The organism is Vallicoccus soli (assembly GCF_003594885.1).
GTDB lineage: Bacteria > Actinomycetota > Actinomycetes > Motilibacterales > Motilibacteraceae > Vallicoccus > Vallicoccus soli.
In genome coordinates this window covers 167,448-222,841 of the sequence record NZ_QZEZ01000006.1, presented here as the reverse complement: position 1 = coordinate 222,841, position 55,394 = coordinate 167,448, and the positions used below count along the sequence as shown (strand labels likewise).

Here is a 55,394-nt window from a genome sequence, read left to right as displayed (position 1 = left end):
CGGGCGCGCACTCGCGCTCCCTGGTCCACAACTCCTCCGACCTCATCACCGTCGTCGGCCGGGACGGCACGGTGCGCTGGACGAGCCCCTCCCTGCAGGGCCTGCTCGGCCTCGCGCCCGAGGACGTCGTGGGGCGCAGGGTCCACGACCTGCTGCACCCCGACGACACGGCCCGGCTGTGCGCCTACCTCGGCGAGGTGTCCGCGGGCGGCCCCACCCCGCCGCCGGTCGCGCTGCGGCTGCGCCACCGCGACGGCACGTGGCGCCACGTCGAGGCGGCGGGCAACGACCTGCAGTCCGACCCGGCGGTGGGCGGCATCGTCCTGGCCGCCCGGGACGTGACCGACCGCCGCGAGCTCGAGGACCGGCTGCGGCACCAGGCGTACCACGACTCGCTCACCGGGCTGCCCAACCGCGCGCTCTTCCTCGAGGAGGTGCAGCGCACGCGCGCGGAGGGACGGGTCTCGGCGGTGCTCTTCGTCGACCTCGACAACCTCAAGGTCGTCAACGACTCGGCGGGGCACGAGGGCGGCGACCTGCTGCTCACCACGGTCGCCGAGCGGCTGCGCGCCGTCGTGCGCCCCTCGGACGTCGTGGCCCGCCTCGGCGGCGACGAGTTCGCCGTGCTCCTCGCCGGGGCCGGGGCGGCCTGCGACGCGCCCGCGGTCGCCCAGCGGGTGCTCGCCGCGGTCGCCGCCCCGCTCGCGCTGGGCGGGCGCTCGATCGTGCCCAGCGCCTCCATCGGCATCGCCACGAGCGACGCCCTCGGCGGGGCCGACGACATCGTCCGCGCGGCCGACGCCGCCATGTACACCGCGAAGAAGGCCGGCAAGGGCCGCGCCGAGCTCTTCCAGCCGCGGCACCACGCCGCCGAGCTGGCGCGGCGCGCGCTGCGCGCGGACCTCGAGGAGGCGCTGGAGCACGAGGAGCTCGTGCTCCACCACCAGCCGATCGTCGACCTGGTGACGGGCAGCATCGTGTCGTTCGAGGCGCTGCTGCGCTGGCGCCACCCGCGCCGCGGGCTCCTCATGCCCGGGGAGTTCGTGCCGCTCGCCGAGGAGAGCGACCTCATCCTGTCCATCGGGCGCTGGGCCCTGCGCGAGGCGTGCCGGCACGCGGCCGCCTGGCAGCGCAGCGGCGCGCACGGCGCCGGGGTGACGGTCAGCGTGAACCTCAGCGCGCGGCAGTTCCAGCACCCGGGGCTCGTCGGCGAGGTCGAGGCGGCGCTCGGGGCGGCCGGGCTCGACCCGCACCACCTCACCCTCGAGCTCACCGAGAGCCTGCTCATGCAGGACGGTGAGGTCACCCGCAGCCGGCTCGCGGCGCTGCAGGCGCTCGGCGTGAGCCTCGCCCTCGACGACTTCGGCACCGGCTACTCGTCGCTGAGCTACCTGCGCCGGTTCGCCATCGACGTGCTGAAGATCGACCGGTCGTTCCTCGACGAGGTGCCGGGCAACCCGCAGGACGAGGCCGTCGTGCGCGCCATCGTCGACCTGGGGAGCACGCTCGACCTGCAGCTCGTCGCGGAGGGCGTCGAGACCGGGGAGCAGGCCGCGGCGCTCGCCGAGCTCGGCTGCCCCTTCGGGCAGGGCTACCACTTCGCCCGTCCGGTCCCCGTCGAGGACGCCATGGCGCTCGTCGCCCTGCCGCCGCTGCGCGGCACGGCGGTCGCCTCGCGGGCGCCGGTCGTCGACCTGCGCAGCGTCCGGCGGTACGGCACCTGACGCCGGGGGGCGGCGGCCGGCGCCGGGCGCGGCCGGGCGCCGGCCCGCGCGCGTACCCTCGCCCGACGTGCCCCCCACCCGCGCCGAGCTCGTCGCCGACTGCGGGAGCTGCCACGCGCTGTGCTGCGTCGGCCTGCCGTTCTCCCGGTCCGCCGACTTCGGGTACGACAAGCCCGCGGGGGAGCCGTGCCGGCACCTGCGGCGCGACGACCGGTGCGGCATCCACGACCGGCTGCCGCAGCGCGGGTTCCCCGGCTGCGTCGCGTACGACTGCTTCGGCGCGGGGCAGCGGGTGTCGCAGGTGACGTACGGCGGCCGGCACTGGCGGGACGGCCCGGCCGCCCGCGGCCAGCTCGCGGCGCTGCCGGTGGTGCACCAGCTGCACGAGGTGCTCTGGTACCTCGACGAGGTCCTCGCCTTCCCGGCCGCCGCGCCCCTGCACGCCGAGGCCCGCGCGCTGCTCGAGGAGACCGACCGGCTCGCCGGGCTCGGCCCCGAGGACCTGCCGCGCGTCGACGTGGCCGGGCACCGCACGCGCGTCGGGCCGCTGCTGCGCGCGGCCAGCCGGATGGTGCGGGCGGAGGGCCGCGGCCGGGCGGGACGTGACCTCGCCGGACGGGACCTCGCGGGGCGGGACCTGCGGCGGCAGGACCTGCGGCGGGCGGACCTGCGGGGGGCGCTGCTCCTGGGGGCCCGGCTCGAGGGCGTGGACCTCGGCCTCGCGGACCTGCTGGGCGCCGACCTGCGCGGCGCGGACCTGCGCGGCGCCGACCTCGCCGACGCGCTGTTCGTCACCCGGCCCCAGGTCGCCGCGGCGCGCACCGACGCGCGGACCCGGCTGCCCGCGGCGCTCGCGGCGCCGACGCGGTGACCGACGACCGGCCGCGCCCCCACCCGTGGGCGTGGGACCACAACGCCTGGTACCACCGGACCCTCCTGCACCGGGTCCCGCCCGGACCGCTGCGGGTCCTCGACGTCGGCTGCGGCGCGGGCGCGCTCGCCGTGCGGCTGGCCCGGCGCGGCGCCCGCGTCGACGCGCTCGACGTCGACCCGGGGATGGTGGCGGCCGCCCGCGCCCGGGTGCCGCCGTCGGTGCGCGTGGTGCGGGCGGACGTCCTGCGGGACCCGCTGCCCGGGACGGGGTACGACGCCGTGGTCTCGGTCAGCGCTCTGCACCACCTGCCGCTCGACCTGGCACTGCCGCGGCTCGCGCGGTCCCTGCGCCCGGGCGGGGTCCTCGTCGCGGTCGCCCTGCCCCGGACCGACCTGCCGCGGGACCTGCCCGTGGAGGCGGCCGCGTACGTCACCCAGCGCGTCCTCGCCGTCGGGCTGCGCGCCGTCCGCGTGCTGCGCCTCGGCCACGGGTACGCGCACGAGCCCACCCACGCCGCGATGCCGGTCGCGGCGCCGGCCCTCACGGTCCGCGAGGTGCGGGACGTCGCCGCTCGGCACCTCCCCGGCGCCCGGGTGCGGAGGCTGCTGCTCTGGCGCTACCTGCTGGTCTGGCGCGCCCCGCTCCAGGACGGTGGCTCGTCGTCGAGCCCCGGCCACGAGCGCTGAGTGCGGGTGGTGCGGGCGTCGGCGTGCTGGTCCTGGGCGCTGGTGGCGCGGCAGCGGTGTGCAGGGGCTGGGGGTGGGGCCGGTGGTGAGGGTGCGGCCGGTGCGGCTGGTCCAGGTGATGGTCGGCCCCGTGTCGGCGTCCTCGCTGGTGGTGCTGGTCCAGCGCTGCTTCGTCGTCAGCCCGTGGTGCCTCGTGCACAGGGGTCGGAGGTTGTCCGCGGACGTGACGCCGTCGTCGTGCCGTGCGTGGACGAGTCGGTCTGGCGGCGGGCGGCGGGGCGGGCGCAGCCGGGGAACACGCAGGTGTGGTCGCTGGCGAGGACGTGGTCGCGCAGCTGCTGGGCCGGTTGGTAGCGGGTGCGTCCGGCGTCGAGCAGGTGGGCAGGTCGACGTGCCCGTGCAGGGTGAGGTGCCGGCCGTGACGGTGGGCAGGGTGGGGTCGTCGAGGGCGTGCAGCGCCCGGGCGAGCAGGGTGTTCACGCGGTGCTGCCCGAGCAGCAGCTCCCGCTCACCCAGCTCATCCTGCTCGCCGTCAGTCCTGCCGTGATCATGCGCGGATGGCGCGGGGGTGCCGGTGTCGTCGTCGGTCTGCTGCCCGTCGGGGGTCAGGTGCGCGCCATCCGAGCATGATCGCGGCGGCTGGTTGGTGGTGCTGCGGGGCGTCTGACCAGCCAGGCGTCACCGCCGGCACGGCACGGGCGACACGTGAGGCGAAGCCGAGTGGGCGCGACGGCCCCTGGACCCGCGCCCACCACGAGTGCATGATCGCGGCCGGGGTCGGAGCACGGCACTGCACCGAGCCACGGGGGCGCCCTGAGCCCGCAGCCGCCACGAGCGCATGATCGCGGCCGGGGGGGTCCCCGGGGCCGACCGGCCCGGCCCGGCTCAGCCCCGCAGCGGGTCACCGGGGCGGCGATGAGCACCGGCGCGGCCGGCGGTCCCACCAGGGACGACGGCGACGGACGAGCGGCAGGAGCGAGCGATGGCAGGCAGCACCCGGGGACCGGCGTCCTACTTCCCGGCGATCGAGGCGAGGTACGGGCACCCGGTCGCGCACTGGCAGGACCTGCTGCGGGCGCACCGCGCGGAGCACCCCGACGCCCGGCACATGGAGCAGGTCGCGTGGCTCAAGGGCGAGCACGGCATGGGCCACGGCCACGCGAACGCGCTCGTGGCCGCGACCCGGGCCGAGGACGACGGCGCCTGAGCCCCTACCCGCCGACGCGCTCGACGCGGAACGACTCGGTGCGGTCGTTCCAGCCGTCGTCGACCAGGCAGCCGTCGCTCGCGGTCTTGGTGAGCGAGGCGCCGGTCTGGCCGGGGCCGTCGAAGAGGGTGACGGCCCAGCCCGGCGGCACGCGCAGCGAGGACACCGCGTCGGGGGCCGGCGGGAGGTGGTCGCCCTCGGCGTACGTGCCGAGCAGCGCGCCGTGGTCGCAGTCGCCGTACATGGCGACGGCGTCGTCCGGCGCCGGCGCCACCACGACGTCGTCGAAGGCGGCCGTGGCGCGGGCGGCGCGCAGGCCGTTCATCCCGCGGCCGTGCCGGCCGTCGGTGACCGCGAGGCGCCGCGTCCCGTCGACGTGCACCTCGATGCGGTCGCCGACCGCCTCGACCCGCAGGACGTGCGCGCGCCCGACGGCGCGGGGCAGGGGCGCGGAGGCGAGCCGGGACCACGTACCGCCCTGGGAGGAGCGCAGGAACACGCTGCCCGCGGCGCTGATCCCGGCGTAGTACCCGTCGAGCACGTCGGCGCCGGGCCGGCTGACGCGGAAGAGCAGCCCGGCGTCGCCGCGGCCTCCCCGCAGCGTCACCCTGGCCTCCTGGGCGACCTCGGAGAAGCGGGTGTCCAGCAGGGAACGCGCTTGCCCGCTGGCCTCGACGGTGTACGCCCCCCGCCGGGCGCGCCAGTCGCCCCCGGACGTGCTCCACCCCAGGCTGTTGCCGTCGGCGAAGTCGTCCTGCACGTGCATCGTCACCGGCTGCATCACGCCGTCGGCGTCGAACCGCACGCGGTCGTACGCGAGCACGCGCGCGTTCGGGTCGGTCTGGCTGAGGGGGCGGCGGTGGTAGAAGAGGTACCAGTCGTCGGTGCCCGGCACGTTGACGATGCCGTTGTGCCCGGAGCCGCGCGCCACGGACGGGTCCTGCGACAGCACGCGCCGCGCCGGCCCGAACGGCCCGACGGGAGAGTCGGCGGTGGCGTACGAGACCGCGTAGTCCGGTCCGGTCCAGCCGCCCTCGGACCACATGTAGTAGTAGGTGTCGCCGCGCTTGACCATCTGCGAGCCCTCGACGTAGTCCTCGGAGGGCGTGATCTCGCGGAACGTCGTGCCGTCCTCGAAGCGCCCGAGGCTGGTCATGCCGTCCTCGAGCAGCGCGACGTTCGCGTGGCCGTGCCCGCCGTAGTAGAGGTACGCCTGGCCGTCGTCGTCGACGAACACGTCCTGGTCGATGGGCTGGGCGCCGTTGACGAACGCGCCGACGAGCGGCTCGCCGATCGCGTCGACGTACGGCCCCTCGGGCCGGTCGGCCACGGCGACCCCGATCCCGCCGAGCTCGTCGTCCCCCTGGATGTCGTTGGCGCCGAAGTAGAGGTAGTACTTGCCGTCGCGCTCCACCGGCGCGGGCGCCCACAGCGCGCGCCGGGCCCACGACACGTCGGCGACGTCGAGGACCCGCTCGTGCTTGGTCCAGTGGACGAGGTCCGTGGAGGAGAAGGCGTCGAGGTACGTCTGGTCGTCGTACGGGGCCGAGGTCGTCGGGAAGACCCAGTACGTGCCGTCGTAGACGGTGACGTCGGGGTCGGCGTACCAGCCGTCGACGAAGGGGTTGCCCGCCGTGGCGGTCACCAGGTCCGCGGGCGCCCCGGCCGGCGCGGCCGCGGCGGGGAGCCCCGCCAGCGCCACCGCCGCCGCGGCGGCCACCCCCAGGGCGGCGACCCCGCCGCGCCCCGCCGACCCCGTCCTCGCACGACCTCGCAGCACAGCGCTCCCCGATCCCCGTCGACCCGGATGACAACGATGGACCGGGACGCTAGCACCGGCGCGTCACCGTGCCTAGACCCTGCGTGAGCAGCGTCAGGCCCGGACCCCGTGCCGCCGGTCCCCCAGCACCCGCTCGGCCAGCTCCCGCTCGGCCGCCGCCCCGAAGGGGCGCGGCGTGCCGCCGGCGAGCGCCGCCCGGCGCGCCTCGACCGCCCGGCGGGTGTCCTCGCCGACGAGGTCGGCGTTGACCAGCGCGCCCACGGTCAGGCCCGCGGCCGCGGCCACCACGACCTGCGCGCGGAGGTCGGTCACGTTCCCGGCCACGTACACGCCCGGCACGGCGGTCTCGCCGCCGGCACCCGCGGGCACCGCGGCACCGACGCGGGCGCCGCCGACCACGAGGTCCTCCGCCTCGAGCCCCAGCCCGGCGAGGACCCCGGCGCGCGACTCCATGCGCGTCGCCACGGCGAGCGCGTCGAGGGGCACCGTGACGCCCGACGCGAGCCGTGCGCCGCGGACCCGCCCGTCCTCGCTCTCCAGGGCGGCCACCTCGCCGTCGACGACCTCGACGCCCCGCGCCGCCAGCTGCTCCCACTCCTCGTCCGACGGCTCGACGCCACCGGCGTGCAGCAGCAGCACCACGTCGTCGGTCCACTGGCGGAACAGCAGCGCCTGGTGCACCGACAGCGGCCCCGTCGCGAGGACGCCCACCCGCCGGTCGCGCACCTCCCACCCGTGGCAGTAGGGGCAGTGCACGACCCCTCGGCCCCACTGCTCGGCCACGCCGGGGACGTCGGGCAGGCCGTCCCTCAGGCCGGTCGCGACGACGACCCGCCGGCACCGCACGGACGACCCCTCCAGCACCACGAGGAAGCCCTCCTCCTGCTGCTGCACAGCAAGCGCTCTCCCGTCGACGACCTCGCCGCCGTAGGAGCGCACCTCCGCCCTCCCGCGCGCCAGCAGCTCCGCCGGGCCCACGCCCTCCTGCCCCAGCAGCCCGTGCACGCCCTCGGCGGGGGCGTTGCGCGGCTCCCCCGCGTCGACCACGAGCACCGAGCGGCGCGCCCGCGCGAGCACCACCCCCGCGCTGAGGCCCGCCGCACCGCCACCGACCACCACCACGTCGTACGCCTCGCGCACCACGACCGCCTCCTCGTCACCCCTGTCGTCCCTGGTGCGAGCACGGTGCGCCCCGACCGCCGCCTTGACAAACATCGTTGCCGAGCCGGCAAACTGGTCGGCATGGACGACGACCCCGACCTCGGCGGCGTGCTGCAGGCGGTGGGCCCGCGCCTGCGCGCGCTGCGCCAGCAGCGCGGCGCGACCCTGGCCCAGCTCTCGAGCGCGACGGGCATCTCGGTGAGCACGCTGTCCCGCCTCGAGTCCGGCGGGCGCCGGCCGACGCTGGAGCTGCTGCTCCCGCTCGCCCGGGCGCACGAGGTGCCGCTCGACGAGCTCGTCGGCGCCCCGCCGACGGGCGACCCGCGGGTGCAGCTGCGGCCGCTGCAGCGCGGCGGGCGGACGTACATCCCGCTGACGCGGCGCCCCGGCGGGCTGCAGGCCTTCAAGCTGATCATCCCGCCGCAGCCGCGGGCCGGGGAGCCGGACCCCCAGGTGCACGAGGGCTACGAGTGGCTCTACGTCCTGCAGGGCCGGCTGCGGCTCGTGCTCGGCGAGCACGACATGGTGCTGCGCGACGGCGAGGTCGTCGAGTTCGACACCCGCACGCCGCACTGGTTCGCCAACCCCACGGAGCGGCCGGCCGAGGTGCTGTGCCTCTTCGGCCCGCAGGGCGAGCGGATGCACGTGCGCGCCCGGCCCCGGGGCGCCGCCTGACGGCGGGGCCTCAGGCGGCCCCGAGCCCCTCCAGCAGCGCCTGCCCCTGACGGTCCACCCCGCGCCCGTCCGCCGCGACGACCGCGGCGCCGCACCCCGCGTCGCGGTCGAGCCCGACCCAGCTGCGGAAGCCGCCCGTGCCGCCGTTGTGCCAGGTCAGCACCCGTCCGGGGAGCCGCACCACGACCCAGGCCGCGCCGATGCGCGCGCCCGGGCCCAGCCGCTCGACCGGGTCGAGCGCCCGCAGCCCCGGCGCGCCGCCGTCGAGGAGCGCCGCGAGGAGGCGCCCGAGGTCCGCGGCCGTCGACCGCACGCCGCCGGCGGGCCCGAGGCCCTCGCCGGTCCAGGGCGCGCGGGGCCGCCCGCGCCGGTCCGCGCCGGTGGCCGCACCGGGCCGCAGCTGCGCGGGCGAGGCGGGGACGTACGTCCCGCCCATGCCGAGCGGGCCGGTGAGCCGGTCGTGCAGCAGGTCGGCGTACGTCGTCCCGGCCGCGGCGGCCAGCGCGTGGCCGAGCAGCTCGTACCCGAGGTTCGAGTAGCGCGGCCGGGGCCGGCCCACCCGGGTGCGCCGCGCCTGGGCGAGCAGCGCGGGGAGGTCCTCGCCGTACGGGTTCGCACCGGTGCGCCACAGCGCCACCGTGCGGCGCAGCGCCCGGGAGCCCGCGGGCAGCCGGGGCAGCCCGGAGCGGTGCGTCGCGAGCGCCGCCAGCACGGCGTCCCCCGCCGGGGACCCGTCCAGGTCGGTGAGCAGGTCGCCCAGCCGCGTGCCCGGCGCGACCTCGCCCCGGTCCACCGCGTCGGCGTAGAGCAGGCCGGTGAGGCCCTTGGACACCGACCCGAGCTCCACGTCGGCCTCGAGCGGCACTCCCCGGGACGCCGTGGCCGTGCGCCCCGCCGCGACCGTCGCGGCGACCGCCGGACGGCCCGCGACGAGCTCGTCCAGCCGCGCCGCCAGCGCGGCGTCCCCGGGCACCGCCGTCAGCCCAGCAGGTGGGCGCGGGCGACGACCCCGCGACCCGACGGGCCGCCCTCGACGCGCCAGCCCGCGCTCGCGCGCCCGAGCGGCGCCGCTCCCGTGACCGTCCCCGGGTCGTCGCCCGGCACCCGCAGCAGGTCGACCACGACCCGGCCGGCACCCCCGGCGGCGTCCCCGAGGTCCACGGAGGTGACGAGGTCGCCGTCGGCCGGCACCGGGGCGGCCGACGGCACCTCGACGGGCCCCGCCGGGCCGGGCTCCACCCCCACGCCGGGGTCGGCCCGGTGCGACTCGTCCTGGTGCTGGGCCTGCGCCCGGCCCTGCAGCAGCGCGAGCAGCTGCGCCATGACGACCGGGTCGTGCGCGGCGTCGTACACCCACCGCGTCCCGAGCACCCCGTGCTCGGACGTGCCGACGAGACCCTCCTCGGCGCCCGCGAGCGGCGCGCCGCGGTAGGCCAGCGGCACGAAGTGCACGGTGCCGCCCGCCGCGACGAGCATGAGCTCGGCGCCGACCTCGCCGGCCGGGTCGTCGAGCCGGAAGCCTCCGGCCCGCTCCGGCGGGGCGCCGCCCCCGCGGTACCAGGGCCGTCCCGGGAGCCAGCCGGCCAGCAGCTGCAGCTTCGTCGGGTCCATCGTCGTGCGGTGGATGACGGCCAACGCGCCCCTCCTCGTCGTCGCGCCCCGCGCGGTCGCGCGGTCCGCGCGGTCCGACCCTGCCACACCGCCGGCGATGTGGACGAGCGTCCGCAGCATGCGTACGCTCGTCCACATGCCTCAGGACGACCGCCGCTCGATGCGCGACCGGATGCTCGCCGGCGAGCCGTACGTCGCCGACGACCCCCTGCTGGCCGAGGAGACGGCCGCGGCGCAGGACCTGGCGGCGGCGTACAACGCGACGACCGCGCGCCAGGGGCCGCTGCGCCGCGCCCTGCTCGAGCAGCTCCTCGGCGGCGTCGGCGAGGGGACCGAGCTGCGCCCGCCGCTGCACGTCGACTACGGCCGGCACCTGCGCGTGGGCGCCCGCTGCTTCGCGAACTACGGGCTCGTCGCGCTCGACGTCGCCCCGATCACCATCGGCGACGACGTGCAGATCGGGCCCGGGGTGCAGCTCCTCACCCCCACCCACCCGCTCGACCCCGAGCTGCGCCGGCAGAAGTGGGAGGGGGCCGAGCCCATCACCATCGGGGACAACGCCTGGCTCGGCGGCGGGGTGGTGGTGTGCCCCGGCGTCACCATCGGCGAGGGGACGGTGGTCGGCGCCGGCGCCGTCGTCACGCGGGACCTGCCGCCGTACGTCCTCGCGGTCGGGAACCCGGCCCGCGTCGTCCGCTCCCTGCGGCCCGCGTGAGCACCGCACCGGTCCGCCGGGCCCGCCGGCACGACCCGCAGCGGCGCGAGCGCATCGTCGCCGCCGCGCTCGACGTCATCGCCGAGCACGGGGTCGAGGGGGCGTCGCACCGCGCGATCGCCCGCGCGGCCGACGTGCCGCTGGGCTCGACGACGTACCACTTCTCCACGAGCGAGGAGCTGCTCGTCGCCGCCTTCACCGCGCTCGCCGACCGCGTCGCCTCGCAGTACGAGGCCCGGCTCGCCGGCGCCCGCGACACGGAGGAGGCCCTCGAGGGCCTCGCCCAGCACCTGTGCGCCGACCTGCTCGGCTCCGAGCGCGACCTCGTCCTCAGCCTCGAGCTCTACGCCGCCGCGGCCCGGCGCCCGGAGATGCGCAGCATCACCGAGGCGTGGATGCGCCGCAGCCGGGCGGCGCTCGAGCGCTTCCTCGACCCCGTCACCGCGCGCGAGCTGGACGCCCTCGTCGAGGGGCTCGTCCTGCACAGCGCGCTCTCCACCGACCCCATGACGCCGGACCAGGTCCGGCACGCCCTGCGCCGCCTAGCCCGCTGAGCGCCCGACCGCCGAGGACAGCCCGTGCCCGCCACCCCCGCCCCGCCGCGCCCCGCCGCGCCCGCCCCCGCCCTGCGCCGCGCCCGCGCCGCCGTCTCGGCGGTGTTCCTCGTCAACGCCGTGCTCTACGCGAACCTCGTGCCGCGCCTGCCGGACGTCAAGGAGCGCCTCGACCTCAGCAACGCCGGCCTCGGCACCGCGATCGCCGCGATGCCCGTCGGCGCGCTGCTCGCCGGCCTGCTCGCCCCGGTGCTCATCGGCCGGCTCGGGTCGGCCCGGGTCGCCGCCTACGGCCTCGTGCTGCTCGCCGCCGCGGTGCTCGGCGTGCCGCTCGCCGGCTCCTGGGTGCTGCTGGCCGCGGCCATGCTGCTCGTCGGCGCCCTCGACGCCGTGGTGGACGTCGCGCAGAACGCGCACGGCTTCCGGGTGCAGCGGGGCTACGGCCGCAGCATCGTCAACGCCTTCCACGGGCTCTGGAGCGTGGGGGCGGTGCTCGGCGGGCTCATGGGCTCGGCCGCCGCCGGCCTGGGGGTGCCCCTCACGGCGCACCTCGCCGTGGTCGCCGTCGTCTTCTCCGGCGTCGCGGTCCTCGCCCGGCGGGGCCTGCTCCCGGGGCCGGAGGACGCCGAGCGCGACGAGCCGCCGGCCGGCGCCCCGACGGTCCGCCTCGGGGGCCGTACGGCGCTCGCCCTCGCCGGCCTCGGCGTGCTCGCGGCGTGCGCCGCCTTCGTCGAGGACGCGGGCGCGTCGTGGGGCGCGGTCTACCTGCGCGACGGGCTCGGCGCGAGCGCCGCGGCGGGCGGGCTCGCCTTCGTCGCGCTCCAGGTCGCCATGACCGTCGGGCGGCTCACCGGCGACCGGGTCGTGGACCGCGTCGGGCAGCGGTCGGTCGCCCTGGCCGGCGGGGTGCTCATCGCCGGCGGCATGGGCGGCGCCCTCGCGCTCGCCACCGTCCCCGCCACGCTCGCGGGCTTCGCGCTGGCCGGGCTCGGCGTCGCCACCCTCGTCCCCGCGGTGATGCACGCCGCGGACGAGCTCCCCGGCCTGCCGCACGGCGTCGGCCTCACGGTCGTCAGCTGGCTGCTGCGCGTCGGCTTCCTGCTCTCCCCGCCGCTCGTCGGCCTCGTCGCGGACGCGACCAGCCTGCGGGTCGCGCTGCTCGGCGTCGTGCTCGCCGGCGCGGGGGTCCTGCTGCTGCACCGGCTGCTCGTCGGCAAGCGCGTGCGCGCGACGGCCGCCACGGCCTAGCGTGCGGCGCGTGGAGCGCAGACGTCCCCCGGCCGTGGCCGACGAGCGGACCCAGCTGACGGGCTGGCTCGACCTGCAGCGCGGCATCGCCGCTCTGAAGTGCGAGGGCCTCTCCGACGAGGACGCGCACCGCAGCCTCGTCCCGACGTCGCCGCTCATGACGGTCGCCGGCGTCGTCGCGCACCTGCGCTGGACCGAGCACTGCTGGTTCCAGGTCGTCCACTCCCACCGCGAGGAGGACCTCAACCCGCAGTTCGGCGACGGCGGCGAGGGGGCCGACTTCCGCACGGCGCACGGGGTCCCGCTGCTTCGCCTGCTCGAGGAGTACGAGCGCGAGTGCGCCGCCTCCCGGGCGGTCGTCGCCGCGGCGTCCCTCGACGACCTGGGCCGCCACCCGCGCTGGGGCGGCGCCAGCCTGCGCTGGGTCCTGCAGCACATGCTCGAGGAGACCGCCCGGCACGTCGGGCACCTCGACCTGCTCCGCGAGCAGCTCGACGGCAGGACCGGCTACATGTGACGCCTACGCGTGGGGCAGCGCCGCCGCGCACCACGCGCCGAGCGCCCGGGAGCAGGCCTCGACCGTCTCGGGCCAGGTGCGCGGGGCGCGCTCGTCGGCCGCGTCGCTGACGTGCTTCACCAGGCGCACCGGCACGCCGAGCGCGGCGGCCGCGCGGGCGACGGCGTACCCCTCCATGTCGACGAGCTGGGCGCCGGAGGCGGCGAGGCGCTCGCGCAGCGGCCCGCCGGCGACGAAGGCGCCCCCCGTCGTGAGCACCGGCCCGTCGCCGAGGTGCAGCGCCGGGGCGGAGGACCTGCCGGTGAGGGCGAGCAGCGCCGCGTCGTCGAGGTCGTGCTGGCGGACCTCGCCGACCTCGTACGTCCCCGCCAGCCCCTCGACGAGCGCTCCCGCGGTGCCGAGGCCGACGACCTCGCCGGGGTGCAGCGCCAGCACCGCCGCGGTCGTGGCGATCGCGGCGTTCACCGGGCCGGCGCCGGTGACCACGACGCTCAGCCAGGGCGGGAGGTGCACGGCCTCCTCGTCGACGGCCACGACGGCGAGCACGCCCCCGGGGGCGGGGTCGGCGCCGCGCAGGTCGAGGGCCGGCTCGGGGACGCGCACCCGGGCAGCGTACGGCCGGCGCCGCGCCCGGCGGGACCCCCGGACGCGCGAGGGCCCCGCACCCCCGGGGGTGCGGGGCCCTGCCGTGCGGGCCGGGACCTCAGGCGCCGCAGGCGACCGGCGTGCCGGCCGCGACCTCGTACTCGGCGCGCTCGTCGAGCAGCAGCGGGATGACCGGCTGCGCCTCCTGCGCCATGCTCACCGTGACCGTGCCGCCGGAGCGGGTGGTCTCGATGCCGTGCAGGGTCAGGGTCCGGCGGACCGACGAGAACTGCTCGGCGGTCAGCTCGTACGCGCACGGCGGCTCGAAGAGCACCTCCGAGCGCTCGGGGAGGCGGTTGTCCGCACCGCCCAGGTAGTACGGGGAGTCCCCGCTCGCGCCCTCCTGCGCCGCCCGCTCGCGCGCGGCCGCGGTCTGGCGGGCCAGCTGGGTGCGCTTCTCGAGCACCATGCTCAGCGTGCCGCGCACCGCGGCCAGCTGGCTGTTCACCCGGCGGACGTTGCCCTCCGGGTCGTCCTCGAGGCCGTCGTCGATGCGGGTCTCGACGAGCAGCCCGGCGACGTGCCGCAGGCCGGCCAGGTTGCGCAGGATGCGCTCGTCCTCGTCACCGGCGACCTGGGCGACGGGCTCGCCGTCGGGGCCGTTGTAGATGCCGTAGATGCCGGTGGAGAAGCCGGCGTCCTCGACCGTGCCGTTGACGTACGTCAGGCTCAGCTGGCGGGCCAGCGCGTGGACCCGGTCGTCGACGTTGCGGTTGCGCGGCCACAGGCTGATGAGGTCGCGGTCGTAGAGCTCGGGCGTCCCGCCGTACTCGTGGGCGTCGTGCAGGACGTCCGGGCGCAGGTCCCGCAGGACCCGCGCGAGCCCCTGCGTCTCCGGCTGGGTCAGCACGAGGTGGTCGCGGTTGAGGTCCACGCCCGCGGAGTTCTGCCGGGTGTCCGCCGCGCGGCCGTCGGGGTTGAACGTCGGCACCACGAGGACCGTGGTGCGGTCGAGCAGCCGCTGCGTGCGGGCGTCCGTCGCGTACGCGAGGTCGCGCACGGTCGACAGGCACGCCTCGCGGCCGGCCGGCTCGTTGCCGTGCTGCAGGCAGAGCAGGAGCAGCGTGCTGCCCTCGGCGACCTCCTGCTGCGAGCGCGGACCGGACCCGATCTGCACCATCCGCACCGGGCGGTCCTGGGCGGTGCGGGCGATCGTCCGGATGCTCACCCGGTCGCTGTCGCGGTCGACCTGGCGCAGGAAGCGCGCCTCGTCCTCGAGGGAGGTCCACTCGGTGCCGTCGGACCGCTCGAAGCCGGTCCGCGGCGGCTCCGCGCCGGCGGCGGGGGCGGCCGCGGCGAGCGGCGCCGCGACGAGGGAGGCGCCGGCGGCGAGCGCGGCGAGGCTGGCGAGGAGGGGGCGTCTCATGCGGTCTCCGGGCGGTTCGCAGTGGATCGGCACGTGCAGTGAGCACACGACCACCTACGCTCCGGTGCGTCAAGGTACGTCCCGTCGCGCCCGACCCTTCCCGCTCCGCCCGGTCCGCCCCGTGCCGGGCGGCGCCGGGGCCCGCTCAGGCCCCCTGCGCGACCACGTCCCGGTCCATCGCCGCGAGGAAGTCGGCCTTGACCCGCCGCCACGCCTCGTCCGTCATCGTGCGGCGCCAGTACGGCGAGCACGACATCCCCGCCCTCGGCAGCCCGCGGTCGACCAGCAGGTGGCGCCGCACGCCCCGGACCTCCTCCGCCTCGCCGTGCACGAAGGCGTGCACCGGCCCGGGCGGCAGCACGAGGTCCCGCGTCGCGCGCAGCAGCAGGTCGACGTCCTCGGGCGACCCGGTGCGGTGCAGCCACGCGAGGTCGAGGTCGGCGCGCGTGCCCAGCGCGAGCTCGTGCCCGGGGCCGTCGACGACCAGCCGGACGACCGCGCGCGCCCCGGCGGGGAGCACCTCGAGGGCCGCGGCGACGCCCGGGAGCGCCGACTCGTCGCCGAGCATCAGGTGCACGGCGGCACCCGGGTCGGGCCGGTAGCCGCCTGCGGGGCCCTCGAGCACCAGGACGTCGCCCGGGACGGCGCGCGCCGCCCACCGCCCGGCGACGCCGACGTCGCCGTGCACCACGAAGTCGACGGTCAGCTCGCCGGCGCCCGCGTCCCAGCGCCGCACCGTGAAGCGCCGCCGCGCCGGCTGCTCGTGCCGGGGCCGGGTGGCCGCCACGACCGCCGGGTCGAACGCCCCGCCGTAGTCGGCGCCCTCGGGCGCGAACGCCAGGTTCACGTAGGCGTCGGTGGCCTCGACCGGCGCGAACCGGTGCAGGTCACCCCCGCCGAGGACGACCCGGACCATCGTCGGGGTCAGCCACCGCGTGCTCTGGACGTAGCCGTGCATCGAGCTCCTCCGTCGACCGTGGACACCGCTTAGGTTAGGCTCACCTCGTCCTTGGCGCCGCGCCGGGGTCCCCTCGCCGTGCCCCCGCCCGTCCCGCGTGCCCCCGCACGCCCGCGCCTGTCCCCGTCGTCCCTGGAAGGGCTCCCCCGTGCGCTCACAGCGTCTCCTCGCCGGCCTGTCGGTCGCCGCCGCCTCCGTGCTGCTCGCCGCCTGCGGCGGCTCCGCCGACGAGGAGGGCGCCGCCGCGTCGACCCCGGCGCCGTCCGCGGAGGCGGACCAGTTCCCGCTGACGATCGAGCACGCGCTCGGGACGACGACGATCGAGGAGCGCCCCGAGCGGATCGCGACGGTCAACTGGGCCAACCACGAGGTGCCGCTGGCCCTCGGGGTCGTCCCCGTCGGCATGGCGGCGGCCAACTTCGGCGACGACGACGGCGACGGGCTGCTCCCGTGGGTCGACGAGAAGCTGCAGGAGCTCGGGGGCGAGGAGCCGGTCCTCTTCGACGAGACCGACGGCATCGACTTCGAGGCGGTCGCCGACACCGACCCCGACGTCATCCTCGCCGCGTACTCCGGGCTGACGCAGGAGGACTACGACACGCTCAGCGACATCGCCCCGGTCGTGGCGTACCCGGAGGCCCCGTGGGCCACGGAGTGGCGCGACATGATCCTCACGAGCAGCGAGGCCATGGGCCTGGCCCAGGAGGGTGAGCAGCTGGTCGCCGACCTCGAGCAGGAGATCACCGAGGCGGCCGCGGCCCACCCCGAGCTCGCGGGCACCCGCACGATGTTCCTCACCCACGTCGACTCGACCGACCTGAGCGAGGTCAGCTTCTACACGACGCACGACACGCGGGTGAAGTTCTTCTCCGACCTCGGCATGACCATGCCGCCGAGCATCGAGCAGGCCTCCGCCGGCACCGACCAGTTCTCGCTCACCCGGAGCGCGGAGCAGGTCGACGCCTTCGACGACGTCGACGTCATCGTCACCTACGGCGGCGAGGAGCTGCGGACCGCGCTGCAGGCCGACCCGCTGCTGTCGACGATGCCGGCCGTCGCGCAGGACGCGATCGTCTTCCTGCCGCAGACCCCGCTCGGCACGGCCGCGAACCCGACCCCGCTGTCGATCTCGTGGGTGCTCGAGGACTACGTGGAGATGCTCGCGCAGGCCGCCGCCCGCACCTCGTGACGCAGGTCGCCGAGGCCGCCGGACCCGCAGCGACCCCCGCCCCCGGGCGGCGGTCGCTGCGGGTCCGCAGCGCGTGGTTCGTCGTCGCGCTCGTCGTGCTGGCCGTGCTCATGGTGGTCTCGGTGAGGGTCGGGTCCCGCGGCGTGACGTGGGCCGACGTCGTCGCCGCCGTGGGGGGTGACGCGGGCACCATCGGCGAGGCCGCGGTGAGCAAGCGCATGCCGCGCACCCTGCTCGCCGTCGTGGTCGGCGCGGCGCTCGGGCTCGCCGGCGCGGTCCTGCAGGGCGTGAGCCGCAACCCGCTCGCCGACCCCGGCATCCTCGGCGTGAACATGGGCGCCTCGCTCGCCGTCGTCGTCGGCATCGCCTGGTTCGGCCTCACCGTGGCGACGAGCTACGTCTGGGTGGCCGTCGGCGGTGCCGCCGCCGCGGCGGTCTTCGTCTACGCCGTGGCCTCCTTGGGGCGCGGGGGCGCGACGCCGCTCAAGCTCGCGCTGGCCGGCACCGCGACGTCGGCAGCGCTCGCCTCCTTCATCACCGCCGTCGTGCTGCCGCGCGGCGACATCTCCGACGGCGTCCGGTCGTGGCAGGTCGGCGGCGTCGGCGGCGCCTCGTACGAGAGCCTCCGGCTCGTCGCGCCCTTCCTCCTCGCCGGGCTCGTCGTCTGCCTGCTCACCGCGCGCGGGCTCGACTCCCTCGCGCTGGGCGACGACCTCGCCGCCGGGCTCGGCGAGCGGGTGGCGCTCGCCCGCGGGGCGGGAGCGCTGGGCGCGGTCCTGCTGTGCGGCGCCGCCACGGCGGTCGCCGGCCCCATCGCCTTCGTCGGCCTCGTCGTGCCGCACCTGTGCCGCCTGCTCGTCGGCGTGGACCACCGCTGGCTGCTGCCCTCCTCGGCGGTGACCGGGGCCGCGCTGCTCACGGCGTCCGACGTCCTGGGCCGGGTCGTCGCCCGACCGGCCGAGATCGACGTCGGCATCATCACCGCGCTCGTCGGGGCGCCGTTCTTCATCCACGTGGTCCGCCGGCGGAAGGTGCGCGAGCTGTGAGCACCCTGGCGCCCCCGGAGCCGCTGAGCGAGGCGGTGGGGCGGGGCCGTACGAGCCGCGCGCTCCGGCTCCGCGGCGTCGTCGCGGTCCTCGCGCTGCTCGTCGTCGCCGCGGCGGCGGCCTCGGTCATGCTCGGGCGGACGTACTACCCGCCCGGCGAGGTGCTCCGCGTGGTGCTCGGCGAGGACGTGCCGGGCGCCTCCTTCACGGTGGGCACGCTGCGCCTGCCGCGCACGGTGCTCGCCGTCGTCACGGGCCTGTGCTTCGGCTTGGCCGGCGTCACCTTCCAGACCATGCTGCGCAACCCGCTCGCGAGCCCCGACGTCATCGGCATCAGCGCCGGCGCGAGCGCGGCCGCCACGTTCGCCATCGTGGTGCTCGGCCTCGGGGCGGCCGGGGTCTCGACGTTCGCCATCGTCGTGGGGCTCGCCGTGGCCCTGCTCATCTACGTGCTGTCGTTCAAGGACGGCGTCGCGGGCACGCGGCTCATCCTCATCGGCATCGGGATCGACGCGATGCTCACCAGCGCGATCGTCTACCTGCTGGACCGCGCGTCGCAGTGGGACCTGCAGGAGGCGCTGCGCTGGCTCAGCGGGAGCCTCAACGGCGTCGGCTGGGGCGACGTCGTCCCCGCCCTGCTCGCGCTCGCGCTGCTCGGCCCGCTGCTGCTGAGCCAGGCGCGCCCGCTCTCCCTGCTGCAGCTCGGCGACGACACGGCCTCCGCGCTGGGGGTACGGGTCGAGCGCACCCGGCTGCTCGTCATCGCCTCCGCGGTGGGCCTGCTCGCCTTCGCGACCGCCGCGACCGGGCCCATCGCCTTCGTCGCGTTCCTCGCCGGGCCGATCGCCGCGCGCCTCGTCGGACCGGGGCCGTCGCTGCTCGTGCCGTCGGCCCTCGTCGGCGCCGTGCTCGTGCTGCTCGCCGACCTGTGCGGCCAGTACGCCTTCGACACCCGCTACCCCGTCGGCGTCGTCACCGGCGTGCTCGGGGCGCCGTACCTCGTCTACCTCATCGTCCGCACCCACCGCGCCGGGGGCTCGCTGTGACCACGGAGCACAGGCTCACCGTCGAGGACCTCACCCTCGGCTACCGCGACCGCACGGTCATCTCCTCGCTCGACCTCGCCGTGCCGCCGGGGCGGATCACCGCCGTCGTCGGGGCGAACGCGTGCGGCAAGTCCACGCTGCTGCGGGCGATGTCGCGGCTGCTGGCCCCGCGCGCCGGGCACGTGCTGCTCGACGGCAAGGACGTGCACCGGCTGCCGGCCAAGGCGCTCGCCCGGACGCTCGGCCTGCTGCCGCAGTCGCCCACCGCGCCGGAGGGCATCGTCGTCGCCGACCTCGTGGGCCGCGGCCGCCACCCGCACCAGGGCGTGTTCTCCCGCTGGAGCAAGGACGACGACCGCGCGGTGGCGGCGGCGCTCGAGGCGACCCGGACGACCGAGCTGGCCGAGCGGCCCGTCGACGAGCTGTCGGGCGGGCAGCGCCAGCGGGTGTGGATCGCCATGGCCCTCGCGCAGCAGACCGAGCTGCTGCTGCTCGACGAGCCGACGACGTTCCTCGACGTGACCCACCAGGTCGAGGTCCTCGACCTGCTCACCGACCTCAACCTGGCCCGCGGCACGACGATCGTCATGGTGCTGCACGACCTCAACCTCGCCGCGCGCTACGCGGACCACCTCATCGCGCTGGCCGACGGCCGGGTGCACGCCGCCGGCACGCCCGAGGAGGTCCTCACCGAGGGCACGGTCCGCGCGGTCTTCGGCCTCGACAGCAGCGTGGTCACCGACCCGGTGTCCGGCCGGCCGCTCATGCTGCCGATCGGGCGGCACCGCAGCGGGGCGCTCAGCGAGCCCTGACCGGCTCCCGCGGGACGGCCGCACCGGCCCGCAGGAGGCCCGCGAGGACGACCGCGGCGGCGAGCGCCGACGTCTCGGCGGGCGCGGCGACGGGCAGCCCGGCGACGGGCGGCACGGCCAGGGCGAGGAGGGCGAGCGCCGGCGCCGCACCGGACCCGGCGAGCGCGGCCGGCCGCGGCACGGCACCACCTGACCGCGTCCACGAGCACCCCCGTCCCCCGGCCGAGCCCGCGGCTCCGCGAGCCGGATCGTTGCACAGCCGTGCTGGTCGCAGGTGCCGAACGGCCGGGACGCTGCGGAGGTGCTTGCACACCCCCTGCGCCGGGCCGTCCTGCCGGTGCTGGGCCTCGTGCTCGCCGCCGCGGCCCTCACCGCCTACCTGCTGTGGTGGGGCCACGGCAGCTGGCACCCCGAGCCCTGGGAGCGGGCGGTCCCCGTGGCCGAGGACCGCCTGCGGGTCGAGTGGATCGGCGGACCGTGCGACCTGGAGTGGGACGCGGCGGTCGACGAGGGCCCGCAGCAGGTGGTCGTCACCGTCCGGAGCCGGGTGCAGCGGGGAGCGTGCGACGACCTGGGGCTGCCCCGCTCGCTGGAGGTACCGCTCGCGTCACCGCTGGGCGGGCGTGAGGTCGTCGACGGGGCCGCCCACGGTTGAGCGTCCGCGTGCGGGCCTTCCCGCCCCGCCGACACCGGGCTAGCGTCCGGGCATGGCCGACGGGGACCTGGTCAGCTGGCTGCTCGCGTCCGACCCGAGCCTGCGGTGGCAGGTCGAGCGCGACCTCGCGGGCGCGCCGGAGGAGGTGTGGCGGGCGACGCGGGCGCGGGTGGCCGAGGAGGGCTTCGGCGCGCGGCTGCTCGCCCTGCAGGACGAGGACGGCCGGTGGGCCGGCGGCGCGTACTTCCCGGCGGACGCGCGGGAGGACGAGCCCGGGCAGCCGTGGACGGCGACGACGTGGTCGCTCAACGACCTGCGCGCATGGGGCGTGGAGCCCGGCGCGCTGCGGCCCGGCACCGCGGCCCTGCTGGCGCAGGTGCGCTGGGAGTACGACGACCTGCCGTACTGGGGCGGGGAGGTCGACGCCTGCATCAACGCGTGGACGCTGGCCAACGGCGCGTGGCTGGGGGCGGACGTGTCCGGGCTGGAGCGCTGGTTCGTCGACCACCGGATGGAGGACGGCGGCTGGAACTGCGCCTGGGTGGACGGCTCGGTGCGCTCGTCGTTCCACTCCACGCTCAACGTCCTGCACGGGCTCCTCGACCACGAGGTCCGCACCGGGGGGTCCGCGGTGCTGCGGGCCGCGCGCCACCGGGGCGAGGACTACCTGCTCGACCGGGACCTCCTGCGCCGGCTGAGCACCGGCGAGGTGCACGCGCCGTGGGCGACCCACGTCGCGTACCCGTACCGCTGGTACTACAGCGCGCTGCGCGCGCTGGACCACGTCCGTGCCGCGGCCCTGCACGACGGGCGCGACCCCGACCCGCGCGCGGCGGAGGCCGTCGAGCTGGTGCGGGCCGCGCGCGACCCCGACGGCACCTGGCACCAGCAGCTGCGGCACGAGGGCCGGGTGTGGTTCGACGTCGACGCCGGACCGGGGGAGCCGTCGCGGTGGCTGACGTTCCACGCCCTGCGGGTGCTGGCGTGGTGGGACGGGCAGGCGCCGGGGTGACACGAGGTGCCGGCCCCCGGGTCAGGCAGCCCGCGCCACGACGGCCGCGTGCGGGCGGTGCCCCTCCTCGGCGGGCCGCCGCGCCCGCTCGACCTCGACGAGGCCGGCGGCGGCGAGGCGGCGCGACACCTCGTCGACCGGCCAGCGGTGGGCCCGGACCACCCGGTGCTCGAAGGGCTCGACGCGCTCGCCGTCGAAGAACCCCAGGACGAGCGTGCCGCCCGGGCGCAGCAGGCGCCGCAGGGCGGCGAGGGCCGGCTCCAGCCCGGCGGGCTCCACGTGGATCAGCGAGTACCAGGCCAGCACCCCGGCCTGCGAGCCGTCGCGCGGCCCGGGGTCGGGCAGGGCGCCGACGTCGTAGCGGCCCAGGGGGTGCGTGGCGCGGGCGTGCTCGACGAACGGGGGGACGGGGTCGACGCCGCTCGCGTCGACCCCGAGGGAGCGCAGGTGCTCCGTCCAGTGGCCGGGCCCGCAGCCGACGTCGAGCACCGGCCCCCGCAGGTGCCCCAGGTGGCGCTCGACGAGGGCGAGGTCGTCGCGGTGCACCTGCTCCACCGAGCCGAGCAGCGACGCGTACAGCTCCGCGACCCGCGCGTAGGCCCCGACCACCGTCTCCAGCTCCACGTCGCGGAAGGTAGGGGCGGGGTCTGACGCCTTTGCCGGCCCGGCAACGGCGCTTGGCGCCGGAGCCCGCCGGGGGCGAGGCTGGGCGCCATGGACCTGACCGGGAGCCGCACCCCTGACGCCGCCGAGTGGGACGAGCGCTACGCCGGCGCCGAGCGGGTGTGGAGCGGGGACCCCAACGGGGCGCTCGTCGCCGAGGCCGGGGGCCTGCCCCCGGGCCGGGCGCTCGACGTCGGCTGCGGCGAAGGCGCCGACGCCGTCTGGCTGGCCCGCCGCGGCTGGCGGGTCACGGCGCTCGACGTGTCGCAGGTCGCCCTCGACCGCGCCCGGCAGCACGGCCGGGACGCGGGCGTCGACGTCGCGTGGCTGCACGCCGGGCTCGTCGAGGCGGGGCTGCCGGCGGGCGGCTTCGACCTCGTGTCGGCCTGCTACGCGGTGCTGCGCAAGACCCCCGGCGCGGTGGCCGAGCGCACGCTCCTCGACCTCGTCGCCCCCGGCGGGACGCTCCTCGTCGTGCACCACGACGTGGAGCAGATGGGCGAGCGCGACAGCGGCTTCGACCCCTCGGAGTACGCGCTGCCGCACGACGTCGCGCCGCTGCTCGGCAAGGGCTGGGAGGTGCTCGTCGACGAGCGCCGCCCGCACCGCGTGAGCGGCGGGGCGGGCGCGCACCACGTGCTCGACGTCGTCCTGCGGGCGCGCCGGCTCCCCTGACCGGCCGCGCCGGGGCCGGACCCGGGGGCGGGTACGGTCGCCGGGCCGGTCCGGAGCGGTCCGCGCCGCCCGCCCGGACCGCGGCGGGTGCAGCACGCGAGAAGGGGCCGCGCCCGCATGACGTCCTGGCACGAGCACGTGATGTGGTGGCACGCCTACCCCCTCGGGTTCACCGGGGCGCCGGTCCGCCCGGACGCGGACGAGGCCACGACCGTCGTGCACCGGCTGGGGCGCATGGAGCCGTGGCTGGACCACCTCGTCGGGCTGGGCCTCAACGGCCTCGCGCTCGGCCCCGTGTTCGCGTCGCAGACGCACGGCTACGACACCGTCGACCACTTCCGCGTCGACCCGCGCCTCGGCGACGAGGGCGACCTCGACCGGCTCCTGGGCGCCGCGCACGCGCGGGGCGTACGGGTGCTCCTCGACGGCGTCTTCCACCACGTCGGCCGCGCCCACCCCGCCTTCGCCCGTGTCGAGGCCGAGGGCCCGGACGCGCCGACCGCGGGCTGGTTCGACGTCGACTGGGACGGCTGGCGCCCGGGGGACCCCGTGCGGGCGCGGGTCTTCGAGGGCCACGAGCAGCTCGTCGCGCTCGACCACGGCGCGCCGGAGGTCGCCGACCTCGTCGTCCGGGTCATGCGGCACTGGCTCGACCGGGGGGCCGACGGCTGGCGCCTCGACGCCGCGTACGCGGTGCCGCCCGCCTTCTGGGCGCGGGTGCTGCCCGAGGTGCGGCGCACCCACCCCGACGCCTGGTTCACCGGCGAGGTGATCCACGGCGACGCCGCGGGCATCGTGCGCGCCTCGACCATGGACTCCCTCACCCAGTACGAGCTCTGGCAGGGGATCTGGCACGGGATCGCCGAGCGCAACTTCTACGAGCTGGCGCACGCGCTGGAGCGGCACGACGCGCTGCTCGCCACCTTCGTGCCGTCCACCTTCGTCGGCAACCACGACGTCACCCGCATCGCCTCCGCCGTGGGCCCGGACCTCGTACCGCACGCCCTGGCAGTGCTGCTCACCGTGGCGGGGGTCCCGAGCGTCTACGCCGGTGACGAGTACGCGTGGACGGGGGTCAAGGAGCAGCGGATCGGCGGCGACGACGCGGTCCGCCCCGAGTTCCCCGCGAGCCCGCCCGACCCGGGGTCGCTGGACCCCGTCGCCCGGCGCACCCTGCGCGTGCACCAGGAGCTGGTCGCGCTGCGCCGCCGCAACCCCTGGCTCGTGCGCGCCCGCACCGATGTGGTGCACCTGGACAACCGCAGCCTCGTCCTGCGCACCGCCACCGGCAGCGGAGCGGTGGTCACGGCGCTCAGCCTCGAGGACGGCCCGGTCGCCCTGCCCGCGGCCGGTGCCCGCTCCCTCGCCGCGGGCGACGGGCGGCTCGCCGACGGGCGGGTGCACCTGGCGCCGCGGGGCTGGGCGGTGCTGCAAGGCTGACGCCCCGCCCCGTCAGCGCACCGGGCGGCGGCGCCAGGCCTGCACGAGGAGGGCCCCGAGGCCCACGGCCGCCGCGGCACCGCCGCCCGCGAGGCCCAGGACCGCCAGGGGCGACAGCGGCGGCGGGGCTGCGCCGCGGCTCCCCGGGACCGGCGCGCGGGCCGCGGCCGGAGCCGCGGCGCGCGCCTCGTCCAGCGTGACCGCCAGGGCGGTGCAGGCGCTCGTGCGCAACGCGTCCCCGTGCACTGCCAGGACGTAGAGCCGCCCCACCACCAGCTCCACGTCGAGCGAGGAGGAGACCCCCCGCTCCGTCTCACCGGTCACGACCCAGACCTCCGGCGGGCGGTCGGGGCCCGACCACACCTGCTGCACCGTGACCCGGGCCCGGGGCCCGCGCTGCTCCTCCACGCGGACCAGCAGCGCCTCGGGGGCGCCGGCGAGCCCGACGAGCGTCACCTCGCCGGCGCACGACGCGACGGCCGGCGGGGCCAGGGCGGCACCCGCGACGAGCACCGCCCCGAGGACGAGCAGGGACCGTCGGCTGCTGGTCATGCGCGCTGGGACGCGCCGCCCCTCCCCGCGGTTCCCGCGCGCACCCGTGTCACGGGTCGGGGAACGACCCGTCCCCGAAGAGGACCCGCCGCGCGGCGGCGCGGCCGGGCGGGGTGCGCAGGACGGAGAAGGCCGCGGAGGCAAGGGCGGGCGTACGGACCTGGGCGAGGCCGTGGCGCAGGGCGAGCCGGCCGCGGAAGCGCGCCCGCAGCGTGGCGCCGTCGTAGCGGGCGAGCGCGGCGGGCCCGTGGTGGAGGGCGTCGTCGAGGACGTCGGCGGCGTGCCCGGACAGGCGCAGGCAGGGGTCGAGCCCGCCGGCGGTGAGCGGGGAGACCGCACCGGCCGCGTCCCCCACGAGCAGGCCGTCCGGCGAGGCGATGCGACGCAGCAGGCCGCCGACCGGGATGGGGCCGCCGCGACGCTCGACGTCCGCCGGCCGCACCACCCGCTCCAGCCCCGGCGGAGCGGCCGCGAAGCGGTCGAGGCTGCGGCGCAGCCCTCCCGGGAAGCGCTTGCCGTACCCGGCGACGCCGACGTGCGCGTGCCGCCCGTCGTCGACGACCCAGGCGAGGTAGCCCGGCGCCAGCGAGGGGTCGACGACGCAGTGGAACGTCGGAGGACCCGCCCCCGGCGGCACCCGGAACACCTCCTCGGCCCCGACGAGCAGGTGGCGGTTGCGGTCCAGCCCGAGGTCGCGGGCGACGCCGGAGCGCGCCCCGTCCGCACCGACGACGTACCGGGCCCGCACGGCGGACGGGCCGTCGCGCCCGTCGAGGACGGAGGCGCCGTCGTCGCGGCGGCCGGCGTACCTCCTGCCGAGCAGCAGCCGCACGCCGGCGCGCTGGGCGGCGCGGGCGGTGGCGGCGTACAGCGGCGCCATGTCGCCCACGCGGAACTCGTCCCGGTCGCTGTCCAGCACGACCGGGCGGCGCAACCCGGGCGGGTAGAGCACGACCCGGCGGATCGGTGGCCCCAGGCACTCCTCCGGCAGCGGGAAGTCCTCGAGCGTGCGGCGCACGAAGATGCCCGTGGTCCGCACGGCACCGCTCAGCGCGGGCCGCCGCTCGGCCAGCAGCACGTGGTGGCCGCGCTCCGCGAGCAGCGTGGCGGTGCGCAGCCCCGCCAGCCCGGCGCCGACGACCAGCACGTCGACCTCCTCGGCCCGCCCACCGGTCCCGCCCCTCACGCGCCCGGCACCTCGACGTCGATGCGGCAGCCGCGCTCGGTGTCGGCGACGGCGATGCGCCCGCCGTGCAGGTCGACGGCCCAGCGCGCGATGGCCAGCCCGAGCCCGGTGCCGCCGTCGTGCGCGACGGAGGTTCCGCCGCGCGTGAAGCGCTCGAACACCAGCTCCCGCTCCTGGCGCGGGATGCCCGGTCCCTCGTCCAGCACGGACAGCCGGGCGCACCCGTCCCGCACCGACGCCCGCACGGCCACCGTGCCGCCGGCCGGACTGTGCCGGGAAGCGTTGTCCAGCAGGTTGGCCACCACCTGGTGCAGCCGCGCCGGGTCGGCCCGCACGGTGGCGTGCGGGGGGTCGACCCGCACGTCGTACGCGACGTCGCGCCCGGCCAGGCGGGCCTCCGCCACCGCCGCCCCGACCAGGTCCGCGAGCGGCACCTCGGTCCGGCGCAGGGGGACCTGCCCGGCGTCGACGCGGGACAGGTCGAGCAGCTCGTCGACGAGCAGCCCCAGCCGCTGCACCTGCGCGAGCGCCGCGCCCAGCGCCGCGGGGTCGGCGGGGGTCACCCCGTCGACGACGTTCTCGAGCACCGCCTGCAGCGCCGCGACGGGCGTACGGAGCTCGTGGCTCACGTTGGCCACGAGCTCGCGGCGACGGCGGTCCACGTCCTCGAGGTCCTCGGCCATGCGGTTGAAGGCGCGCGCCGCCTCCCCCACCTCGTCGCGGCTCGTCGCGGCGACCCGCCGGCCGTGGTCGCCGCGGGCCATGGCCCGCGCCGCCGCGGTCAGCTCGCGCAGCGGCGAGGTCATCCCGTGCGCGAGCAGCTGCGTCACCGCGAGCGCGAGCAGCACCGCGACGGGGAGCGTGTAGCGCGGCCACCAGCCCAGCACGACGAGGCCGTAGTAGGTCGCGAACGCGGTCGCGGCGCACGAGGCCGCCACGAGCAGGCCCAGCTTGACCTTGATCGAGCCCAGCCGGTCGAGCGGGCGCAGGTCACTCACCGGGCACCTCCAGGGCGTACCCCACGCCGTGCACCGTGCGGATGACGCCCGCGCCGAGCTTGCGGCGCAGCGTCTTGACGTGGCTGTCCACCGCCCGCGTGCCGGAGGCGTCGGGCCAGTCCCACACGCGGGCCAGCAGGTGCTCCCGGGTCAGCACCCGGCCGGGCCGCTCGCCGAGGCAGACGAGCAGGTCGAACTCGGTCGGCGTGAGGTGCACGTCCCGCCCCTGGAGGGACACCCGCCGGGCGGCCCGGTCCACGCGCAGGGGACCCAGCGCCAGCGGCTCCGGGGCCGCGTCGGCCGGGCCGGCGGAGGCCAGCTCGCGCGCCCGCTCGACCCGGCGCAGCAGCGCGCGGACCCGGGCGACGAGCTCGCGCATCCCGAAGGGCTTGGTGAGGTAGTCGTCGGCGCCGACCCCGAGGCCGATGACCCGGTCGGCCTCCTCGCCGCGCGCCGTGAGCATGAGCACCGGGACCGGGCGCCGGGCCTGCAGCCGCCGGCACACCTCGAGCCCGTCGAGCCCGGGCAGCATGAGGTCGAGCACGACGAGGTCCGGCGGCGCGGCCGCGGCGGCCTCGAGCGCCGCGGGGCCGTCGTGCACGACCCGCACCGCGAGGCCCTCGGCGGAGAGCCGGGCGGCCACGGCGGAGGCGAGGGTCGGCTCGTCCTCGACGAGCAGGACCAGGGGTGGCTGGGGCACGCGGCGAGCGTAGGTCGGCGGGTGCGGGGCCGGTGGGGACGGGATGTGGAGGTCGTGTGCGGGTGCGCCGCGCTCAGCGGGGGGCGGCGACGAGCGCGAGGACCCCCTCCACCGCGGCCGTGAACCGCGCCGGGTCCTGGTGCGCGCGCGCCAGGACGTAGGCGCCCTGCAGCACCGAGAGCAGCGCCGCCGCGACCTGCCCGGCGTCGACGTCGGCGCGCACCTCGCCGGCCGCCTGGCCCTCGCGCAGCACCGCGGCGAGCCGCTGCAGCGTCCCCGAGAACACCTCGTCGATGGGCTCGCGCAGGGACGCGTCGGCGACGACCTCGGCGTCCTGCACGAGCCGGCCGACGCGGCAGCCGCGGAGCGCGTCGCGCTCGGCCCGCAGGTACGCCCGCAGCCGCTCCAGCGGCGTCCCCGGGCCCTCGAGGTGCGCCCGCGAGCGCGGCACCATCTCCTGCGCCGTGCTGCGGATGGCGGCCCGCGCGAGGTCGGCCTTGCCGGCGAAGTGGTGGTACATGCTGCCCTGGCCCACCCCCGCCCGCTCCTGGATCGCCCTGGGGCTGGTGCCGGTGTAGCCGCGCTCCCACAGGAGCTCCCGGGTGCTCTCGATGAGCCGCGTCCTCGCGTCGTCCACGTGCCGAGGGTACGTGCGCGACAGGCGTACGTACTAGTAGGTACAGTGCCGCCACCACCGAGAGCAGAGGAGACCGACGTGCGCGTCGCCATCAACGGGTTCGGCCGGATCGGGCGCAGCTTCCTGCGCGCGAGCCTGCGCCGGGACGCCCCCTTCGAGGTCGTGGCCGTCAACGACCTGGCCCCGCCCGCGACCCTGGCCCACCTCCTGACGTACGACACCGCCGCCGGCGTGCTCGACGTCCCCGTCGCCGTCGCGGACGGCGCGCTGGCGGTCGGCGGGCGGGAGCTCCGGGTGCTCTCGACCCGCGACCCGGGGGCACTGCCCTGGCGCGAGCTCGCGGTCGACGTCGTGGTGGAGTCGACCGGCGCGTTCACCGACGCCTCCCGCGCGCGGGCCCACCTCGACGCGGGTGCGCGCAAGGTGCTCGTCTCGGCCCCGGCCCGGGGCGAGGACCTCACGGTCGCGTACGGCATCAACTCCGCGCAGTACGACCCGGCGCGGCACCACGTCGTCTCCGCGGCGTCGTGCACGACGGGCTCCCTCGCCCCGCTGGCGAAGGTGCTGCACGACCTCGCGGGCATCGACAGCGGCCTCATGACGACCGTCCACGCCTACACGCAGGACCAGAACCTGCAGGACGGCCCGCACGGCGACCTGCGGCGCGCACGTGCCGCGGCGCACAACATCGTCCCCACCACCAGCGGCGCCGCCACGGCGATCGGGCGGGTCCTGCCGGCGCTCGACGGCAGGCTGAGCGGCTTCGCGCTGCGCGTCCCGGTGCTCGTCGGCTCCATCACCGACCTCACGGTGACGACGTCCCGCCAGACCACGGCGGAGGAGGTCACCGCGGCCTTCCGGACCGCCTCCGAGGGCGAGCTGCGGGGGGTCCTGGCCTACAGCGAGGCGCCGATCGTCTCCAGCGACATCGTGGGCAGCCCGGCCTCGGCCGTCTTCGACGCGCCCCTGACCGCCGTCAGCGGGCGGACCGTCAAGGTCCTGGGCTGGTACGACAACGAGTGGGGCTTCTCGAACCGGCTCGTCGACGTCGTCGAGCTCATGGGGCAGCACCTCTGACGCGCTCCCCGCGGAGGTCGTGCGGAGATCCTGCGGAGGCTCCCGCCGCACCGGCCCGCCGCGCCCGCGGCGAGGGCAGACTCGCCGCGGGCCCGGCGGCCGGGACGGTCGCCGTCACATCCGGCGCCGCGGCGGTGCTGGACGGTCGTGGAGCTGCACGAGGAGCCGAGCGCCGTACGGGTGGCGGTCCTGCCGCCCCCGGCGGCGGGCCGCCGGCCGGCGGGTGGGACGCGGGAGGGGGAGCGCGTGGCGGTGGCACCGCAGCACGCCGGCGTGCGCCCCGACCTCGAGGAGGTCTTCCGGCGCGACTACCGCCGGGTCGTCGCGGTCGCCGCCCGCGTGCTCGGCCGGCGCGACGAGGCCGAGGACGTGGCGCAGGAGGTCTTCCTCTCCTTCGCCCGCTCCACGGTCCCGGCGGCGGGGGCCGGCGGCTGGCTCTGCGTGGCCGCCGCCCACACCGCGCTGAACCTGCTCCGCTCGGGCCGCCGCCGCGCGAGCCGCGAGGAGCGCGCGGCCGGGCCGGCGGCGCCGCCCGTGCCGGACGTCGCCGACACGGTGCTGGAGCGCGAGGAGCGCCGCCGCGTCCGCGCGGCGCTGGCCCGGCTGCCCCGCCCGCAGGCCGTCGCCCTGGTGCTCCGGCACAGCGGCCTCAGCTACGCCGAGGTGGCGGCGGCCCTGGACCTGTCCCCCGGCAGCGTCGGCACCACGGTGCGGCGCGCCGAGTCACGACTGCGCGAGGAGATGGACGACGATGCACCACACCCCTGACGGCCTGCTGCGACGGCTCCTCGACGAGCCCGCCGGGGTCCCCGACCCCGAGCGCGCGCACGTCGCGGGCTGCGAGCGCTGCCTGGACCGGCTCGCCGCCGTCCGTGCGGACGCCGACCGCGCCGGGGCGGCGCTGCGCGTCCCCACCGACCACGGGCAGGACGACGGCGCCGCGTGGGACCGCCTCGCGGCGGCCGCCGCCGCGCAGGCGGGCGCGGGGGCCGCGCCGGAGCCCGGGCGCGCGCCGCGACGGGCCCCGCTGCGCGGGGCGCCGCGACGGGCCCCGCTGCGCGGGGCGCTGCGCCGCCCGGCGGTGGCGGCGGCGGCGTTCGCCCTGGCCCTCGCGGGCGCCGGCACGGCGGCGGCGAACGACTGGCTGCAGGTCTTCCGCACCGAGCAGGTCGTCCCGGTCGCGCTCGGCACCGAGGACCTCGTCGAGCTGCCGGACCTCACGGCGTACGGGGAGGTGCGCTCCACCTCCCAGCCGCAGGTGCACCGGGTGGCGAGCGCGGCCGCGGCCGCGGAGGAGACCGGGCTCGACGTGCCCGAGGCGACGGTGCTGCCGCCGGGCGTCGGCGGCCAGCCGGAGTGGCAGGCCGGCGGCGAGGCCAGCGCCACGTTCACCTTCTCCGCGGACCGCGCCGCGCGGGCCGCCGCAGCGACGGGGGCCGACCTGCCGCCCGTACCGCCCGGGCTCGACGGCACCAGCGTGCGCCTCGACGCGGGGCCCGGCGTCGCCGCCGTGTGGAGCCAGCCGTCCGGCGTGCCCAGCCTGCTCGTGGGGCGCGCCGTCGCGCCCACCGCGTACTCCGACGGCGTGCCGTTCGAGCAGGTGCGCGACTACCTGCTCGGGCTGCCCGGGCTGCCCGCCGACCTGGCCGCGCAGCTGCGCGGCTTCACCGCCGACGGCACGACCCTGCCGCTGCCCGTGCCCGCCGACGCCGTCACCACGACGACGGCGGAGGTCGCCGGGGCGCCCGCGACGGTCCTGGAGACCCGCGACCGCGCCCTGGCCGCGGTCGTCTGGGTGCAGGACGGCGTGCTCACCGCGGTGGCCGGCGCGCTGGACGCCGACGAGGTGCTCGCCGTGGCGCGGGGGCTGCGCTGACCGTGGCCACCGACCCCGCCCTGCGCGAGGGCGCCGCGCGCCTCGTCGCCGACCTGCCCCCCGCCCCGGCCGTCTGGTGCTCGGGCCTGCGCAAGCGGTACGGGCGCCGCACCGCCGTCGCCGACGTCTCGTTCACCGTCGGCCGCGGCGAGGTGGTCGGGCTGCTCGGGCCGAACGGCGCCGGCAAGACGTCCGTCATCAAGATGCTGCTCGGCCTCGTGCACCCCGACGGCGGCGAGGCGCTGCTGCTGGGCCGGCCCACCGCCGAGCCGGCGGCGAGGGCCCGCGTGGGCTACCTGCCCGAGCTCTTCCGCTACCAGCCCTGGCTCACCCCGGCCGAGGTCCTCGCGCTGCACGTGCGCCTCGCCGGGCTGGCGGTGCCCGAGGCCGAGCAGCGCGAGCGGCTGGCGACCGTCGGCCTGGCCGGGCGCGCGCACGACCGCCTGGGCGGCTTCTCGAAGGGGATGCAGCAGCGCCTCGGCCTGGCGGTCGCGCTCGTCGCGCGGCCCGAGCTCGTCGTGCTCGACGAGCCGACGAGCGCCCTGGACCCGCTCGGGCGCGCCGACGTGCGCGACGTCGTGCTGGCGCTGCGCGCGCAGGGGGTGGCCGTGCTGCTCAACTCGCACCTCATCGGCGAGGTGGAGCGGGTCTGCGACCGGGTCGTCATCCTCGACCGCGGCCGGGTCGCCGCGGCGGGCACGCTCGCCGAGCTCCTCGGCCAGCGCGAGCTGCGCCTGCACCTCACCGACGTCCCGGCGGCGGCCGCGGCCCGGCTGGCCGCCGCCGGCCCCGTGGAGCGGGAGGGCGACTGGTACGTCCTCGCCCTCCCCGCCGACCACGACGAGGGGGCCGTGCCCGACCTCGTACGGGACCTCGCCGCCCTCGGCGCGCGGGTCCACGCCGTCGAGCCGGCGCGGATCACCCTCGAGGAGCGCCTGCTGGGCATCCTCCGGGCCGGGCAGTCCGCCGACCACGGGAGCCCCTCGTGAGCACGACGCGCACCGTCCTCACCGTCGCCGCCCTCACCCTGCGCGAGGCCACCCGGCGCCGCGTCCTGCTGGCGCTCGCCGTGCTCACCGTGGCGCTGCTGGCGCTGAGCGGGTGGGGCTTCTCCCGGCTCGGCGCGGAGGTCGACGCCGGCGGCCTGACCAGCGGCCAGACCCGCCTCGTGGCCTCGCAGCTGCTCAACCTCGTCATGTTCGGCCTCAGCCTCGTCGCCGCGCTGGGCACCGCTTTCCTGGCCGGTCCCACGGTCTCCGGGGAGACGGAGTCGGGCGTCGCGCTGGCGGTGCTGGCCCGGCCGGTGCGGCGGGGCGCCGTGCTCCTCGGCAAGCAGCTCGGCCTGGTCGCCTTCGGCACCGGCTTCGTCGTGCTGGCCGGGCTCGCCCAGTGCCTGGTCGTGCGGGCCACGGTGGACTACTGGCCGCCCGAGCCCGCGGAGGCCCTGCTGCTGCTGGCGGGGCAGACGACGGTGCTGCTGACGCTGGGCGTGCTGCTGTCGACCGTCGTGTCCCCCATGGCCTCGGGCGTCGTGGCCGTCGGCCTCTTCGGCGCGGCCTGGGTCGCCGGCGTGGTCGGTGGCATCGGGCAGGCGCTCGGCAACGAGGGGGTCGAGCGGGTCGGCACGGTCTCGCGGATGCTCCTGCCGACCGACGGGCTGTGGCGCGGCGCCATGCACGCCCTGCAGGACCCCACCGCCCTGGCGCAGTTCGGGCCCGCCCTCGACGGGTTCCCGTTCCTGAGCCAGGCGCCGCTGACGACCGCGTACCTGCTGTGGGCCGCTGCCTGGGTGGCGATGGTGTGGGGGCTCGCGGCGCTGTCGTTCCAGCGCAGGGACCTGTGAGCCGCGCGACCGTCAGCGCCCGGGTGCGCCCGGGGGCTGCGCCTGGTGGACCGTGACGGCGTACCCGTCGGGGTCGGTGAGGGTGAACGCCCGCCCGAAGGGACCGTCGGCCGGCGGGACCGGGACGGGCACGCCGGCCGCGACGAGGGCTTCGTGCAGGCCCTGCGCGTCGTCGCTCGCCAGCCACAGCGCGACGCCGAGCCCCGGGCGCGGGGTCGCGGCGTCGAGGTCCACGCCCGGCAGGGGCTCGCGCACGGCCATCGGCACGGGGGTCGTGGCGAAGACGACGGCGCCGGGCGGGCTCGCGGGGGCGCGGCGCAGGCCGAGGCGGGTCTCGTAGAACGCCGCCGCGCGCTCCACGTCGCGCACCTGCAGGGCGATGAAGTCGGGTCCGGTGACGGTCACGGTGCTGCTCCTTGATGTCAGGACGTTGACATCCGGAGTATGTGTCAGGATCTTGACATGGGTCAAGCGGAGACGGTCGGGCCGGTCGACGCGTCGGTGGGGTACGCCCTCAAGCAGGCCGCCGTCGCGCTGCGCTCGGGGATGGACGCGGTGCTGCGCCCGCTCGAGCTCAGCGTGCCCCAGTACTCGTGCCTCGAGGTGCTCGCGCAGCGGCCCGGGCTGTCCAACGCCGAGCTCGCGCGCGCCACCTTCGTCACCCGGCAGGCAATGAACGGCGTGCTGCGGGGGCTGCAGGAGCGCGGCCTCGTCACGCGCCCCGCGGCGGCGCCGCACGGGCGCGCCCTGCCCACCCGGCTCACGCCGCGCGGCGAGGAGCTGCTCCTCGCGGCGAGCACCGCGGTGCGCTCGGTCGAGCGGCGCATGCTCGCCCCGCTCGACGGGGACCGGCAGCGCCGCCTCCGCGACGACCTCGCGGCCTGCGCCGCCGCGCTGGCGGGAGCACCCGGACCGATGAGCGCGGGCACCGACCGCGGTCTGCCGGGGGTACCGACCCCTGGCGACGAGGAGCAGCGATGAGCGAGCAGACCGGCAGCACGACGGCCACGGCCCCGGAGACCGGCTACGCGCCGGTCGGCGACCTGCGGGTCTACTACGAGCTCCACGGCTCCGGCGGCACGCCGCTGCTCCTCCTGCACGGCGGGCTGTTCGACATCGACCTGCAGTTCGGCGCGCTGCTGCCCGGGCTCTCCGGGGGCCGCCGCGTGGTGGCCGTCGACCTGCAGGGGCACGGGCGCACCGGCGACGTCGACCGGCCCCTCACCAGCGCCGGCCTGGCGTCCGACGTCGTCGGGGTGCTCGAGCACCTCGGCATCGGGCAGGTCGACCTCTTCGGGTTCAGCGTCGGGGGCGCGGTCGCGCTGCGCCTGGCGATCGAGCAGCCGCAGCTCGTCCGCCGGCTCGTCGTGTCGTCGGTCTCGTACCACCCGGACGGGGACCGCCCCGAGAACGCCGAGGCGGTCGGCGCCATGACCGTCGACATGATCGCCGGCACGCCGATGGAGCAGGAGTACCGGCGCAAGGCGCCGGACCCCGGGCGCCTGCAGGACCTGCTGGACAAGCTCGGGGCGTTCGACGAGGGCTTCCCCGGGTGGTCCGACGAGGACGTTCGGGGCATCGCGGCCCCCACGCTCATCACCGTGGGCGACTGCGACATGGTCACCCTGGAGCACGCGGTCCGCTTCCTGCGCCTGCGCGGCGGGGACGTCAACGGCGACTTCGTGGGGGTCCCCGCCTCGCAGCTGGCCGTCTTCCCGGGGACGACCCACTTCACGGGCCTCGGCCGCACCGCGATGGTGCTCGACGCCGTGACGGCCTTCCTCGACGCGCCCGACGCCGCGACCGGCGCCTAGGTGGTGCGTCCCTCCCGCACCCGCGCCAGCCACGCCTGCGCGTCGCGGAACCCGGCGTCGTCCGGCGCGGTGCCCGGGCGCGCGGCGTCGGCCCGCGGGTACGACCCGAGGAAGCGCACGTCCGCGCAGACGCGGCGCAGGCCCATGAGCGCCTCGCCGACCCGGGCGTCGTCCACGTGGCCCTCCGCGTCGATGGAGAAGCAGTAGCGGCCGAGCCGCTCCCCCGTCGGGCGCGACTCGATCCGGGTGAGGTTCACCCCGCGCACGGCGAACTCCGTGAGGACCTCGAGGAGCGCGCCGGGGTGGTCGTCGGCGATGTACGCGACGACGGTGGTGCGGTCGTGCCCCGTGGGGAGGGGCGCGCCGCCCGGGCGGCCGACGAGCACGAAGCGGGTCACCGCGTCGCGCACGTCGCCGATGCCGTCGGCCAGCACCTCGAGGGCGTACCGGTCGGCCGCCAGCGGCGAGGAGATCGCGGCGTCGAAGGCCGCGTCCTGCGCGACGGCCTGCGCCGCTGCCGCCGTCGAGGCCGCCGGCACGACGTCGGCCTGCGGCAGCGTCGCCGACATCCACCCCCGGCACTGGGCCAGCGCGTGCGGGTGGCTCGCCACCGTACGGACGTCGGCAAGCGCTGTCCCGCTCCGGGCGCACAGCACGAACCGCACCGGCAGGAGCACCTCGCGCAGGACCATGAGCGGGTCGCCCGTGGCGAGCGCGTCGAGGGTCGTCGACACCGCCCCCTCGACGCTGTTCTCGATGGGCACCATCGCCGCGTCGGCGTCGCCCGCGCGCACCGCGTCGAGCGCTGCGGTGATGGTCGGCAGCGGCTCGAGGACCGCGCGGCCCGCCGCGGGCAGCGTGCGGAGCGCCTGCTCGGTGAACGTGCCCTCCGGGCCGAAGTAGGCGTAGCGGGCGGTCGGGGTCCCAGGCACGCGCACAGCGTAGGCAGCGCGGTGCCCGGCGTTCACGCACCGGCACCCGGGGGGCCACGCGGCCCTCACGCGGGACCGCGAGCGTACGCACGACCGCAGGCAGCGACGACGAGGAGCCGGACGTGCAGGGACAGGGCGTGGACCGCAGGAGCGCGCTGAAGGCGGGGGCCGGTGCCCTCGCGCTGGCGGGGGTCGGGCAGGCGGCGGCGCCGGGCGCCGCCGCCCCGGCAGCGGCCGCCGCGCCGGACCCGCGGCTGCGCTTCGGCCGCGACGGGCGCTTCCGGATCGTCCAGTTCAACGACACCCAGGACGACCAGCGCACGGACCGGCGCACCCTCGAGCTCATGGGCCGGGTGCTCGACCAGGAGCAGCCCGACCTCGTCGTCCTCGTGGGCGACAACATCACCGGCGGGCCGACGGACCGCCGCGAGGTGCAGCAGGCGCTCAACAACGTCGTGCAGCAGATGGAGCAGCGCCGCATCCCGTGGGCCGCGACCTTCGGCAACCACGACGAGGACTCGCTGGAGCAGGCGGGCGTCGACGAGGCCGAGATGCTGCGCTTCTTCCGCCGCTACCGCTGGAACGTCAACCCGAAGGGCGCGAGCGGCGTCACGGGCACCGGCAACGGCGTCGTCCTCGTGCAGGGCTCGCGCGGCGGGCGCCCCGCCGCCGCCGTGTGGCTCGTGGACAGCGGGCGCTACGCCCCGGAGCAGATCGCCGGCCAGGACTTCGAGGGCTACCCGACGTGGGACTGGATCCGGGCGGACCAGGTGCGCTGGTACCTCGAGCAGTCGCAGGCCCTGGAGCGCCGCCACGGCGGCCCCGTGCCCGGCGTCCTCTACTGCCACATCCCGCTGTGGGAGCACCGGCACATGTGGTTCGCCAGCCCGGACAGCCGCACCGGGGCGGACCACGCGCGCGCGGTCGCCAAGCACGGCATCGTCGGCGAGCGCAACGAGGACGAGTGCCCCGGGCCCTTCAACTCCGGCATGTACGCCGCCCTGCAGCACCGCGGCGACGTCAGGGCGGTCCTCTGCGGCCACGACCACGTCAACACGTACGTCGGCGACTACTACGGCATCCTCCTCGGCTACGGCCCCGGCACCGGGTTCGGGACGTACGGCCTCGGCGGCGAGGAGCGCAACCGGCTGCGCGGGGCGCGGGTGCTCGACCTCGACGAGCGCCTCGACGGGCTCGTCGCGGGTACGCGGAACGTGTTCGCCGCCGACCTCGGCATCGACCTCGCCGCCGACGACCAGAGCGCCGACCCGCTGCCGCTGCCCCGGGGCTGGTGAGCACCGGGGCCCTGCGCGCACGACCACCGCGGGAGGAGGGGGTGCGGCGCGGGCCGGGTCGCCCGGCACCCCCTCGTCCCGGGGCGCCCGGACGGCGGCCCGCGCACTAGCGTGCCAGCCATGGACCGGGAGCACGTGCGGGCCCTGCTCGCGGAGGTCGCCGCCGGGGGCGTCGACGTCGACGCCGCGCTCCGGCGGCTGGCCGCGCCGCTGGCCGGCGTCGACGACCTCGGCTACGCCCGCCTCGACACGCACCGGGCGCTGCGCACCGGCGACCCCGAGGTCGTGTACGGCGAGGGCAAGTCCCCCGCGCAGGTGGTCGAGATCCTGGGCCGGCTCCGCGCGGCCCACCCGGACCGGCCGGCCCTCGCCACCCGCCTCGACGCCGAAGCCCTGGCTGCCGTCGCCGCCGCGCACCCGGGGGCGCTGCTCGACGCCCAGGCCCGCTGCGCGGCGCTCGGCGACCTGCCCGCGCCGCGGGGCTCGGTCGTCGTGGTGGCCGCGGGCACGACCGACGCGCCGGTCGCCGCGGAGGCCGCCCTCGTCGCGCGGGTGTCCGGCGCCGGGGTGCGCCGGGTCGACGACGTCGGCGTGGCCGGGCTGCACCGGCTGCTCGCCGTCCGCGACGAGCTCGACGCCGCCGACTGCCTCGTCGTCGTGGCCGGCATGGAGGGCGCGCTGCCCAGCGTCGTCGGCGGGCTGACCGGGGTGCCGGTGGTGGCGGTGCCCACCAGCGTCGGGTACGGCGCCGCCTTCGGCGGCCTCGCCGCGCTGCTCGGGATGCTCAGCTCGTGCGCGCCGGGCGTGGTCGTGTGCAACATCGACAACGGCTTCGGCGCCGGCCTCTTCGCCGCGCGCGTCGCCCGGCGGGCGGCCGGGTGAGCCGGCTGCTCTGGCTCGACGCCGGCAGCGGCGCGAGCGGCGACATGCTGCTCGGCGCGCTGCACGACCTCGGCGCGCTCGACCTCGCGGCGCTGGTCGCGGCCCTCGGCGTCGACGTCGAGGTGGCCGCCGAGCCGGTGGACCGGGCGGGTCTGCGGGCGACCCGCGTCCACGTCCGCCCCGGCCCCGACCAGCCGCACCGCCGGCTCGCCGACGTGATCGCCCTGCTCGACGCAGCGGACCTGCCGGGGCCGGTGCGCGACCGCGCCGCCGCGGTCTTCGGCCGCCTCGCCCGGGCCGAGGCCGCCGTGCACGGCACCGCCCCGGAGGAGGTGCACTTCCACGAGGTCGGCGCCGTCGACGCGCTCGTCGACGTCGTCGGCGCCTGCTGGGGGCTGCACGCCCTGGGCGCCGAGGTCCGCAGCACGCCCGTGGCCCTGGGCGGCGGCACCGTGCGGGCGGCGCACGGCGTCCTGCCCGTGCCCGGACCCGCGGTGCTGCGCCTCCTCGCCGACGGCGCGGTGCCCGCCCACGGCGGGCCGGTCGACGTGGAGCTGTGCACCCCCACCGGGGCCGCGCTGCTCGCCGAGCACGTCACCGGCTGGGGCCCCATGCCCCCGCTCGTGGTCGCCGCCGTCGGCACCGGGGCGGGCGGCCGCGACCTGCCGGGGCGTCCCAACGCGCTGCGCGCGGTGCTGGGGACGCCCCTCGAGGAGGGGGACGGGACCCCGTACGCGGTGCTGCTCGAGACGAACGTCGACGACCTCGACCCCCGGCTGTGGCCCGGGGTGCTCGCCGCGCTGCTCGCCGCGGGCGCGTCGGACGCGTGGCTCACCCCGGTGCTCATGAAGAAGGGCCGGCCGGCGCACACGCTCTCGGTCCTGTGCGCCCCCGAGCGCGCCGCCGCTTGCCGGCGCGCGGTGTTCACCGGCACCACCACCCTCGGGCTGCGCGAGCAGCGGGTCGCCAAGCACGCGCTCGAGCGGGCCTTCCGCGAGGTGCGGGTGGGCGGGGAGCGCGTCCGGGTCAAGCTCGGCCTCCTCCACGGCGCGGTCGTCACCGCGCAGCCGGAGTGGGAGGACGTCGCCGCCGCCGCGCGGGCGCTCGGCCGGGCCGAGCGCGCGGTGCTCGAGGAGGCCGCGGCCGCCGCCCGCGCATGATCGCGGCGGGGGCGTCGGGGAGGATGGGCCGCGATGGACCTCCTCGTCGCGGCGACCGCGTTCGCCCTCCTGCTCCCCGTCGAGCTCCCCGACAAGACGATGGTCGCGACCCTCGTGCTGTCCACGCGCTACCCGGCCCTGCCGGTGTGGATCGGGGTCTCGGCGGCCTTCCTCGTGCAGACGGTCATCGCCGTGACCGCCGGCGGCCTGCTCTCGCTGCTGCCGCAGCGGCCCGTCATCGCCGCGGCCGCGCTGCTGTTCCTCGCCGGCGCGGTGCTGCTGTGGCGCACCGCCGGCAGCGCCGACGAGGACGAGGCCGAGGCGGAGGAGGAGTTCGCCGGGCGCGGGCCCGCGCGCGCCGGCGGGCTGCGCGCGGCCGGGGCGAGCTTCCTCGTCCTCTTCCTCGCCGAGTGGGGGGACCTGTCCCAGTTGCTCACCGCGGGGCTCGCGGCCCGCTACGGCGACCCGGTCAGCGTCTTCGCCGGGGCCTGGCTCGCGCTCGTCACCATCGCCGGCATCGCCGTGCTGCTCGGGCGCGCGCTGCTCGCGCGGGTCCGGCTCTCCACCATCCGCCGGGTCGCCGCCGGCGTCTGCCTCGTCCTCGCCGCCGTCACGGGGCTGGAAGCGGCCGGCGCGCTCTGAGCCGCCGCCGGTCGCGGCCCCGCTGCCCGAGCACCACGAGCAGCGCGAGCGCGCCCAGGCAGTACGCCTGCTGCAGCAGCCGCCCCCACCACTGCGGCCCGTCGCCGACCAGCACCGCGACGCCGGTCCAGGGCAGGGGCAGCGCGAAGAGCGCCGCGGCGGCCGCCGCGGCCGCGACCCGGCGCCACGAGCGCCCGTCCCCCGCCAGCGCGCCGAGCGCGACGACGACCCAGGCCAGGTGGTGGATCCAGGCCACCGGGCTGAGCAGCACCGAGAGCAGCCCGACGAGCGCGACCGCCCGCACCTCGTCACCGGCACGGGCGGCGCGGGCCGCGGCGCGGAAGCCGTACCAGGCCACCGCCGCCACGGCGGCCAGCCAGAGGGCGGTGCCGGCGGCGCCGCCCGGGCCGAGGCGCAGGAGCACCCCCCGCAGCGCCTGGTTGGAGGTCCCCGCGTTGGCGCCGAGCCGGTCGCTGTCGAGCAGCGCCCGGGTCCAGTAGTCCCAGGACGCCTCGGGCAGCGCGAGGGCGGCGAGCACGGTCAGCGCCGCCGCGGTGGCGAGCGCCGTCAGCGCGGCGCGGCGTCGGCCGGCGACCCACAGGTGCACGAGGAAGACGCCCGGGGTGAGCTTGAGGGCGGTCGCCGCGCCGACGAGCGCCCCGGGGCGCCGGCGCCGGTGGTCGGCGAGGCACAGGGCGACGAGCAGCACCCCGACCTGCCCGAAGGCCAGCCCGTCCTCGACCGGCTGCAGCCGGCAGGCGGCCCCCGCGAGCGCGCCGAGCGCCGCGGGCCGCCACCGCCCCGCCCGCGCGAGCAGCGGGGCCCAGGCCAGGTGCACCACGAGCACGAGCAGGGCGACCTGCCCGAGCGTCCAGGCGACGTCGACGACCCCCGCGGGGAGCAGGGCCAGCGGCAGCGCGCCGAGGGCCGCCACCGGCGGGTACGTGAACGGCAGCAGGTCGGGCACCGGCGTCAGGTGCTCGTAGAGCGGCTCCCCCGCGAGCAGCGACTGCCCCGCCTCGCGGTAGACCCGCAGGTCCACCAGGCGCTCCCACCACGGCGCCAGCAGCGCCGCGCGCACCGGCGCCCAGGCCAGGGCGGCGAGCAGCAGCGCCCCGACGAGGTGCGGCAGGGCCCGGCGCACCGCGAGCCTCAGGCCGGCACCGGCGTGCGCGGCGGGGCCTCCACGACGCGGGTCCGCGGTCGGGCTCCCGCCACCGACAGGCCCACCACGACCGCGGCGGCGAGCGCCACGCCCAGCACCTGCGTGCCGCTCAGCGGGTCGGCGCCGAGGAAGAGGACGGGGACCAGCGCCGCCGTCAGCGGGAACGCCAGCTCGCACAGCGTCGCCACCATCGCCGGCGTCGTGCGCAGCCCCCGGTAGTAGAGGAGCAGGGCGAGCAGGCCCGGCACGAGCGCCAGCGCCGCGATGGTCGGGGCCTGGTCGGCGCGCACCGCGAGGTCCGCGCCGAGCAGCGCCGCCATGGCCGCCGCCCCGACGAGGCCGCCCGCGAAGCGCAGCGCCGTGAGCTGGCGGGGCGCGAAGGACGGCGCGAGGTAGCGCCCGAGGACCGTGCCGAGCGCCCACAGCACCGCCGCGCCGAGGCCGAGCAGCGCGGGGCGGGCCTCGGCCACGCTCACGTCGAGCGGGTCGCGGAAGGCGATGAGCCAGGCCCCGGCCAGGCCGGCGAGCAGGAAGGGCCCGTACGCCCGCCCTGGCCGCTCGCCGAGCAGCAGCCACGCGGCGAGCACGGCCACGAGGGGCTGCGCCTTCTGCAGCAGGACGGGCGTGACGAGGTCGTCGCGGAACGCCTGGGTGAAGAGCAGCGTCGCCACCGCGGAGGCGCCGACGCCGATGACGGCGACCGCGAGCACGGCGCGCCAGCCCGCGCGGCGCAGCACCGCGACCGCCCCCGGCAGCGCGGCGCCCGTCACGGCGACGAGCACCACGTGCTCCCAGAGCACGACCGTCGCCGCGTCGAGCTCGCGCGCCGGGTCGCTGCGGAAGAGCGCGTCGGTGCCCCAGAGCACCGCGCCGGCCGTGACGAGCAGGGCGCCCCCGGCCCCGGCGGTCCTCGTGCGCACGCGCCCACCCCTCCCGGGCCGGGGGCGACGGCCCGGCCCGCGCCCGATCCTCCCCGACGGGCGCCGCGGGGCGCAGCGCGGGGCGCCCGCGGCGCCCGACCCCGCGCGCCGCCTAGCCTGGGGCGGGTGGAAGCGCTGCGCCGGACCCTCGCCGCGGTGCCCGCCGTGCTCGCCCCCGTGCTCGCCGCGGTGCTCCCTCCCCTGCTCGCCGCGGTGCTCGCCGGGCTCGTCGCGCTGCTCGCCCTGCCGCTCCTGGCCGGCGGCGCCGCCGCGTCCACGCCCCCCGCCGGCCCCGCCCCCGCGACGCCCGCCCCCGCGACGCCCGGGCCGGCGAGCCCGGCCCCCGGCGCGACCGGCCCGCGCCCCGTCGTGCTCGTGGGCGTGCCCGGGCTGCGCTGGGAGGACGTCGACGCGGCGACCACCCCCGCCCTGTGGCGGCTGGCGGGCGAGGGCGCCGTCGCCGCGCTGTCGGTGAAGTCGGTGCGCGGCCCGGTGACCTGCCCCGCGGACGGCTGGCTCGTGGTCGGGGCGGGGCAGCGCGTCGCCGTGCCCGCCCCCGAGGCGCCGGAGGACCCCGCGCCCGACGCCCCCGACCCGGGCCCGCCCCCCGCCTGCGCGCCGGTGCCCGAGCCCGCGCCGGAGCCTGGCGGCGGAGCGGTCGTCCCCGGCGTGCCGGCGCTCGTCGAGCGGGCGCGGGCGGACGACTACGGCGCCGTGGTCGGCCTGCTCGCGCAGCGCCTGGCCGCGACCGGCACGTGCGCCACCGCCGTCGGGGACGGCGCCGCCCTCGCCCTCGCCGACCAGCGGGGCCGGGTCGGCCGGTGGCTCCCCGGCGACGCCGCGCTCGCCACCGGCGACCTCACGGCGTGCCCGCTCACCGTCGTCGACGCGGGCGCGGTCGTCGAGCCCGGGCTCCTCGGGCCCGGGCCGGTGCCGCCGCGCGCGGAGCAGGCGGCCGCCGCCGACGCCCGGCTCGCGGAGGTCCTCGACGCGGCCCCCGAGGACGCCGTGGTCCTCGTCGCCGGTCCCGGCGACGCCGCCCCGGCCGACCCGCACCTGTCGGTCCTGGTCGCGTCCGGGGGGCCGTACGAGGACGCCTGGCTCACCACCACCTCGACCCGCCGGCTCGGCCTGGCGCAGCTCACCGACGTGCTGCCCACGCTGCTCCAGCAGCTCGGGGTGCCGCAGCCGACCGCGGCGGTGGGGCAGGAGGTGCGCCCCGCCGGGGACCGCCCGCCGCCCGCGGAGGCCGTCGACGAGCTGCGCGACCTCGACACCGCGGCGCAGGTCGCCGACGCGGCGCGGGGGCCGTACTTCACCGTCCTCGTCGGCAGCCAGATCGTCCTGTACGGCGGCGCGGCGGTCGCCCTGCGCCGGCGGTGGGCCGCGGACCGCGGGACGGTGCTGCGCGGCACCCGCGCCGCCGCGCTGGCCTTCGGCGCCATGCCGGTGGCGACCTTCCTCGCCCAGACCGTGCCGTGGTGGCGCCAGGACCACCCCGTCGTCGTCCTCGTGGCCGCCGTGCTCGGCTGGATGGCGGTGCTCACCGCCGCGGCGCTGCTCGGGCCGTGGCGGCGCTCGGTCGTGGGGCCGATGGGCTTCGTCGCCGTCGTCACCGCGGTCGTGCTCGGCGCCGACATCGTCACCGGGTCGCAGCTGCAGCTGAGCTCGCTCATGGGCTACTCGCCGCTCGTGGCCGGGCGGTTCTACGGCTTCGGCAACGTCCCGTTCGCGCTCTTCGCCGCGGCGAGCACCATCGCCACCGCCGTCGTCGCGCAGCCGCTGGTGCGCCGCGGCCGGCGGAGCGAGGCGGGGCTCGTCGCGGTCGCGGCCGGGCTCGTCGCCGTGCCGGTGATCGGCGTGCGGGGGGCCGACTTCGGCGGCGTCATCGCGATCGTCCCGGGCTTCGCGCTGCTCGCCATGACGCTGGCGGGGATCCGGGTCACGCTGCGCCGGCTCGTCGCCGTCCTGCTGCTCGGCGCCGTGACCGTGGCCGTCCTCGCCGTCGTCGACTGGACCCGGCCCACCCCGACGCACCTCGGCCGGTTCGTCCAGCAGGTCCTCGACGGCGAGGCCTGGCAGGTGGTGGTGCGCAAGGTCGACGCGAACATCTCCATCCTGCGCGTCAACCCGTGGCTCTCGAGCCTCGTCCCGCTGGGCGCGGCGTTCCTCGTGCTCGTCCTCATGCGGCCGGTGAAGTGGCGGGCCGCGGCCCTGGAGCTGGCGTACGAGCGCGCCCCCGGGCTGCGGCCCGCGGTCGTCGGCGCGACGACCGCGCTCGTGGTCGGCGCGCTGGTCAACGACTCCGGCGTCGCGGTGCCCGCGGCCGGGCTCGTCGTGGCCCTGCCGCTCGTGCTCGCCGCGTGCGTCAGCGCGCTCGTGCAGGCGGACGCGGGCGCTCGCCCGACTGGCGGCCCGGGAGGGCCGGGCGGCCCGGGCGGCCCGGGCGGCCCGGGCGGCGCAGCGCCAGGTGGAGCACCAGCAGCAGCAGGGCCAGCCCCAGCCAGGGGGTGACGACGGAGCGCCAGGCGAGCACCGCGTCGTGGACGGCGTCGCCCGGGACGCTGCGCCCGGGCACGTACGCGAGGGCCGCCCCGGTGGTGCGCAGCAGCGCGACCAGGTCGAGCGCGCTGGCCGGCAGCAGGGCGAGCGGCGCCCAGAGGGCGGCGTCGTACCAGGGCAGGCTGTAGGGGGCGCACAGCACCCAGGCCCCGCAGAGCAGCGCGCCGGCGCGCGCGGCGGACTGCACCCGGTCCGCCGCCGGCGGGGCGGGGACCAGCCGGGCCAGCGCGAGGGCGACGAGCGCGGTCAGCGCCCAGGCGCCGAGGCCGATGAGGGGGCGGGACAGCTCGCTGCCCAGGGCGCCGTCGAGGGTGCCCTCGAGCAGGTGCCAGGGGCTGCCGAGGGAGACGTACCGCGACGCCGCGCGCAGCTGGTCGAGCGCGTGCGGGCCGGCGAGGGCGTACGCGGGCAGCAGGACGAGCGCGCCGCCGGCCGCGAGCCGGGCGAGGTCGCGCGGGGCCGCCCGCACCGCCCAGGCCGCGGCGAGCGCGAGCAGGAGGGTCGAGGCCTTGGTGCCGGCCGCCGCCCCGAGCAGCGCCCCGGCGAGCAGCGGCGAGCGGCGCAGGGCCGCGAGGCCGGCCACCCCGAGCGCCACCGCCAGCCCGTCCACGTGCGCGCCGGCGACGACGAGCAGCAGCACGAGCGGGTTCAGCGCCCACAGCAGCACGGCGCGGGCGCGGCGGACCGGGTCGCGGCGCGCCGTGCGGAGCAGGACCACGCCGGCACCGACCACCGCCGCGGCGTTGAGCAGCGCCAGCCACGTCACCGTGGCGCCGAGGCCCGCGCCGCCGAGCGCGGAGGCCAGCGCCTGCTCGGCGGTGGCCACGGGGCCGTACACCGAGGTCGTCGCGCGCCACGGCTCCTCCACCGCCGACGCCACCGGGTCGGTGCCCCCGCGCCAGGCGTCGGGCGGGTCGGCGTACGGGTCGCCGCCCTGCGCCGCGATCCGCCCGTAGGCGGCGTAGCTCAGGTGGTCGGCGGAGCCGAGCGGCGGGAGCAGGGCCAGCGCCGCCGCGGCGAGGGCGCCGGCGGCGAGCAGGCGCCGCGGGTCGGGCCGCCAGCCGCGGCGCAGCGCGCGCAGGGCGAGCGCGAGCCCGGCGGCACCGGTGCCGACGGCACCGGCGTGCAGGGCGGTGACGAGCCAGGGGTGCGGGTCCGCCGCCAGGTGCAGCGGGAACGCGCCCGGCCCCGGGTCGGGCACCGCGACGGACGGGCCGAGGAGGCCGACGGCCGCGGTGAGCAGGACGGACAGGCCGACGAGCGCGAGCGCCGCGCCGCCGCCCGTGCGGCGCCTCCCGCCCCCGTGCGGGTCCCCGGGGGGCGGGGCCACCGGCGGCGGGTCCCCGGGCGGCGGGGCCCCGGGCGGCGGGGCCGCGGGCGGCTCAGCCGCGGGCACGGCGCGGGACCACGCGGCGCGCGGCGAGGGCCCGCGCGACGTCGCGCCACTGCCGGGCGCGGTGCAGCTGGGCGCGCAGGTCGGTGCCCGTGACGCGGTGGTGCAGGTCGACCTCCACCTCGCGCACCCGCAGGCCGCGGCGCAGCAGGTCGACGGTGAGCCCGGTCTCGACGCCGAACCCCGGGGCGAGGGGCAGCGCCGCCTCGAACGCCTCGCGGGTCAGGCAGCGCTGGCCGGACAGCGGCTGGGTCGCCTCCCACCCGGTCGCGGCGCGGATGCCGTCGCGGGCGAGCCGGACCACGAGGCCGTGCCCGCCGCCGGCGCGGCGCTGGGGCGGGAGCACGGCGATGGTCATGTCGGCGGCGCCGGCGAGCACCGGCGGCACGAGCGGGCCGGCGGCCGCGGCCGACGCCTCGAGGTCGGCGTCGAGGAAGAGCAGGGCGCGGGGCGCGGTCGCGCCGTCGCGGGCCTCGAGGACCCGGACGAGCTCGCCCCCGGTCTCCATGGCCCCGGCCTTGCCGTGCGGGACGGGGTGGCGCACCACGGTGGCGCCGGCGGCGGCGGCGAGCTCGCCGGTGCGGTCGCTCGAGCCGTCGTCGACGACGACGACGAGGTCCACCCCGGGGAGCTCCCCGGCGGCACGGACGGTCGCGGCGATGCGCTGCGCCTCGTCCTTGGCGGGGATGACGACGGCGACGCTCTGCACGCGGCCCAGGGTAGGTGCTGGCCCCGGGGGCCCGGCCCGCGCGGCGCGCCGGGACGGTGCGGGTGCGGGGCGTTGGAGGGCCCGGCCGCTACCGACGGGGGATGCAGCAGCGACCGGGCCGTGAGCAGGAACCTACGGCAGCGGAGGTGCGTTCGGTGGCGCCCCACCGGCTCCTTGACCGGAACTTGACCGTGCAACGGCCTGCCCGCAGCGGGCCTCAGCGCAGCGTAAGCTGGCGGTTCAGCAGCCCCGCGCGGGCCCCGCGCTCGGCCTCGGTCAGCGGCGCGCTGCTCGCCAGGGCCTCGTCGAGCCGGCGGCCCCAGGCCTCGGCCGGCTCCTCGAGCGCCTCGGCCGAGGAGTCCAGCGGCAGGTCCCAGACCGGCACCAGCAGGCCGTGGGCGCGGAAGGAGCCGACGAAGCGGGTGCCCCCGCCGAGCCCGGAGGCACCGGCGGCGTGCAGCCGGGCGAGCGCGTCGAGCAGGGCCTCCTCCGGGTGGGGCAGCACCCAGCGCAGGTGGGCGCGGTCGCGCAGCCGGCACCAGTACGCCGCCTCGACGCTCGTCAGCCGCTCGGTCGGGACGACCGCGGCGTTGGCCCGCTCCAGGCTGGCCGCGACCTCGGGCCCGCCGTCGGCGCCCTCGACCCAGAAGTCGAAGCCCTCGTGCACGGTGACCCGCAGCGGCGCCGACGGGTCGAGGACGTCCTGCAGGCGCGGCCCCGGCCCGGGCAGGCCGGCCGGCGGGACGGGCGTGCCCGGCTCGGCGGCGAGGGCGCGGAGCAGCGCGTGGGCGACGTCGCGGCTGACGTCGCCGGAGCCCGCCTGGGTCTGCAGCCCGACGAGCACCTCGCCGCTCTCGCGGCGCAGCGCCGGCCACGCCATCGGCAGGACGGTGGCCAGGCGGACCTCGACGCCCTCCACCGCGTGCTCCGGGGCCAGCGCCAGCGGCGAGGTCGCCGCCGGGACCACCTCGCGCAGGGCCACCCAGTCGCACTCGGAGGGGACGCCCTCGAAGGGGCGGCGCACCAGGGCGTCCGCCGCACGGCCCGCCCCGCGGCCGTGGCACGCCTTGTAGCGGCGCCCGGAGCCGCAGGGGCACGGCTCGCGCCCGCCGACGACGGGGACCTCCTCGTCCGGGGCGAGGACGGGGGCGGTCACGGCGGCGCGGCGTGCGGCCTTCTTGCCCATGCGGGGGGGCTCCTCGGGAGGGGTGGCGGGTGCGGGCACGGCCCGCCCCGGCGCCGCGGGGGTCGCGCACGCCCACCGGGCGGACCGGCTGGCGATCCTAGCGCCGCGCGGCGCCGCCGCCCTGCTGCTGCTGGTCGTCCACGACCGCCCAGACGGTGATGGTCCCGGCCTCGTCGAGCACGCCCCAGTCGCTCGCCAGGTCGTCCACGATGCCCAGCCCGCGCCCGCCGGTCGCCGACATCGTGCTCGTGCCGGCGTGCGGGCGGGTCGGGGCGCCGCCGTCGGTCACGGCGACCTGGACCGAGCGCGGCGTCGTCGTCCAGCGCACCCGCAGCCGGCCGGAGGGCAGCGGCCGCGCGTGCTTGAGCGCGTTGCTGAGGATCTCGCTCAGGACGAGGACGGCGTCGTCGACCACGTGCTCGGGCACGTGGCGCGCCCGCAGCTCGCTGGACAGCTCGCGCCGGGCCGCGCCGACGCTCGACGCGGTGAACGGGACGAGGACCGTGGACGTCAGGACGACCCCCTCGGACGCTGTGCGCACGTACGCCTCTTCCCCTCGACCGCCACCGGACAGGGAGTGCCCCGCGGTCACCCTCCGGAAACGACCCGGGGCTGGACGGGACGGCGGGTGTGCGCTAGTGCACGTCCCGGGCGTAGTCGTCGGCCAGCCGCTCGATGTCGTCCTCGTCGAAGGTGCCGTACGCGATCTCGAGGAACCGGCCGCGGACCTCGCCGGGGTTGGAGACCCGGTGGGTGCTGCCCCGCGGGATCCACACCTTGTCCCCGGGCTCGCAGCGGGTCAGGGCTCCGTCGACCTCCACGAGGAGCGGGACGTCGAGCACGGTCCAGTACTCGTCGCGCAGCCGGTGGCGCTGCAGGCTCAGCCGGTGCCCGGGGTCGACCGCGATGATCTTCACGGTGACCTCCTCGCCGTGGCAGAGCCGCTCGAAGCTGCCCCAGGGCCGGTGGTCGACGACGGCCTCGCCGCTCGGGTCCTCCCGGCACGGCCCGCTCACCGCGCGCGCCACCACCTCGCTGCTCACGCCCGCCTCCTCCACCCGCGTCGCCCGCTCCATGCCCCGCACCCTAGGTCGCCGGTCCCCCCTCGGCGCCGATACCGCTCTCTAGCGCGTCCGCTAGAGAGCGCCAGACGGCCCGATCGGCTCACCCGTGCGCCCGCAGGTAGCGGCCGAAGTGGGGCACGGTGAAGGCGATGGACCCGCGCTCGCCGCTGTAGACCAGGCCTTTCTTCAGCAGCGCGTCGCGCGCCGGGCTCAGGCTCGACGGCTTGCGCCCGAGCGCCTCGGCCACGGCGGACGTCGGCACCGGGCCGTCCGCCCCGGCGTGCCGCTCGACCGCGAGGTCGGCCATGGCCCGCATGTACTCCCGCTCGGCCGGGGTGGCGCGCTCGTACCGGCTGCCGAAGAACCCCACCGCCAGCTCCTCCTCGGCCTCGGGCGCGGCCACCCGCACGTCCTGCGCGGTGACCGGCGAGACCGGAGCGAGGTCCCAGGCGGCCTTGCCGTACGCCTGCACGAAGTAGGGGTAGCCGTCGGTCGCGGCGTAGAGCTCGTCGAGGGCGCCCTGGTCGAACTCGACCCCCTCCTCCTTCGCCGGCAGCACGAGCGCGAGGTCGGCGGCCTGCCGGTCGAGCCGGTCGATGCGGAGGTAGCGGAACAGCCGCTCGCTGTACGACTTGCTCGCCGAGAGCACCGCGGGCAGGTGCGGCAGGCCCGCGCCGACCACGATGAGCGGCGCCCCGGTCTGGGACAGCTCGTGGCACGCCGCGCACAGGGCCGACACGTCGTCCGGGGGCACGTCCTGCATCTCGTCGACGAAGAGCGCGATGCCGACCCCGACGTCGCGGGCGACCGCGGCGGCGTCGGACAGCAGCTCGACGAGGTCGATCTCGATGTCCCCCGAGTCGGCGCGCCCGCGGGCCGCGGGGACGTCGATGCCCGGCTGCCAGCTCCTCGCCGCGCCCTTGGGCGGGGCGGGGTCGCGCAGCGCGAAGGCCTTGAGCACCCCGAGGAACGCGTCGACCCGCTCCGGGTCGCGGTGGCGCGGGGCCACCTCGCGCACGGCCATGTGCAGGGCGCTGGCCACGGGCCGGCGCAGCGACTGGTCGGGGCGGGCCTCGACCTTGCCGGTGCCCCACAGCCGCTGGATCGCCTGCGAGCGCAGGGCGTTGAGCAGGACGGTCTTGCCGACGCCGCGCAGGCCGGTCAGGACGAGGCTGCGCTCGGGGCGGCCGCGGGCGACCCGCTCGAGCACGACGTCGAACTGCGCGAGCTCGCGGTCGCGGCCGGCCAGCTCGGGCGGGCGCTGACCGGCGCCGGGGGCGTACGGGTTCCGGACGGGGTCCACGATCGGAGCCTATGGGCCCGTCTAGCCCTGGCCCGAGAGGCGCGTAGAGCCCGCTCGACGTGTCGCGCGGGCGGCTCGGGCGGCGGGTCAGCCGACGTACGGCTCGTGGTCCCCCTCGGCGACCATCGGCCGGCCCGCCGCCTCCCAGGCGTGCATGCCGCCGGACAGGTTCACCGTCGAGAGCCCCTGCGCGTTGAGCCACGCGACCGCCTGCGCGGAGCGCCCGCCGCTGCGGCACACGACGAGGACGTCGCGGTCGCCGGGGACCTCCGCCAGCCGGGCCGGCAGCTCGGCGAGCGGCACGTGCAGCGCGCCCTCCACGTGGCCGGCGGCCCACTCGTCGTCCTCGCGGACGTCGAGGACGGGGACGCCGTCGGGCACCTGCTCGGGCCGCACGGCCGGGACACGGGTCATCGCCACGCGCCCGATCCTCGCACCGGCTAGCCTCCGCGGCGTGAGCAGCACCGAGCAGGGGGCAGCGGGGCCCGCCGGGACCGACGTCCCCAGCCCGCGGATCGCCGACGTCGAGCAGCAGCTCGTGAGCTTCGTGCGGCTGCTGCGCCGGGTCAACGCGGAGACGGCCCGCGAGATGCACCCCGACCTCGAGCCGTCGGTCTACGGCCTGCTCGTGCGGATCAGCGACACCGGGGGCTCCCGGGTGACCGACCTCGCCACGTACTACGGGGTGGGCAAGCCCACGGTCAGCCGGCAGGTCGCCATGCTCGAGCGGGTCGGCCTCGTCGCCCGCACGACGGACCCCGAGGACGCGCGGGCGTCGGTCATCGCGCTCACGCCGGACGGGGCGCGGCGCCTCGCCGCCGTGCGCGCCGCGCGGCACGAGCGGCTCACCACGCTGCTGGCCCCCTGGTCCGAGGAGGACCTCGAGGCCTTCGCCCGGCTGCTCGGGCGGTTCAACGACCTCATGCGCTGACGACTGGCCCGCCCGGGGGCGGGGCAGCATCGGGCCCATGCGAGCGACCCTCCTCGACGCGCCCCGCCAGGTGTCCCTGGCCGACGTCCCCGACCCCGCCGTGCAGGCCCCGACCGACGCCGTGGTGCGGGTCGTGGCCTCCTGCATCTGCGGCTCCGACCTGTGGCCCTACCGCGGCGTCGCCGAGCGGCCCCCCGGCATCCGCATCGGCCACGAGTTCGTGGGCGTCGTGGAGGAGGTCGGCGCCGACGTGGGCTCGGTGGCCCCCGGCGACTTCGTCGTGGCGCCGTTCGTCTGGAGCGACGGCACGTGCGTGCACTGCCGCGCCGGCTTCCAGACCTCCTGCCTGCACGGCGGCGGCTGGGGCTCGCCCGACCGGGAGGGCCTCCTCGTGGACGGCGGGCAGGGCGAGCGGGTGCGCGTGCCGCAGGCCGACGGCACCCTCGTCCCCACGCCCGAGCCGCCCGACCCGGCGCTCGTCCCCGCCCTGCTGGCCCTGTCCGACGTCATGGGTACCGGGCACCACGCCGCCCTGGCCGCGGGGGTCCGCGAGGGCTCCACCGTCGTGGTCGTGGGCGACGGCGCCGTCGGGCTCTGCGGCGTGCTCGCCTCCTCCCGGCTCGGCGCGGAGCGGGTCGTCCTCATGAGCCGGCACGCCCCCCGCCAGGACCTCGGGCGCCGCTTCGGCGCCACCGACGTCGTCGCGGAGCGCGGCGACGAGGGCGTGGAGCGCGTCCTCGAGCTCACCGGCGGCGTCGGCGCCGACGCGGTGCTGGAGTGCGTCGGCACGTCGCAGTCGATGGAGCAGGCCGTGCGCAGCGCCCGCCCCGGCGCGACCGTCGGCTACGTCGGCGTCCCCTACGGCGAGGCGCCGCTGCGGGCTATGTTCGGCGCCAACGTCGGCCTGCGCGGCGGCGTCGCCCCCGTCCGCCGCTACCTCCCCGAGCTCCTCGAGGACGTCCTCGCCGGCCAGCTCGACCCCGGCCCCGTCTTCGACCTCGAGCTGCCCCTGGACCGCGTGGCCGACGGCTACGCCGCGATGGACGAGCGCCGGGCGGTGAAGGTGCTGCTGCGCCCGTGACGCGAGGGTCCTGTCGATGACCACGTGGGGCACCCGTACGGGTGCCCCACGAGGCGTGCAGGCCTGGTCAGGCACCCGTACGCCTCGCACGGCGACCGACGGAGGGTGACGGTGGAGTCGTACGACGTGGTGGTGCTCGGCGCGGGCACCGGCGGCCTCGGCGCGGCGCGGGCGGTGGCGGCCGCGGGCCGCACGGTCGCCCTGGTCGAGCCGGAGCGCCCCGGCGGGGACTGCACCTGGACCGGCTGCGTGCCGAGCAAGACGCTGCTGGAGACCGCGCGGGCCGCGCGGCGGGCCCGCCGGGCCGGGCCGCGCGGGGTGGAGGCGGACGTGCGGGCCGACCTGCCCGCGGCGCTCGCCCACGCCCGGCGCGTGCGCGAGGAGGTCTACGAGGACGAGTCGCCGGAGGTCCTCGCGCGCCAGGGCGTCGACCTGGTGACCGGCCGCGGCCGCTTCACCGGGCCCGGTCAGGTCGAGGTGGGCGGGCGGGTGCTGCGCGGGCGGCGGTACGTCGTCGCCACCGGTGCGCGCCCCCGGGTCCCGGACGTCGTCGGCGGCGTGCCACACCTGACGAGCGAGACCGTCTGGGACCTCGCCGAGGCGCCCGGGCACCTGCTCGTGCTCGGCGGGGGGCCGGTCGGGTGCGAGCTGGCGCAGGCGTTCGCGGCGCTGGGGGTACGCGTGACGCTGGTCCAGTCCGGCCCGCGCCTGCTGCCCCGCGACGAGCCCGCCGCGGGCGAGGTCGTCGCGGCGGTGCTCCGCGACGACGGCGTCGACCTGCGGCTCGGCGCCCGCGTCGTCGGCGTCGACCCGGGCCCGGTCCTGCACCTCGACGACGGGGCGCGGGTCGCCGGCACGCACCTGCTCGTGTGCACCGGGCGCTCGCCCGAGACGGCGGGGCTCGGGCTGGACGCGGCGGGCGTGGCCGTCGGCCCGGACGGGCGGGTGCTCGTCGACGACCGCCTGCGCTCGCGCACCAACCCGCACGTGTGGGCGGTGGGCGACTGCGCCTCGCCGCTCGCGTACACCCACGTCGCCGACGACCAGGCCCGCGCCGCGGCCGGGGGGCTGTTGCTCTCCCTGACCCGGCGGCCGTCCCGCGCCGCCCTGCCCGGGCGCTGGCGCCAGGACCGCGTGCCGTGGGTGACGTTCACCGACCCGGAGGTGGCGCACGTCGGCCTCACCGAGGCGCAGGCGCACGCCCGCTGGGGCGCGCAGGCCCGCGTGGTGACCGTGCCGATGTCCGCCGTCGACCGCGCGCGCTGCGCCGGGCGCACCGAGGGCTTCCTGACCCTCGTCGCCGCCCCCGGCCCGCTCGGCGTCGCGGCGGCGGCCCGCGTCGTCGGCATGACCGCGGTCTGCCCGGGCGCGGGCGAGCTCGTCGCCGCGGGCGCCCTCGCCGTGGCCGCGCGCACCACCGTCGCCCGACTCGCCCTGACGACGGCCGCCTACCCCACGTACGGCGTCGCCCTGCGGGTCGCCGCCGCCGCGTTCGTCGCGCCGCACGGCGGGGTGGTGGCGCGGCCGGCGGCTCCGTGATGACCGCGCGAGGCACGCCCGCGGGTGCTCCGCGTGGCGTCGCTGCCCCGTGGAGCACCCGTGCGCCTTCCCCGCGCGGTCACCGCGGGAGGGCGGCGGCGGCCCGCGCCACCCCGCGCACGACGGCGGGCGGGAGCGGCGGGTCGAAGGGCTCGACGTCGACGTCGACGCCGCCACCGCCACCCGCGCGCCAGGTGCCGAGGGCGACGCCGCGGTGGACGACGGTGGGGCGGAAGACGCCGTTGCCGCCGGGGACGATGCGCCCGGCGTGCTCTGCGGGCACGGTGGCGGTGCGGTCGGCGTAGCCGAGGACGAGCTCGTCGAAGCCGGGCAGCAGGACCACCCGGCCGGCGTCGCGGCGGTGGGCGGCCAGCAGGTCGGGCACGGCGGGGTCGAGCCAGAGCTCGCGGCGGCCGTCCCGCACGCGCAGCAGCCGGTCGCCCACGCGGGCGAGGCCCGCCCGCACCTCCCCCGCGGGTACGCCCGCCCAGCGGACCAGGTCCGCGACCGTCGCCGGGCCGTGGCCCAGGAAGTAGCGCAGCACCAGCCGGTCGACCGCCTCGTCGCGGGGCAGCCGCTCGAGGGGGCCGAGGTGCTCCTCGACCAGCACGAGGGCCTGCCCCCGCTCCAGCGGCGGTCCGAGGCAGAGCACGCCGGTGTGGGCGAGGTGGCGTACGAGGTGGTAGCCGCGCTGGCCGCCCGTGGCGACCCCGCCGGCCTCCCACGCGGCGAACAGCGCGGTGCGCGGCAGGGCGGTGCCGGTGAGCGCCTCCTCGGCCACCTCCCGCGCACGCCGCAGGTCGTCGTCGCCGAGCCCCAGCTCCGCCCGGCGGGGGCCCGACGCCGCCTCGACGCGCGCCGCGCCGAGCTGCAGCAGCCACCCGACGTCCTCCGCGGCGACGACGTGCATGGTCCCGCGCATCGGCCACGTCGTCACGACCTCACGTCGAGCAAGCGCTTCCCGCACCGGCTCCAGCGTCCGCGCCCCGCACCGCAGCGCGACCGACAGCAGGGCCCCCGGCGGGTCCTGCCCCTGCGCGGCCGCGAGCCGGCGGACGGCGTCGACCGGCGTGGCCTCGCGCAGGCCGGCGAGGCGCTGCGCCACGAGGCGCAGGAGAGCGGTCTCCACGGGGCTCACACCTGGATCGACAGCCGCCCGATCGGCCCGAGCAGCTGCTCCTCCTCGTAGTCCAGGTGCGTGAGCAGCACGTCGGCGAGCCGCTCGACGGCTGCGGACGCCGCGTCGAGCCGGTCCTCGTCGCGGATCATCGCGACGAGCGCGTCGTCGACGTCGACGAGCACGCCCGCGATGGCCTCGTGGTCCGCGCTGAGCTTGTCCACGACCGGCTGGAGCGAGGCGTCGGCGGCGAGGACGTCCGGGAACATGCGGGCGTCCTCGATGGCGTGGTGGACGCTGACCGCCCGGCAGTACGCGGCGCAGAACGAGCCGAGGGTCCAGTAGTTCTGGCGCATGCTCAGCTGGTTGAGGTGCGAGCGCGCGGAGGCCGCGCTGCGCCGGCCCTCCGCGACCTGCCGCACGACGTCCCGCAGCTGCGCGAGCTCCTGGCGCAGGTGGGCGTGCACGGCGACGAGGGTCTGCTGCCCGGCGCGCCCGACGGCGCTGACCGGCTCCTCCTCCTCCACCATGCGCTGCGCCTCGTGCGCCGCGGTGACGGCGACGGCGTCGC

The 55,394-nt window shown here is 78.1% G+C and carries 58 protein-coding genes (2 of these 58 cut by a window edge); 31 read left to right on the top strand and 27 right to left on the bottom strand.

The window, feature by feature from the left end:
• From D5H78_RS13850 to D5H78_RS13830, 4 genes are all read left to right on the top strand, one after another.
• Window positions 1-1,724: the 3' portion of a putative bifunctional diguanylate cyclase/phosphodiesterase gene (locus D5H78_RS13850; RefSeq protein WP_133412065.1), read on the top strand. Its footprint begins 448 nt before the window's first position; 1,724 of the gene's 2,172 nt are visible here — the last part of the coding sequence; its start codon lies beyond the left edge, outside the window; it ends in the stop codon at window positions 1,722-1,724.
• 67 nt (window positions 1,725-1,791) lie between these two features.
• On the top strand, window positions 1,792-2,595 hold the full coding sequence (locus D5H78_RS13845) for a pentapeptide repeat-containing protein (protein WP_119951058.1): 804 nt from the start codon (window positions 1,792-1,794) through the stop codon (window positions 2,593-2,595).
• A complete protein-coding gene (locus D5H78_RS13840) occupies window positions 2,592-3,284 on the top strand; it encodes a class I SAM-dependent methyltransferase (RefSeq protein ID WP_119951057.1) in 693 nt (230 codons plus the stop codon). Before D5H78_RS13845 ends, D5H78_RS13840 begins: the two co-directional genes overlap by 4 nt.
• Window positions 3,285-4,266: 982 nt before the next feature.
• On the top strand, window positions 4,267-4,491 hold the full coding sequence (locus D5H78_RS13830) for a DUF4287 domain-containing protein (RefSeq protein ID WP_119951055.1): 225 nt from the start codon (window positions 4,267-4,269) through the stop codon (window positions 4,489-4,491).
• 4 nt (window positions 4,492-4,495) lie between these two features.
• On the opposite strand, the gene D5H78_RS13825 is transcribed toward D5H78_RS13830, so the two are convergent.
• Together D5H78_RS13825 and D5H78_RS13820 are read right to left on the bottom strand one after the other, a co-directional pair.
• Window positions 4,496-6,271: a family 43 glycosylhydrolase gene (locus tag D5H78_RS13825; protein WP_218566610.1), complete on the bottom strand. Its 1,776-nt coding sequence runs from the start codon at window positions 6,269-6,271 to the stop codon at window positions 4,496-4,498.
• Between the two features lie 93 nt (window positions 6,272-6,364).
• The gene (locus tag D5H78_RS13820) at window positions 6,365-7,411 is read right to left on the bottom strand and encodes an NAD(P)/FAD-dependent oxidoreductase (RefSeq protein ID WP_342782471.1); all 1,047 of its coding nucleotides are present in this window, start codon (window positions 7,409-7,411) and stop codon (window positions 6,365-6,367) included.
• Between the two features lie 102 nt (window positions 7,412-7,513).
• Between D5H78_RS13820 and D5H78_RS13815 the strand changes: the two genes are divergently transcribed.
• Entirely contained in the window at window positions 7,514-8,107 is a 594-nt protein-coding gene (locus D5H78_RS13815; protein WP_119951053.1) for a helix-turn-helix domain-containing protein, read from the top strand.
• Between the two features lie 10 nt (window positions 8,108-8,117).
• Here the strand turns inward: D5H78_RS13815 and D5H78_RS13810 are convergent, their stop codons facing one another.
• Together D5H78_RS13810 and D5H78_RS13805 are read right to left on the bottom strand one after the other, a co-directional pair.
• Window positions 8,118-9,089: a serine hydrolase domain-containing protein gene (locus D5H78_RS13810; protein ID WP_119951152.1), complete on the bottom strand. Its 972-nt coding sequence runs from the start codon at window positions 9,087-9,089 to the stop codon at window positions 8,118-8,120.
• Window positions 9,086-9,742 carry a maltokinase N-terminal cap-like domain-containing protein gene (locus D5H78_RS13805; protein WP_119951052.1) on the bottom strand — a complete coding sequence of 219 codons (657 nt, stop codon included), beginning with the start codon at window positions 9,740-9,742 and terminating at the stop codon, window positions 9,086-9,088. The genes D5H78_RS13810 and D5H78_RS13805 overlap by 4 nt, the downstream gene beginning before the upstream one ends.
• Window positions 9,743-9,854: 112 nt before the next feature.
• On the opposite strand from D5H78_RS13805, the gene D5H78_RS13800 reads away from it, so the two are divergent.
• From D5H78_RS13800 to D5H78_RS13785, 4 genes are read left to right on the top strand one after another with little or no spacing between them, the layout of a single operon-like run.
• Window positions 9,855-10,433, top strand: a complete 579-nt coding sequence (locus D5H78_RS13800) for a sugar O-acetyltransferase (RefSeq protein WP_119951151.1) — start codon at window positions 9,855-9,857, stop codon at window positions 10,431-10,433.
• Window positions 10,430-10,987: a TetR/AcrR family transcriptional regulator gene (locus tag D5H78_RS13795; RefSeq protein ID WP_119951051.1), complete on the top strand. Its 558-nt coding sequence runs from the start codon at window positions 10,430-10,432 to the stop codon at window positions 10,985-10,987. Before D5H78_RS13800 ends, D5H78_RS13795 begins: the two co-directional genes overlap by 4 nt.
• A gap of 24 nt (window positions 10,988-11,011) precedes the next feature.
• Window positions 11,012-12,235: an MFS transporter gene (locus D5H78_RS13790; RefSeq protein ID WP_165865737.1), complete on the top strand. Its 1,224-nt coding sequence runs from the start codon at window positions 11,012-11,014 to the stop codon at window positions 12,233-12,235.
• Between the two features lie 10 nt (window positions 12,236-12,245).
• On the top strand, window positions 12,246-12,752 hold the full coding sequence (locus D5H78_RS13785; protein WP_119951149.1) for a DinB family protein: 507 nt from the start codon (window positions 12,246-12,248) through the stop codon (window positions 12,750-12,752).
• A gap of 3 nt (window positions 12,753-12,755) precedes the next feature.
• Here D5H78_RS13785 and D5H78_RS13780 read toward each other — a convergent pair whose 3' ends face one another.
• The 3 genes from D5H78_RS13780 to D5H78_RS13770 all read right to left on the bottom strand — a co-directional run bounded on the left by D5H78_RS13780 (window position 12,756) and on the right by D5H78_RS13770 (window position 15,721).
• Entirely contained in the window at window positions 12,756-13,355 is a 600-nt protein-coding gene (locus tag D5H78_RS13780; RefSeq protein WP_218566607.1) for a nucleosidase, read from the bottom strand.
• Between the two features lie 100 nt (window positions 13,356-13,455).
• The gene (locus D5H78_RS13775) at window positions 13,456-14,763 is read right to left on the bottom strand and encodes a M14 family metallopeptidase (protein ID WP_119951050.1); all 1,308 of its coding nucleotides are present in this window, start codon (window positions 14,761-14,763) and stop codon (window positions 13,456-13,458) included.
• Window positions 14,764-14,908: 145 nt separating this feature from the next.
• Window positions 14,909-15,721 carry a siderophore-interacting protein gene (locus tag D5H78_RS13770; protein WP_119951049.1) on the bottom strand — a complete coding sequence of 271 codons (813 nt, stop codon included), beginning with the start codon at window positions 15,719-15,721 and terminating at the stop codon, window positions 14,909-14,911.
• Window positions 15,722-15,869: 148 nt separating this feature from the next.
• Here D5H78_RS13770 and D5H78_RS13765 point away from each other — a divergent pair, with 148 nt between their 5' ends.
• Genes D5H78_RS13765 through D5H78_RS13750 form a run of 4 tightly spaced genes read left to right on the top strand, consistent with a single transcriptional unit; the run spans window position 15,870 to window position 19,814 of the window.
• Window positions 15,870-16,910, top strand: coding sequence for an iron-siderophore ABC transporter substrate-binding protein (locus D5H78_RS13765; protein WP_119951048.1), 1,041 nt, complete (start codon window positions 15,870-15,872; stop codon window positions 16,908-16,910).
• A complete protein-coding gene (locus D5H78_RS13760) occupies window positions 16,907-17,956 on the top strand; it encodes a FecCD family ABC transporter permease (protein WP_218566606.1) in 1,050 nt (349 codons plus the stop codon). The genes D5H78_RS13765 and D5H78_RS13760 overlap by 4 nt, the downstream gene beginning before the upstream one ends.
• Window positions 17,953-19,002, top strand: a complete 1,050-nt coding sequence (locus D5H78_RS13755) for a FecCD family ABC transporter permease (protein WP_218566605.1) — start codon at window positions 17,953-17,955, stop codon at window positions 19,000-19,002. Before D5H78_RS13760 ends, D5H78_RS13755 begins: the two co-directional genes overlap by 4 nt.
• A complete protein-coding gene (locus D5H78_RS13750) occupies window positions 18,999-19,814 on the top strand; it encodes an ABC transporter ATP-binding protein (protein ID WP_119951047.1) in 816 nt (271 codons plus the stop codon). Before D5H78_RS13755 ends, D5H78_RS13750 begins: the two co-directional genes overlap by 4 nt.
• Here the strand turns inward: D5H78_RS13750 and D5H78_RS13745 are convergent.
• Window positions 19,801-19,995, bottom strand: coding sequence for a hypothetical protein (locus D5H78_RS13745; RefSeq protein ID WP_119951046.1), 195 nt, complete (start codon window positions 19,993-19,995; stop codon window positions 19,801-19,803). The genes D5H78_RS13750 and D5H78_RS13745 overlap by 14 nt on opposite strands.
• Window positions 19,996-20,115: 120 nt before the next feature.
• Here D5H78_RS13745 and D5H78_RS13740 point away from each other — a divergent pair, with 120 nt between their 5' ends.
• Together D5H78_RS13740 and D5H78_RS13735 are read left to right on the top strand one after the other, a co-directional pair.
• On the top strand, window positions 20,116-20,469 hold the full coding sequence (locus D5H78_RS13740; RefSeq protein WP_133412064.1) for a hypothetical protein: 354 nt from the start codon (window positions 20,116-20,118) through the stop codon (window positions 20,467-20,469).
• A 52-nt stretch (window positions 20,470-20,521) separates the two neighbouring features.
• Window positions 20,522-21,481: a squalene cyclase gene (locus D5H78_RS13735; protein ID WP_119951044.1), complete on the top strand. Its 960-nt coding sequence runs from the start codon at window positions 20,522-20,524 to the stop codon at window positions 21,479-21,481.
• A 21-nt stretch (window positions 21,482-21,502) separates the two neighbouring features.
• On the opposite strand, the gene D5H78_RS13730 is transcribed toward D5H78_RS13735, so the two are convergent.
• Window positions 21,503-22,105, bottom strand: a complete 603-nt coding sequence (locus tag D5H78_RS13730) for a methyltransferase domain-containing protein (protein ID WP_119951043.1) — start codon at window positions 22,103-22,105, stop codon at window positions 21,503-21,505.
• A gap of 90 nt (window positions 22,106-22,195) precedes the next feature.
• On the opposite strand from D5H78_RS13730, the gene D5H78_RS13725 reads away from it, so the two are divergent.
• Window positions 22,196-22,819, top strand: a complete 624-nt coding sequence (locus tag D5H78_RS13725) for a class I SAM-dependent methyltransferase (RefSeq protein ID WP_119951042.1) — start codon at window positions 22,196-22,198, stop codon at window positions 22,817-22,819.
• Window positions 22,820-22,936: 117 nt separating this feature from the next.
• Window positions 22,937-24,259, top strand: coding sequence for an alpha-amylase family glycosyl hydrolase (locus D5H78_RS13720; RefSeq protein ID WP_119951041.1), 1,323 nt, complete (start codon window positions 22,937-22,939; stop codon window positions 24,257-24,259).
• 12 nt (window positions 24,260-24,271) lie between these two features.
• On the opposite strand, the gene D5H78_RS13715 is transcribed toward D5H78_RS13720, so the two are convergent.
• From D5H78_RS13715 to D5H78_RS13695, 5 genes are all read right to left on the bottom strand, one after another.
• On the bottom strand, window positions 24,272-24,811 hold the full coding sequence (locus tag D5H78_RS13715) for a hypothetical protein (protein ID WP_119951040.1): 540 nt from the start codon (window positions 24,809-24,811) through the stop codon (window positions 24,272-24,274).
• Between the two features lie 49 nt (window positions 24,812-24,860).
• Entirely contained in the window at window positions 24,861-25,997 is a 1,137-nt protein-coding gene (locus D5H78_RS13710; RefSeq protein WP_218566604.1) for an FAD-dependent oxidoreductase, read from the bottom strand.
• Window positions 25,994-26,995 (bottom strand): HAMP domain-containing sensor histidine kinase, encoded by a 1,002-nt coding sequence (locus tag D5H78_RS13705; RefSeq protein WP_119951039.1) that lies wholly within the window; start codon window positions 26,993-26,995, stop codon window positions 25,994-25,996. Before D5H78_RS13705 ends, D5H78_RS13710 begins: the two co-directional genes overlap by 4 nt.
• The gene (locus D5H78_RS13700; protein ID WP_218566603.1) at window positions 26,988-27,695 is read right to left on the bottom strand and encodes a response regulator transcription factor; all 708 of its coding nucleotides are present in this window, start codon (window positions 27,693-27,695) and stop codon (window positions 26,988-26,990) included. The genes D5H78_RS13705 and D5H78_RS13700 overlap by 8 nt, the downstream gene beginning before the upstream one ends.
• Before the next feature lie 73 nt (window positions 27,696-27,768).
• Window positions 27,769-28,332, bottom strand: a complete 564-nt coding sequence (locus D5H78_RS13695) for a TetR/AcrR family transcriptional regulator (protein ID WP_119951038.1) — start codon at window positions 28,330-28,332, stop codon at window positions 27,769-27,771.
• A 78-nt stretch (window positions 28,333-28,410) separates the two neighbouring features.
• Between D5H78_RS13695 and gap the strand changes: the two genes are divergently transcribed.
• The 5 genes from gap (at window position 28,411) to D5H78_RS13670 (ending at window position 33,128) form a co-directional block, all read left to right on the top strand.
• Complete coding sequence (gap, locus tag D5H78_RS13690) at window positions 28,411-29,409, top strand: type I glyceraldehyde-3-phosphate dehydrogenase (RefSeq protein ID WP_119951037.1); 999 nt, start codon at window positions 28,411-28,413, stop codon at window positions 29,407-29,409.
• A 246-nt stretch (window positions 29,410-29,655) separates the two neighbouring features.
• Window positions 29,656-30,177: a sigma-70 family RNA polymerase sigma factor gene (locus D5H78_RS13685; RefSeq protein ID WP_119951143.1), complete on the top strand. Its 522-nt coding sequence runs from the start codon at window positions 29,656-29,658 to the stop codon at window positions 30,175-30,177.
• Window positions 30,161-31,285 (top strand): hypothetical protein, encoded by a 1,125-nt coding sequence (locus D5H78_RS13680; RefSeq protein WP_119951036.1) that lies wholly within the window; start codon window positions 30,161-30,163, stop codon window positions 31,283-31,285. The genes D5H78_RS13685 and D5H78_RS13680 overlap by 17 nt, the downstream gene beginning before the upstream one ends.
• A gap of 2 nt (window positions 31,286-31,287) precedes the next feature.
• Window positions 31,288-32,274, top strand: a complete 987-nt coding sequence (locus tag D5H78_RS13675; protein ID WP_119951035.1) for an ABC transporter ATP-binding protein — start codon at window positions 31,288-31,290, stop codon at window positions 32,272-32,274.
• Entirely contained in the window at window positions 32,271-33,128 is an 858-nt protein-coding gene (locus D5H78_RS13670) for an ABC transporter permease (protein ID WP_119951034.1), read from the top strand. The genes D5H78_RS13675 and D5H78_RS13670 overlap by 4 nt, the downstream gene beginning before the upstream one ends.
• Window positions 33,129-33,140: 12 nt before the next feature.
• On the opposite strand, the gene D5H78_RS13665 is transcribed toward D5H78_RS13670, so the two are convergent.
• Entirely contained in the window at window positions 33,141-33,533 is a 393-nt protein-coding gene (locus D5H78_RS13665; protein ID WP_119951033.1) for a VOC family protein, read from the bottom strand.
• 57 nt (window positions 33,534-33,590) lie between these two features.
• Here D5H78_RS13665 and D5H78_RS13660 point away from each other — a divergent pair, with 57 nt between their 5' ends.
• Complete coding sequence (locus D5H78_RS13660; protein ID WP_119951032.1) at window positions 33,591-34,109, top strand: MarR family winged helix-turn-helix transcriptional regulator; 519 nt, start codon at window positions 33,591-33,593, stop codon at window positions 34,107-34,109.
• The gene (locus tag D5H78_RS13655) at window positions 34,106-34,942 is read left to right on the top strand and encodes an alpha/beta fold hydrolase (RefSeq protein WP_119951031.1); all 837 of its coding nucleotides are present in this window, start codon (window positions 34,106-34,108) and stop codon (window positions 34,940-34,942) included. The genes D5H78_RS13660 and D5H78_RS13655 overlap by 4 nt, the downstream gene beginning before the upstream one ends.
• Here D5H78_RS13655 and pheA read toward each other — a convergent pair.
• Window positions 34,939-35,874: a prephenate dehydratase gene (pheA, locus tag D5H78_RS13650; RefSeq protein WP_119951030.1), complete on the bottom strand. Its 936-nt coding sequence runs from the start codon at window positions 35,872-35,874 to the stop codon at window positions 34,939-34,941. The two genes, D5H78_RS13655 and pheA, sit on opposite strands and share 4 nt — an antisense overlap.
• 137 nt (window positions 35,875-36,011) lie before the next feature.
• Here pheA and D5H78_RS13645 point away from each other — a divergent pair, with 137 nt between their 5' ends.
• From D5H78_RS13645 to D5H78_RS13630, 4 genes are all read left to right on the top strand, one after another.
• On the top strand, window positions 36,012-37,169 hold the full coding sequence (locus D5H78_RS13645) for a metallophosphoesterase family protein (RefSeq protein ID WP_218566602.1): 1,158 nt from the start codon (window positions 36,012-36,014) through the stop codon (window positions 37,167-37,169).
• 120 nt (window positions 37,170-37,289) lie between these two features.
• Window positions 37,290-38,051: a nickel pincer cofactor biosynthesis protein LarB gene (gene larB, locus D5H78_RS13640; protein WP_119951028.1), complete on the top strand. Its 762-nt coding sequence runs from the start codon at window positions 37,290-37,292 to the stop codon at window positions 38,049-38,051.
• The gene (larC, locus tag D5H78_RS13635) at window positions 38,048-39,211 is read left to right on the top strand and encodes a nickel pincer cofactor biosynthesis protein LarC (protein ID WP_119951027.1); all 1,164 of its coding nucleotides are present in this window, start codon (window positions 38,048-38,050) and stop codon (window positions 39,209-39,211) included. The genes larB and larC overlap by 4 nt, the downstream gene beginning before the upstream one ends.
• Window positions 39,212-39,244: 33 nt before the next feature.
• Window positions 39,245-39,853 (top strand): TMEM165/GDT1 family protein, encoded by a 609-nt coding sequence (locus tag D5H78_RS13630; RefSeq protein WP_119951026.1) that lies wholly within the window; start codon window positions 39,245-39,247, stop codon window positions 39,851-39,853.
• On the opposite strand, the gene D5H78_RS13625 is transcribed toward D5H78_RS13630, so the two are convergent.
• The 9 genes from D5H78_RS13625 to D5H78_RS13580 all read right to left on the bottom strand — a co-directional run bounded on the left by D5H78_RS13625 (window position 39,822) and on the right by D5H78_RS13580 (window position 50,569).
• Window positions 39,822-40,997 carry a glycosyltransferase 87 family protein gene (locus D5H78_RS13625; protein WP_218566601.1) on the bottom strand — a complete coding sequence of 392 codons (1,176 nt, stop codon included), beginning with the start codon at window positions 40,995-40,997 and terminating at the stop codon, window positions 39,822-39,824. The genes D5H78_RS13630 and D5H78_RS13625 overlap by 32 nt on opposite strands.
• 8 nt (window positions 40,998-41,005) lie before the next feature.
• The gene (locus tag D5H78_RS19405) at window positions 41,006-41,938 is read right to left on the bottom strand and encodes a DMT family transporter (protein ID WP_165865736.1); all 933 of its coding nucleotides are present in this window, start codon (window positions 41,936-41,938) and stop codon (window positions 41,006-41,008) included.
• A 2,368-nt stretch (window positions 41,939-44,306) separates the two neighbouring features.
• The gene (gene mptB / locus D5H78_RS13610) at window positions 44,307-45,830 is read right to left on the bottom strand and encodes a polyprenol phosphomannose-dependent alpha 1,6 mannosyltransferase MptB (RefSeq protein ID WP_119951023.1); all 1,524 of its coding nucleotides are present in this window, start codon (window positions 45,828-45,830) and stop codon (window positions 44,307-44,309) included.
• Window positions 45,831-45,882: 52 nt separating this feature from the next.
• Complete coding sequence (locus D5H78_RS13605) at window positions 45,883-46,602, bottom strand: glycosyltransferase family 2 protein (RefSeq protein WP_218566600.1); 720 nt, start codon at window positions 46,600-46,602, stop codon at window positions 45,883-45,885.
• Window positions 46,603-46,819: 217 nt separating this feature from the next.
• Complete coding sequence (locus tag D5H78_RS13600; RefSeq protein ID WP_119951021.1) at window positions 46,820-47,788, bottom strand: DUF5926 family protein; 969 nt, start codon at window positions 47,786-47,788, stop codon at window positions 46,820-46,822.
• 97 nt (window positions 47,789-47,885) lie between these two features.
• Entirely contained in the window at window positions 47,886-48,329 is a 444-nt protein-coding gene (locus D5H78_RS13595) for an ATP-binding protein (RefSeq protein WP_119951020.1), read from the bottom strand.
• A 94-nt stretch (window positions 48,330-48,423) separates the two neighbouring features.
• Window positions 48,424-48,864, bottom strand: coding sequence for a phosphomannose isomerase type II C-terminal cupin domain (locus D5H78_RS13590; RefSeq protein ID WP_119951019.1), 441 nt, complete (start codon window positions 48,862-48,864; stop codon window positions 48,424-48,426).
• 88 nt (window positions 48,865-48,952) lie between these two features.
• A complete protein-coding gene (locus tag D5H78_RS13585; protein WP_119951018.1) occupies window positions 48,953-50,155 on the bottom strand; it encodes an ATP-binding protein in 1,203 nt (400 codons plus the stop codon).
• A gap of 87 nt (window positions 50,156-50,242) precedes the next feature.
• Complete coding sequence (locus tag D5H78_RS13580) at window positions 50,243-50,569, bottom strand: rhodanese-like domain-containing protein (protein WP_119951141.1); 327 nt, start codon at window positions 50,567-50,569, stop codon at window positions 50,243-50,245.
• 40 nt (window positions 50,570-50,609) lie between these two features.
• On the opposite strand from D5H78_RS13580, the gene D5H78_RS13575 reads away from it, so the two are divergent.
• The 3 genes from D5H78_RS13575 (at window position 50,610) to D5H78_RS13565 (ending at window position 53,706) form a co-directional block, all read left to right on the top strand.
• Window positions 50,610-51,086 (top strand): MarR family winged helix-turn-helix transcriptional regulator, encoded by a 477-nt coding sequence (locus D5H78_RS13575; RefSeq protein WP_218566599.1) that lies wholly within the window; start codon window positions 50,610-50,612, stop codon window positions 51,084-51,086.
• Between the two features lie 37 nt (window positions 51,087-51,123).
• On the top strand, window positions 51,124-52,167 hold the full coding sequence (locus D5H78_RS13570) for a zinc-dependent alcohol dehydrogenase family protein (RefSeq protein ID WP_119951017.1): 1,044 nt from the start codon (window positions 51,124-51,126) through the stop codon (window positions 52,165-52,167).
• 111 nt (window positions 52,168-52,278) lie between these two features.
• Window positions 52,279-53,706, top strand: coding sequence for a dihydrolipoyl dehydrogenase family protein (locus tag D5H78_RS13565; protein ID WP_165865735.1), 1,428 nt, complete (start codon window positions 52,279-52,281; stop codon window positions 53,704-53,706).
• A gap of 79 nt (window positions 53,707-53,785) precedes the next feature.
• Here the strand turns inward: D5H78_RS13565 and D5H78_RS13560 are convergent, their stop codons facing one another.
• Together D5H78_RS13560 and D5H78_RS13555 are read right to left on the bottom strand one after the other, a co-directional pair.
• Complete coding sequence (locus D5H78_RS13560; RefSeq protein WP_119951015.1) at window positions 53,786-54,835, bottom strand: winged helix DNA-binding domain-containing protein; 1,050 nt, start codon at window positions 54,833-54,835, stop codon at window positions 53,786-53,788.
• A 5-nt stretch (window positions 54,836-54,840) separates the two neighbouring features.
• Window positions 54,841-55,394 carry the 3' end of an LLM class flavin-dependent oxidoreductase gene (locus D5H78_RS13555; RefSeq protein ID WP_119951014.1) on the bottom strand. It continues 919 nt past the right edge of the window, so only the last 554 of its 1,473 coding nucleotides appear in the window; its start codon lies beyond the right edge, outside the window — the gene reads right to left on this strand; the stop codon is at window positions 54,841-54,843.

Excerpts from the sequence above, each read along its gene's own strand:
- D5H78_RS13830 (WP_119951055.1), top strand. The coding sequence starts at position 4,267 with ATGGCAGGCAGCACCCGGGGACCGGCGTCCTACTTCCCGGCGATCGAG.
- D5H78_RS13815 (WP_119951053.1), top strand. The coding sequence starts at position 7,514 with ATGGACGACGACCCCGACCTCGGCGGCGTGCTGCAGGCGGTGGGCCCG.
- D5H78_RS13800 (WP_119951151.1), top strand. The coding sequence starts at position 9,855 with ATGCCTCAGGACGACCGCCGCTCGATGCGCGACCGGATGCTCGCCGGC.
- D5H78_RS13775 (WP_119951050.1), bottom strand. The coding sequence starts at position 14,763 with ATGAGACGCCCCCTCCTCGCCAGCCTCGCCGCGCTCGCCGCCGGCGCC.
- D5H78_RS13770 (WP_119951049.1), bottom strand. The coding sequence starts at position 15,721 with ATGCACGGCTACGTCCAGAGCACGCGGTGGCTGACCCCGACGATGGTC.
- D5H78_RS13735 (WP_119951044.1), top strand. The coding sequence starts at position 20,522 with ATGGCCGACGGGGACCTGGTCAGCTGGCTGCTCGCGTCCGACCCGAGC.
- D5H78_RS13725 (WP_119951042.1), top strand. The coding sequence starts at position 22,196 with ATGGACCTGACCGGGAGCCGCACCCCTGACGCCGCCGAGTGGGACGAG.
- D5H78_RS13720 (WP_119951041.1), top strand. The coding sequence starts at position 22,937 with ATGACGTCCTGGCACGAGCACGTGATGTGGTGGCACGCCTACCCCCTC.
- D5H78_RS13715 (WP_119951040.1), bottom strand. The coding sequence starts at position 24,811 with ATGACCAGCAGCCGACGGTCCCTGCTCGTCCTCGGGGCGGTGCTCGTC.
- D5H78_RS13680 (WP_119951036.1), top strand. The coding sequence starts at position 30,161 with ATGCACCACACCCCTGACGGCCTGCTGCGACGGCTCCTCGACGAGCCC.
- D5H78_RS13660 (WP_119951032.1), top strand. The coding sequence starts at position 33,591 with ATGGGTCAAGCGGAGACGGTCGGGCCGGTCGACGCGTCGGTGGGGTAC.
- D5H78_RS13655 (WP_119951031.1), top strand. The coding sequence starts at position 34,106 with ATGAGCGAGCAGACCGGCAGCACGACGGCCACGGCCCCGGAGACCGGC.
- larB (WP_119951028.1), top strand. The coding sequence starts at position 37,290 with ATGGACCGGGAGCACGTGCGGGCCCTGCTCGCGGAGGTCGCCGCCGGG.
- D5H78_RS13630 (WP_119951026.1), top strand. The coding sequence starts at position 39,245 with ATGGACCTCCTCGTCGCGGCGACCGCGTTCGCCCTCCTGCTCCCCGTC.
- D5H78_RS13600 (WP_119951021.1), bottom strand. The coding sequence starts at position 47,788 with ATGGGCAAGAAGGCCGCACGCCGCGCCGCCGTGACCGCCCCCGTCCTC.
- D5H78_RS13590 (WP_119951019.1), bottom strand. The coding sequence starts at position 48,864 with ATGGAGCGGGCGACGCGGGTGGAGGAGGCGGGCGTGAGCAGCGAGGTG.
- D5H78_RS13580 (WP_119951141.1), bottom strand. The coding sequence starts at position 50,569 with ATGACCCGTGTCCCGGCCGTGCGGCCCGAGCAGGTGCCCGACGGCGTC.
- D5H78_RS13570 (WP_119951017.1), top strand. The coding sequence starts at position 51,124 with ATGCGAGCGACCCTCCTCGACGCGCCCCGCCAGGTGTCCCTGGCCGAC.